Origin of the sequence: Pseudomonas sp. DVZ6, assembly GCF_024259445.1 — a bacterium.
Taxonomy (GTDB): domain Bacteria; phylum Pseudomonadota; class Gammaproteobacteria; order Pseudomonadales; family Pseudomonadaceae; genus Aquipseudomonas; species Aquipseudomonas peradeniyensis.
The window spans coordinates 1-57,671 of the sequence record NZ_JANCLM010000001.1 but is presented as its reverse complement, the minus strand read 5'-3'; the positions used below and the strand labels follow the sequence as shown (position 1 = coordinate 57,671).

Sequence of the window (57,671 nt, the reverse complement as noted above, 5' to 3'; positions counted from 1 at the left end):
CATGCACCGGCACCTGCGGATCCCTCAGCCAGCGCTCCACCAGCGGCCACACCTGGGTTTGCGCCGCCTTGCTGACCAGCATGTCGACATGCCCGAAGGCCTCGAAGCCCTCCTCGCGCCCCAACCGCAGGAACTGCCTGGCGTCACCGCCGAACTGCTCGAACAGCTTGCGACAGGCCCACACCGGGTCCTGGAAGTCACCGGCCCCGGCCACCGCCAGCAGCGGCACCTCGACCTCGGCCAGCCCCGCCCACCAGTCCTTGTCCTTGTCGCCGAAGCGGCCAAACAGGCCATTCCAGCGCAAGCTCTCCAGGGCCAGGCCGATGGGTTCGTCCTCCGGGCCACGCTTGAGGCGCGAACCCGAGATCTGCGCGAAGCGCTTGAGCAACACGCGCGCGCCCCACTCCACCGGCGGCACTTTCAGCGGCCAGTAGACCCGGCTGACCTGGGTGCCGAACAGCGCCGCGCTGGCCACCAGCGCGACGTCCAGGTAACTGCTACCCAGCGCCGCCGCCAGGGTGGTGCCGCCCAGCGAGTGGCCGACCCAGTGCGGCGCCTGCCCGGCCTGCTCGCGAACGAAAGCGCCGATCACCGGCAGGTCGTAGCGCGCATAGTCGGCCACACGGTTCTGTCGCCAATCGCGGTTGCGCGGCGACAGGCCGTGGCCGCGCATCTCCGGGATCCACACATCGAACCCGGCGCGGGCCAGATAGGCGCCCAGGCCGATGCCCTTGGGCGAATACCAGAAGCGCCGGTTGGAGAAACTGCCGTGCAGGAGAATGACCGGCACGCCCTGGGCGTGGTCCTGATCGGCCAGGCCCAGGCGGGTGACGGCCAGCTCAACGCTCGGATCGGGGCTGTTGCCGGCCTTGATCCGGTAGACGTCTTCGCTGAGGTCGCCGCGGCGCTCGGCACTGAGCAACGCGACGGGAAATTGGGTGGAGCTGCTTTGCATGGGTTCACGAACAAACTGAGGATATGAACGTGGGAGCGGGCTTGCCCCGCGATTGAACCAGACCTGCAGACACTGCTGTCCCATCTGGCGCTATCGCGGGCCAAGCCCGCTCCCACAGTGTGTTGCCTTCAGCGCATCACGCCGCGCCCTGGCCCTCGGCCAGGAAGAACCAGGTCTCGAGCACCGAGTCCGGGTTCAGCGACACGCTCTCGATGCCCTGCTCCATCAGCCACTTGGCCAGGTCCGGGTGGTCCGACGGGCCTTGACCGCAGATGCCGATGTACTTGCCGGCCTTGTTGCACGCGGCAATGGCGTTGGCCAGCAGCTTCTTCACGGCCGGGTTACGTTCATCGAACAGGTGGGCGATGATGCCGGAGTCGCGGTCCAGACCCAGGGTCAGCTGGGTCAGGTCGTTGGAGCCGATGGAGAAGCCGTCGAAGTACTCGAGGAACTCTTCGGCGAGGATGGCGTTGGACGGCAGCTCGCACATCATGATCACGCGCAGGCCGTTGTCACCGCGGGCCAGGCCATTCTCGGCGAGCAGGTCGACAACCTGGCTGGCTTCGCCCAGGGTGCGCACGAACGGCACCATGATCTCGACGTTGGTCAGGCCCATCTCGTTGCGCACGCGCTTCAGCGCACGGCACTCGAGCTCGAAGCAGTCACGGAACGACTCGCTGATGTAGCGCGAGGCGCCGCGGAAGCCCAGCATCGGGTTTTCTTCTTCCGGCTCGTAGAGTTTGCCGCCGATCAGGTTGGCGTACTCGTTGGACTTGAAGTCCGACAGGCGCACGATGACCTTTTTCGGGTAGAAGGCCGCAGCCAGGGTGCTGATGCCCTCGACCAGCTTCTCGACATAGAAGCCAACCGGGTCGTCGTAGCCGGCGATGCGCTTGTCGACGCTTTCCTTCAGCTCCGGCGGCAGGCCGGCGTAGTTGAGCAGCGCCTTGGGGTGCACGCCGATCATGCGGTTGATGATGAACTCCAGGCGCGCAAGGCCGACACCGGCGTTGGGCAGCTGGGCGAAGTCGAAGGCGCGGTCCGGGTTGCCGACGTTCATCATGATCTTGAACGGCAGTTCCGGCATGGCATCGACCGAGTTCTGCTTGACGTCGAAGCCCAGCTCGCCTTCGAAGATGAAGCCGGTGTCGCCTTCGGCGCAGGACACGGTGACGCCCTGGCCGTCTTTCAGGACCTGGGTGGCGTTGCCGCAGCCGACAACGGCCGGAATGCCCAGTTCACGGGCGATGATCGCCGCGTGGCAGGTACGCCCGCCGCGGTTGGTGACGATGGCGCTGGCGCGCTTCATCACCGGTTCCCAGTCCGGGTCGGTCATGTCCGAAACCAGCACGTCGCCCGGCTGGACCTTGTCCATTTCCGAGACATCGTTGATTACGCGGACCTTGCCGGCGCCGATGCGCTGGCCGATGGCGCGGCCCTCGACCAGCACGGTGCCCTTCTCTTTCAGCAGGTAGCGCTCCATGACATTGGCGCTGGAACGGCTCTTCACAGTCTCGGGGCGGGCCTGGACGATGTACAGCTTGCCGTCGTCACCGTCCTTGGCCCACTCGATGTCCATCGGGCGCTGGTAGTGCTGCTCGATGATCATCGCCTGCTTGGCCAGTTCGTTGACCTCGGCGTCGCTCAGGCAGAAGCGCGCGCGCTCGGCACGCTCGACCTCGACGGTCTTGACCGAGCGCCCGGCCTTGGCTTCGTCGCCATAGACCATCTTGATTGCCTTGCTGCCCAGGTTGCGGCGCAGGATCGCCGGACGGCCGGCCTGCAGGGTCTGCTTGTGCACGTAGAATTCGTCCGGGTTGACCGCACCCTGTACCACGGTTTCGCCCAGGCCGTAGGCGCCGGTGATGAACACCACGTCGCGGAAGCCCGACTCGGTGTCGAGGGTGAACATCACGCCGGCGGTGCCGGTCTCGGAGCGGACCATGCGCTGCACGCCCGCGGACAGGGCCACCAGCTTGTGGTCGAAGCCCTGGTGCACGCGGTAGGAAATGGCGCGGTCGTTGAACAGCGAGGCGAACACTTCCTTGGCCGCGCGGATCACGTTGTCGACGCCGCGGATGTTGAGGAAGGTCTCCTGCTGGCCGGCGAAGGAGGCATCCGGCAGGTCCTCGGCGGTGGCCGAGGAACGCACGGCCACGGCCATGTTGTCGTTGCCGCCGGCCATCTCGGCGAAGGCCGTACGGATTTCTGCGTCCAGACGCGCCGGGAAATCGGCTTCCATCACCCACTGGCGGATCTGCGCGCCGGTCTTGGCCAGGGCGTTGACGTCATCGACGTCCAGCGCATCGAGCGCCGCGTGGATGCGCTCGTTCAGGCCACTTTGCTCGAGAAAATCGCGGTACGCCTGAGCCGTAGTGGCAAAGCCGCCCGGCACCGAGACACCGGCACCTGCGAGGTTACTGATCATCTCGCCCAGGGATGCGTTCTTGCCCCCCACATGCTCCACATCATGGACGCCGAGCTTATCGAGGGAAACTACGTACTCTACCAAGGTGATCTCTCCACTAACTGTATTGGAAAAGCTCAAGGGCGCCCGCCTGCCTGACTGACTGGGCCGGACGCTTGTGGCCTGGACCTGGAAAATAAGTGAGAATGCCGAGCAACCGCGTTCGGCAAACCGAACCTATCATATCCAGAAATCTTCGGCAGCTTAAGGCCCCCAGGTGCAAATGAAACGAACCGCGTTCTTCATCTCCGACGGTACCGGCATCACTGCAGAAACGCTGGGCCAGAGCCTGCTCGCACAATTCGAGAGCATTCCGTTCAATAAATTCACGCGCCCCTACATCGATACGCTGGACAAGGCCCGGGCCATGGTCCAGCAGATCAACGCCGCGGCCGAGCGCGACGGAGTGCGTCCGATCATTTTCGACACCATCGTCAACCAGGACATCCGTGAGGTCATGGCCACGTCCAATGGCTTCATGATCGACATCTTCTCGACGTTTTTATCCCCGCTCGAGCAGGAATTGACCGCCCATTCGTCGTATTCCGTGGGCAAATCCCACTCGATCGGCGGCAATTCCAACTACATGGAGCGCATCGAGGCGGTCAACTTCGCCCTGGACAACGATGACGGCGCGCGCACCCACTACTACGACAAGGCCGACCTGATCCTGGTCGGCGTGTCGCGCTGCGGCAAGACCCCGACCTGCCTGTACATGGCCATGCAGTTCGGCATCCGCGCCGCCAACTACCCGCTGACCGAGGACGACATGGAGCGCCTGCAACTGCCGGCGGTGCTGAAGAAGCACCACAGCAAGCTGTTCGGCCTGACCATCGACCCCGACCGCCTGACCGCCATCCGCCACGAGCGCAAGCCCAACAGCCGCTACTCGAGCTTTGCCCAGTGCGAGTTCGAGGTGCGCGAGGTGGAGAACCTGTTCCGTCGGGAGAACATTCCCAACATCAACTCCACGCATTTCTCGGTGGAGGAGATCTCGGCGAAGATCCTGGTGGAAAAAGGCGTGGAGCGGCGGTTCAAGTAAGCCTGAACCGGCCTCTTCGCGGGTAAACCCGCTCCCACAGGGATATCACAGGGCTTGAGGCAGTGAGGTCCCTGTGGGAGCGGGTTTACCCGCGAAAGGGCCAGACCTGCTGACAGAAGGCCCAAAGAAAAGCCCCGGCATCACTGCCGGGGCTTTCTTTTACCTCAACGCCAGGCTCAGGACGGAATCACCGCCGCCTGCCCGCTCATCGCCAGGTCGACCAGCTCGCGGTTGGCCACCGCGTACATCGCATAGTCGGTGCCGGTGGCGTTGCGCAGGTCGTCGAGCATGGCGCGCCAGCGCTCGACCATGACGCGGTGCTGTTCACACCACAGCGCCACCCGTGCATCCATGTCTTGCGGCGCGTCGGCCATCTGCAGCACGGAGATGGTGATCGCCCGCTGCTGCAGGTCGATATCGTCGCGGAACGCCTCGCGGGCCAGGGCCTGCCAGTTGTTCTCCACCGGCAGGTTGCTGATCTCCTGCAGGTACCAGGTCAGGTCCAGCGAGCTGCCCACGGCGAAGAACGCCTTGGCCACCTGCGCCGGATCGTGACCGGTGACGTCCGAGGCCTCGATGATCGGCAACAGGGTGTACAGGTGGGTGGTGCCGGCCACCATGCGTGCCAGCAACTCCGGCACACCGGCCTCGACGAAGCCCTGGTAGCGGACCATCCAGCGCTCGCGGGTCGGGCCTTCCAGCAGTTCGTCGAGCTTGAGCCCCAATTGCGCGAGCACCGGCCCGAAGTGGGCGACGTCGCGGCCCGCATCCTGCTCGTTACGGCGGCTGCGCAGGAACCAGCGGGTGGCACGACGGCCCAGGCGCATCAGCTCGTCCATCAGGGTCAGCTGGATCTCGGCCGGGACCTGATAGTCCAGGGCCTCGATCTGGCGGAACCAGTGCGGCAGGTGGAAGATGTCACGCACGATCACATAGGCGCCGGCGACGTTGGCCGGGCTCATGCCGGTGGACTCCTTCAGACGCTGGACGAAGGTGATGCCCATGTTGTTGACCAGGTCGTTGGCGATCTGGGTGCTGACGATCTCGCGCTTGAGGCGGTGACGGCGCATCGAGTCAGCGAACTTGCTCACCAGCGACGGCGGGAAGGCCGTCTCCATGTCGCGGGTCAGGTAGTCGTCGTCCGGCACCAGCGACTTGAGCAGTTGCTCCTTGAGGTCGATCTTGCTGTACGAGATCAGGACCGACAGCTCGGCGCGGGTCAGGCCCTGGCCGGCGGCCAGGCGCTCGGCCAGCTGCTCCTCGGTGGGCAGGAACTCGATGGCGCGGTCCAGCTTGCCACGAGACTCGAGGTCGGCCATCAGGCGCTTGTACTCGGCGATCCGCTCGCGGGCGCGGCGGGCGGCCAGCGACAGCGCCTGGGTCTGCTTGTAGTTGTTGCCCAGCACCAGGCCTGCGACTTCGTCGGTCATGCTGCCCAGCAGCTGGTTGCGCTGCTTCTCGGTCATGTCGCCACCCTGCACCACTTCGTTGAGCAGGATCTTGATGTTGACCTCGTGGTCGGAGCAGTCCACGCCGCCGGCGTTGTCGATGAAGTCGGTGTTGGTGGCGCCGCCGTTGAGGCCGAACTCGACCCGGCCGAGCTGGGTCATGCCCAGGTTGCCGCCCTCGCCCACCACCTTGCAGCGCAGCTCGTTGCCGTTGACGCGCAGGGCGTCGTTGGCCTTGTCGCCGACATCGGCGTGGCTTTCGCTGCTGGCCTTGACGTAGGTGCCGATACCACCGTTCCACAACAGGTCCACCGGCGCCTGCAGCAACGCGTGCAGCAGTTCGGTCGGGGTCAGGCGATCCGCTTCGATGGCGAAGCGTTCCTTCATCTGCGGGCTGATGGCGATGCTCTTGGCGCTGCGCGGGAAGATCCCGCCGCCTTCGGACATGATGCCGGTGTCGTAGTCACTCCAGGCCGAGCGCGGCAGGTCGAACAGGCGCTTGCGCTCGACGAAGCTGGTGGCCGGGTCCGGATTCGGGTCGATGAAGATGTGCAGGTGGTTGAACGCTGCCACCAGTTGTAGCTTGTCGGACATCAGCAAGCCGTTGCCGAACACGTCGCCGGCCATGTCGCCGACCCCGACCACGGTGATCGGATCTTCCTGCACGTTGATGCCGCGCTCGCGGAAGTGACGCTGCACGCCGACCCAGGCGCCACGGGCGGTGATGCCCATCTTCTTGTGGTCGTAGCCGGCCGAGCCGCCGGAGGCAAAGGCGTCGCCCAGCCAGAAGCCGTAGTCGATGGCGATGCCGTTGGCGATGTCGGAGAAGGTCGCGGTGCCTTTGTCGGCCGCCACCACCAAGTACGGGTCGTCGTCATCGTGGCGCACCACGTTGGCCGGCGGCACCACGCCACCATCCTTGAGGTTGTCGGTGATGTCGAGCAGGCCGGAGATGAAGATGCGGTAGCACGCCACGCCTTCGGCGGCGATCTCGTCACGGCTGCCGCCCAGCGGCAGGCGGCGCGGCAGGAAGCCGCCCTTGGCGCCCACCGGCACGATCACCGAGTTCTTCACCTGTTGGGCCTTGACCAGGCCGAGCACTTCGGTGCGGAAGTCCTCTTCGCGGTCCGACCAGCGCAGGCCGCCGCGGGCGACGTTGCCGAAGCGCAGGTGCACGCCCTCGACCCGCGGCGAATAGACGAAGATCTCGAACTTCGGCACCGGTTTCGGCAGTTCCGGGATCAGCTTGGGGTTGAACTTGAAGCTGAAGTACGACTTGTTCTGGCCGTTGGCGTCCGGCTGGTAGAAGTTGGTGCGCAGGGTGGCCTTGATCAGGTCCAGGTAGCGGCGCAGGATGCGGTCCTCGTTGAGCACCTGGACCTCGTCCAGGGCGCTGAGGATCGCCTGCTCCAGGCGCAGCTGCTTGTCGTCCAGATCTTCCTGGGTCAGCTTGCGCGCCAGGTAGAAGCGGGTCTTGAACAACCGGGTCAGCTCGCGGGCGATGTCGGTGTGGTTGTTCAGGGTACTGGCGATGTAGCCCAGGTCGAAGCCCAGGCGGATCTGCTTGAGGTAGCGGGCGTAGGCGCGCAGCAGCGCCACGTCGCGCCACGGCAGGCCGGCGGTCAGCACCAGGCGGTTGAAGGCGTCGTTCTCGGCGTCGCCCTTGACGATATGGACGAAGGCATCCTGGAAGGTGTCGTTGAGCTGCTGGATATCAAGATTGAGGCCTTCGCTGTAGGTGAAGGCGAAGTCGTGGATCCAGAACTCGCGGCCGCTGGCGTGGCGCAGGCGGTACGGGAACTCGCCGAGCACGCGCAGGCCGAGGTTTTCCAGGATCGGCAGCACGTCCGACAGCGCCAGCGGCGTATCGGCGTGGTACAGCTTGCAGTGCAGCTGGCGCTCGCCCAACTGGGTCAGCGGCTGGTAGAAGCTCATGGCCAGCGGCTTGGCTTCCGACAGGTTCAGCACATGCTGCATGTCGACCACCGCCGAGTGCGCGGCGAAGCGCTCGCGGTAACCGGCCGGGAAGCCTTTCGGGAAGTCGGCCAGGATGTTGGTGCCATGGGCCTCGCCGAAGTTCTCCACCACCAGCGCCGAGAAGTCGTCCTGCCACGAACGGCAAGCCTGGATCACTTCGTTTTCCAGCTGCTGCGGGTCGATGTCGATGCGGTTCTTCGGGTCCACCCGCAGGATCAGCTGCACGCGGGCCAACACCGATTCGGAGAAGAAGGTCCAGAACTCGCAGTCGGTGGCCTTCAGACGCTCCATCAGCACCTGCTGGATCTTCTGCCGCACCTCGGTGGAGTAGATCTCGCGTGGCACATAGGCCAGGCAGTAGCAGAAGCGGCCGTACGGGTCCTTGCGCAGGAACACGCGGATCTTGTTGCGCTCCTGGATCTGCACGATCGACATGACGGTACTGAGCAGTTCGTCGACCGGGGTCTGGAACAGGTCGTCGCGCGGCAGTACCTCGAGGACCTGGGCCAGCTCCTTGCCCAGGTGGGCTTTGGGGTCGAAGTTGGAACGGCGTTCGACTTCGGCGACCTTGCCACGGATGTACGGGATGGTATGCACGCTCTCGCCGTACACCGACGAGGTGTACAGGCCCATGAAGCGGCATTCCTTGATGACCTTGCCATCCTGGTCGATCTGGCGGATCGACACGTAGTCCGGGTACGCCGGGCGGTGCACGCGGCTCGGCTGCGAGGCCTTGGCGAACGACAGCAGGCGCGGCTCGCGCAGGTAGGCGACGGCGTAGTCCTCGATGCGCAGGTCGTCGGCGCCCAGGCCTGCGCGCAGCAGGCGGGCCAGGCCCAGGAACGAGGCCTCGTCGTAGACCAGATGGCCGCCGTCGGCATCGGACTCGACAGTGAATTCCTCATAGCCGAGGAAGGTGAAATGGTTGTCCAGCAGCCACGACAGGAAGCTCTTCACCTCGGCCTTGTCGTTCTGCGCCGGGCCGAAGGCGTTCTGCTCCACCAGTTCCAGCAGCTCGCGGATCTTGGCTTTCATCGGCTCGAAGTCGGCGACCACGCCGCGCACTTCGGCCAGTACCTGCTCCAGCTCCATGCTCAGGGTGTTGAGCTCGGCGGCATTGGCGCAGCGGTCGATCTCCAGGTACATCAGCGACTCATGGCTGACGCCCTCGCCCTGGGTGCCCTTGGGCAGCAGTTCGACCAGCTCGCCCTTGGCGCCGCGGCGCACGCTGAGCACGGTGGTCTGCAGGGTGTGGATGCTGTAGCCGCGGCGGTTGAGCTCGGTGCGTACCGAGTCGACCAGGAACGGCAGGTCGTGGTGCAGCACCTCGACCACGGTGTGGGTCGATTGCCAGCCGTGGCGTTCGTAATCGGGGTTGTAGACCCGCACCTGCGGGTGTTCGGGGTCGAAGCGCTCGATGATGCGCCAGGCGGACAGCGTGCAGCCGGCCAGGTCCGACAGCCTGCGCTGTGTGAGTTCGTCCAGAGAGATGATGCCGAAGAACTGCTCGGCGAACAGCGCCACTTGTGGCAGGGACTGTTCGCTGATGTGCTGCGCCAGGGCCACCTGCAGTTGATGCTGGAAGTCGGCTTTGCTGGCTGCGGTGAAAAACGCCATCTGTGGTACTCCGCTTGGGCTTTGTTATAGGTGAAGCGTCGCGTACGTCCGCCGGGTACGGATCAACGATAGCCAACCCGCGGCAAGCCGGACGGTAAAACCAGGCGTTGGACACGAGCGTCATGTCCACCGACTGGGGAGCTTAACGACTGAACGGTCACTGCGGCTTGCAGCGCTGCGACAATTTCGGTCAATGCGCGGTAACTTTACGTTTATCACGGCCGCCAAGGCTGTCAGAATTCCTTTCCCTTGCCATTGACCCGAGCCGCCCATGCAACTGAAAACCGCCCTGCTCTTCGCCACTCCCTGCGACGACGAGGAAGACAACATGGCGACCCTGTGCTGCCACAGCGACAAGGGCCAGATGTTCCTGCTGACCCGTTATCCGGACGAGGACACCGTCGACCTGACCCTGGATGACGAGCCGTCGACCCTGGACGGGCTGAAGGTGACCCTGAGCGCGCAGCGGCTGTTGATCGAGGTGGCGGCTGGGGATCGTGATGCGTTGAAGGGGGATGAAACGCTGGAGATCATCCTGACCAGCGCCGGGACCGACCTGGAGGAAGTAGCGCTGACCTTGCGCAATATCCTCGACGGGACCGGAACGTTCGTGTCCGAAATCTAAGCAGTTACATCACCCGTGTAGGAGCGGCCTTGTGCCGCGAAAGGGGTGCGAAGCGCCCCCTTATTGGTGCATCACGCTGATATAGCCGGGGCCGCTATGCGGCCCTTTCGCGGCACAAGGCCGCTCCTACAGGTAGCGCGCAAGCTTCCAGGACATTGACAGGCCACTATCGACACAGGCATTGTCTGACAACCTGACCAATAAGAACTTCCATGTCCATGCTAGAGCTCCAGCGCCCCGACACCCTCGTCGAACGGGTCGTCAACGCCATCCGCGCCGAGATCGATTCCGGCCGCCTGGCCGCCGAATCGCGCCTGCCCACCGAACAGCAACTGGCTGAACAGCTCAATGTCAGCCGCTCGGTGGTGCGCGAGGCCGTGGCGCAGCTCAAGGCCGACGGGGTGCTGATCGCCCGCCGCGGGCTCGGCTCGTACATCTCGCAGACGCCCAGCGGCACGGTGTTCCGTTTCCCCGGCAGCCAGGGGCGCAAGCCGGACCTGGTGCAGATGTTCGAGATGCGCCTGTGGATCGAGACCCAGGCCGCCGCCATCGCCGCCCGCCGCCGCGACGCCGACGACCTCGCGCGCATGGCCGCCGCCCTGGGCACCATGGAAGACCCGCGCAGCGACTTCGCCACGGCCTCGGCCGCCGATGTGGCCTTTCACCGCGCCATCGCCGAAGCCAGCAAGAACGACTACTTCGTCGCTTTCCACGATTTCCTCGGCGGCCAGTTGGCCGCCGCCCGCCGCACCGCCTGGGAAAACTCCGCCACCCCGGCAGTGGGCGGTTCGGCCGATGCCCTGCGCGAGCACCGGGCGCTGTACCAGGCCATCGCCGACGGCGACCGCCAGGCGGCGGCCGGCTGCGCCGAAGCCCACCTGCGCGCCTCGGCCAAGCGCCTGAAACTCGACCTTCCCGACCTCGACTGACCCCGGAGAACCCCATCGCGGCCTGGCGAGGCTTTCACACGCACTACTTAGTCTGACAACCTGATAAGCAGATTCACCGACAAGAATACCAAGGTACCCTGCATGACCTACGACTACTGCATCATCGGCGGCGGCATCGTCGGCCTCGCCACCGCGATGGCCCTGCTTGAACGACGCCCCGGCGCTTCGCTGCTGATTCTGGAAAAGGAGGCCAGCCTCGGCCGCCACCAGACCGGCCACAACAGCGGCGTGATCCATGCCGGCATCTACTACGCGCCCGGCAGCCTCAAGGCCGACCTGTGCAAGCGCGGCGCCCAGGCCACCAAGGATTTCTGCAGCGCGCACGGCATTGCCTTCGAGGTCTGCGGCAAGCTGCTGGTGGCCTCCAACGACCTGGAGGTGCAGCGCATGCAGGCGCTGTACGAACGCTCCCAGCAGAACGGCCTGAAGGTCGAGCGCCTGGATGCCGGCGCCCTGCGCGAGCGGGAGCCGAACATCGTCGGCAAGGGCGCGCTGTTCCTCGATGCCACCGGCATCGTCGACTACCAGCAGGTGTGCGACTCCATGGCCAAGGTGATCCGCCAGGCCGGTGGCGAACTGCGCCTGTCCACCACCGTGCGCGCCATCCAGGAGCATGCCGACCACGTCGCGATCAGTGCCGACGGCAACGCCTGGCGCGCCCGCCAGCTGGTGGCCTGCGCCGGCCTGCAGTCCGACCGCCTGGCGCGTCTGGCAGGGGTGAAGATCGACCACCAGATCATCCCTTTCCGCGGCGAGTACTACCGCCTGCCGGCGAGCAAGAACCAGATCGTCAACCACCTGATCTACCCGATCCCCGACCCGGAGCTGCCGTTCCTCGGCGTGCACCTGACGCGGATGATCGACGGCAGCGTCACCGTCGGCCCCAACGCGGTGCTCGGCTTCGGCCGGGAAAACTACCGCAAGTTCTCGGTGAACTGGCGCGATGTCGCCGAGTACGCGCGCTTCCCGGGTTTCTGGAAAACCATCTGGAACAACCTCGGTTCCGGCACCGCCGAGATGAAGAACTCGCTGTTCAAGCGCGGCTACCTGGAACAGTGCCGCAAGTATTGCCCGTCTCTCGAAGTCGAGGACCTGCTGCCCTATGAGGCCGGCATCCGCGCCCAGGCGGTGATGCGCGACGGCACCCTGGTGCACGACTTCCTGTTCGCCGAGACCCCGCGCATGGTGCATGTGTGCAATGCGCCATCGCCCGCCGCCACCTCGGCCATCCCCATCGGCCAGATGATTGCCGAGAAGATTCTCCAGGCCCGCTGATCCACCCGCTGCATCCACAATTACAAAGACAACAAGGAAAACCCCAATGTCGGTACACGAGACGGCCCTGGCCGCGAGCGAAACCCCCGAACAGCAACGCAAGCGCCTGCGCAAGGTGGCGGCGGCGACCATCTTCGGCTCGATGCTGGAGTGGTACGACTTCTACCTCTACGCGACCATGGCGGCGATCGTCTTCTCGAAGATCTTCTTCGACCCGAGCAACCCGGCGGTGGCCTCGCTGCTGGCGTTCTCCACCTTCGCCATCGGCTTCATCGCCCGGCCCTTCGGCGGCGTGCTGTTCGGCTACCTGGGCGATCGCTTCGGGCGCAAGCACGTGCTGGTGATCACCTTCTGCATGATGGGTCTGTGCACCATGCTGATCGGCCTGATCCCCGGCTACGCCACCATCGGCATCTGGGCGCCGATCCTGCTGGTGATCATCCGCATCATCCAGGGCCTGGGCGCCGGCGCCGAATTGTCCGGCGCGGCAGTGACTTCCTACGAGCACGCCAGCGAAGGCAAGCGCGGCAGCCAGGGCGCCTGGCCGGCGCTGGGGCTGAACCTGGGCCTGCTGCTGTCGTCGCTGACCGTGTACCTGCTGACCATGAACGGCAACGAGTTCCTGCTGGCTGGCGGCTGGCGCATCCCGTTCATCGCCAGTATCGCCCTGGTGGCGGTAGGCCTGTGGGTGCGCAAGAGCATCCCCGAGACCCCGGACTTCAAGGAACTGGACAAGGCCGACGACAAGCCGCAGGTGTCGCCGCTCAAGCTGCTGTTCAGGAATGACCTCAAGGGCCTGGCGGTGGTGTTCTTCGTGGCCGTGGGTTACAACGCCCTGAGCTACATCTTCAAGACCTTCTCGCTGGCCTACCTGACCCAGTTCAAGGGCGTCGAGGCGCATGTCACCTCGCTGTCGGTGACCCTGGCCAGCCTGGTGGCGATCTTCGCCGTGCCGTTCTTCGGCTGGCTGTGCGACAAGTGGAGCAGCAAGACCGTGCTGATGCTCGGCGGGCTGTTGTCGGCGCTGTTCGCCTACCCGTTCCTGCAACTGCTGTCGACCGGCGAGCCGATGATGATCTACCTGGCCATCGCCGTGGGCACCGGGATCCTGGCGCCGATGATGTTCGCCCCGCAGGGCTCGTTCCTCAGCCGCCAGTTCCCGACCCAGACGCGCTCGTCGGGGTTCGGCACCGGGCGCGAGGTCGGTACCGCCGTGGCCGGCGGTTTGGCGCCGCTGGGCGGGCTGGCGCTGGTGGCCGGGTCGGCGACTCATTCCACCGATGGCGTGACCTTGATCCTGGCGGTGGCCGGGGTGCTGGTGGTGGTGTTTGCGTTCCTTGACCAGGGCTGGCGGCATTCGAAGTCGAAGAACTGACCTGGCGACAGACGGGTAAACCCGCTCCCACAGGTACTACGCCAACCTGTAGGAGCGGCCTTGTGCCGCGAAAGGGCCGCATAGCGGCCCCGGCAATTTCTGCGTCGGTGCTGACATCCTGGGGCTGCGTTGCAGCCCTTTCGCGGCACAAGGCCGCTCCTACACGTTGGCGTAGTACCCGCGAAGAGGACAATCCCGAGCATTGGCCAGGATTTCCCAGGTGGACCACCGCCAACTGCTGTCTCGGGAGGATATAATGGCCCCCTCCCCAGGCAGCAGCCTCCAGACATGATCCAGTCCAGCCTCGATCTCTTCGACCCCCACCCCCAGCGCCTGGCGCGCCATACCCTGCTGCTGCCCGGCTTCGCCCTGCCCGAACTCGAGGCCCTGCTCGACGCCCTGCGCCCGGTGCTGCGCGCGGCACCGTTTCGCCACATGCACACCCCCGGCGGCCTGCGCATGGCCGTGGCCCTGACCAACTGTGGCGCGCTGGGCTGGGTCAGCGACGAGAACGGCTACCGCTACACCTCCATCGACCCGGTCAGCGCAAAACCCTGGCCCGCCCTGCCCCCGCTGCTGGTCGACCTGGCCACCCGCGCCGCCGCGCAGGCGGGCTTCGATGGCTTCGTGGCCGATGCCTGCCTGGTCAACCACTACCTGCCCGGTACCCGCCTGAGCCTGCATCAGGACCGCGACGAACAGGACTACGGGCAGCCGATCGTCTCGATCTCGCTGGGCTTGCCTGCGGTATTCCTGTTCGGCGGGCTGCAACGCTCGGACCGCCCCCGGCACATCCCGCTGAGCCACGGCGATGTGCTCGTCTGGGGTGGCGAGGACCGCCTGCGCTTTCATGGCGTATTGCCGATCAAGCCGGGCGTGCACCCGCGCATGGGCGAGCGGCGGATCAATCTCACGCTGCGCAAGGCGGGATAAGCCGCCCGCCTACAGGCTGGCGAACCATTCGCGGCGTTCCTCGAACGCCGCCCGGATCGCCCCGACCATCACCTGTACCAGCGGATCACCTTCGGTCTGCCCGTTGACCGCCAGCCACACCCGCCGCCGCATCGGCTCGCGGAACAGGCCCGGCAGGGCCAGCAATCCACGGTCCAGGTGCGTCGCATAATGCGGCAGCAAGCCGACACTGGCGCTGCACTTGATCAGCTGGCAGTACATTTCGTAATCCTCGATCTGGGTCACCCCGGCCGAACGGGTCCGCAGCAATGCCTGCCAGGGCATCAGCGCCTGCACACCTACCTCGCCCTGCCATTGCACCAGCATGTAGTCCTGCAGGTCCGCCAGGCTGGTCGGTCGGTTGGCCTCGCGGGCGTAGCGCTTGGCAATATGCGGCAGGTACTCGAGGGTGGCCAGGGCCTCGGGGGCGGCACCGGCAAAGCTGCCGGCGCGGGCACCGTGGCTGGCGTCGCCCAACCACAGGGCGACATCGGCAACCTGTTCGGGTACCTGGCGACCGTCGAGGGTGGCCACCTCCAGGCGCATGCCGGCATGCTGGCGCACGAAGTTGATCAGGTTGCGGCCCAGCAGGTCCTGCAGCAGCGGTTCGGCCACGGCCAGGCGCACGCTGGCGCTTTGCTCTCGCGGCAGCGGCACGACCGGCTCGCGCGCCTGGAGTATCTGCAGCAAGCGTTCGCCCTGCTGGCTGAGCACCGGGTTGTTGTTGCGGTTGACGAACAGGCTGTAGCCCAGGCGCGCTTCCAGCGCCGCCAGGCGTTTGCGCAGGGCCACCGGCTTGAGGTTGAGTCGCCGCGCCGCCTGCATGAAGCAGCCGCAGCGCGCGGTGACCAGGAAACAGTTCAGGGTCTGTTCGTCCAGGGCCAGCGGCACCTGGCGACGAACGACAGGCACGGCGGTATCCGGGGCTCGCCCCCGGGGCAGATCGATCGGCATTCCTCGCCTCCCGCGGGCCCGCCTGGGCAGGCCCGGTTCTTCCATGGTTGTTGGCGACTAGCGGCTGCTGCTCTCCAGCACCTGATTCAGCGCCGCGCCATCGATACTCAGGGTGGCGGTGTCGAACATGCCCTCGACATAGGCCTTGGCCACCTGCTCCTGGCGCTGGGCCCGCAACAGCTCGCGCAGGCGTGGCGCCACCTCCTCGAAGGTCGCCGCCCGGGCGGGCTGTTGCTCGACCAGCTTGATGATGTGGTAGCCCGCCGCGCTCTGCACCGGTTCGCTGACCGTGCCCACCTTGAGCTTTGGCACCACCCCACGCACCTCGGGCAACAACTGCGCCAGGGCCTGCAGGCCGGTGTCGCCACCGCCGGCGGCCGTGCCGGCATCCTGGGAGTGCTCACGGGCCAGCGCGGCGAAGTCGGCATCCGCAGCCTGGGCCTGCTTGGCCAGCGCCTGGGCCTGCTTGCGCACGGCCTCGTCGTCCCTGGGGTTCTCCACCCGCAGGAAGATCTGGCTCAGGCGGTAGCGCACCGGCAGCTGCAAACCGGCCTTGCCTGCCTCATAGGCCTGCTTGAGCTCCGCCTCGCCGGGGTAGTCGTCGGGCACCTTGCTCACCGAGTTCAGGTAGTCGCGCAGGACGATCTGCTCGGTGGCCGCGCGGGTCTGCACCTGGATTTCCGGGCGCTGCAACCAGCCCTGGGCCTCGGCCTGCTGGTACAGGGCCTTTTCCGCCAGGCGAGCGCGGATCCAGGCCTCCAGTGCCGGGCGGTCGCCGCGCAGGCTGGCACGGGCTTCCTCGGGCAACTGGGCGAACAGCGCCTTGAGTTCGCCGCTGCCGACCTGTTGCTCGCCCAGACGCGCCAGTACCGGGCCGTTGTCGGTGGCCACCAGGGCGGCGGGCGACACCGGACGCGCCGCCGCCACCGGCTCGTCGCCCGGGCGCAAGGCCAGGGCGACCGCCACCGCGACAATGGCCAGCGCGCCAGCGCCGGCCCAGAGAGTGCGCGCCGTCACGAGGCGCGCTCTTGGTCGTGGGCGACCTGGACTTTCTGCTGGTCGGCCACATTACGGCTGTAGTCACGCAGATAGACGATCAGCTCCTGCAGCAGCCGGTCCCACAGCACCAGGCTGCCCAGCAGGTGCTGCTGACTGACACCATCGGCGACCACCACGTCCTGCTCCATCACCAGGAACTCGCCCTGCACCGACAGGCGGGCGAAGCGCCGGCTGGCATTCCAGTGCTCGGCCAGGCCCGCCGGCAGCTCGCCCTGGATACGCAGGGCACAGCTGAAGGTGAAGTCGAGGAATTCGCCCTCCTTGCCCGCGGCCCGGTTGCCGAAACGAACGGCATAACCCACGCCCTGGCTGGCGCTGAGCAACTGCACCACGGCGTTCTGCTCGGTGCGGTTGACCCGGCAGCCGGCATCCTGCAGCAACTGGGTCAGGGAGTCGGCGCTAACGGTTTCGATCAGGGTGACTTCGGTCATGTGCTTACTTCCTTGCGTTGAGAAAACATCACTGGGTCACGCCCTTGGGGGCGTCGAACTGGCTTTCGTAGAGCTTGTCGCCGTAGGCCTGGGCCAGTTCCTCGAACTTGACCCGGGCGCCACCGGCGAACGGCTGGCGCATCTTCATGACATCGGCGATATCGACCTTCTCGTAGGCGGCCAGCATCTCCTTGGCCACCCCGTACATCTGCTGGTTGCGGGCCTGGCATTGCTGCACCTGGCCATCACGTTCGCCCAGCTGCGCCTGCAGGGTGGCGCGCTCGCTTTCCTTGGTGCGCGCCATCGCCAGCAGCTCGTCGTAGGCCTGCTTGTACTTGTGCAGTTGTTCGTTGCTGCTGGCCACCAGCGCCTGGGCCTGGCTGTGCACGGCCTGTTGCTGGCCGGCCAGTTGCTCGCTGTGACCGCGGGCCTTGGCCAGTTGCGCGGTCAGTTCGCGCACCTGGCCCTGGGCCGCGTCGCGCTGCTGCTCGGCCGCCTGGCGGGCGGCGCTGGCCTGGGCCTGCTCGCTCTGCAGGGCCTGCAGCTGTTGCGTGGTGCTGCGCAGTTGGGCGCGCAGGCGTTCCTCGAGGGTCTCGGCCGACGCCGAGGCCGCCAGGCTTGCGCCCAGGGCCAGCATCAACCAGGCGCAGCGGTGGCGATAAGCTCCCTTGTTCATGCCCGTGCTCCTTCCCTAGAACCGCGTGTTGACTTCAAGTTGTAGCACATCGATGTCAAACGGCGCGCCGTAGACCGCCTCGCTGCTCAACCAACGGGCTGTAGCGTAGACGTTGTCGGCCAGGCCGTAGTTGCCACCGAGGAAATAACCCTTGGCGTTGGTGCCGCCGAGGTGGAAGCTCGAGTCGTTGAAACCGTCCGGCAGCGCGTCGGGCTCAATGCGCTTGTAGCCGGCGAACAGGTTCCAGTCGCCGGCCTTGCGCATGTCCAGGGCGTTGCCCAGGGTGAACTGGAGCATCCAGGCGTCGCCGCCGCTCTTGATATTGCCGTTTTCGTCGACGTTGTTGGCCAACTGCCCGGCCGAGCGCTTGCGCATGTCGCCCTCGTCGTAGGCCAGGTTGTGGATGTAGTTGGCCTGGCTGCGCAGCTTGAAGTCATGAGGCAGGTCGGCGTCCCATACCAGGTTCAGGTCGAGCAGCTCGAATTCCGAGGCGATGCCGACGAACTGCGGCTGCGGCGTGGCCGTCGGGTTGGCCGGGTTCGGCGTGATGTCGCGCAGCAGGAACACGGTGTTGCCCTTCTGCATGAAGGTCGGCCGGCTCTCGTCACTGTCGCAGGCCGGCTGGCCGTCCCACGGGGCGCAGGGGCTGGAGCGCTCGCCGGCGATGTCATCGAAGCGGTAGTAGGCCATCGCGCCCTTGAGCCGGTTGTTGTCGTTGAGCGCCCATTTCGCGCCCAGTTGCGCGCCGTACAGCCACTTGTTGTCGCTGTCTTCCTTGTCAAAGCCGTTGCTGGTGGCGTTGTCGTCGCTGTACTGCACGGGGAATGCGCCGACGGTGCCGAACAGGCTGAGGTCGCGGCCCAGCGGCTGGTCGAACAGCGCCGCCACGCCGTCGAAGTTGAGGTCGTGGGAATACAGGATGTCGGTGGACATGAACGGATTGGCGATCCGCCCGCCGGTCAGTGTCAGGCGCTCACTCGGCGTCCAGGTGACGTAGCCCTGGTCGAGCCAGATGTCCTTCTTGCCGAAGCCGCCACCGAGGTTCTGGGTGGTCGAGACCGGGTTGTTGTTGGAGCCGGTGGCGACGCGGATGCCGGCCACCCAGTTTTCCGCCAGCTGCGCCTTGAGGCCGAAGCGCGCCCGCAGGCGCAGGAGGCTGTCGCGGTCCTCGCGGGTGTTGAGCAAGGGCGGCAGGCTCGAGCTGCTGTTGGGGTTGACGTCGTAGGGGCCCTTTTCGTTGAGCTTGGCGAAATCGACGATCTCGTTGCTGTTGCCGTCGGCGTACGAGCGCGACTCGTAGCGCAGGCGCAGGTCACCGTCGAAGCTGATGCGCGAGGCCCAGTCGGGGAAGGTGTTGGGCGCGGCCCAGTTTTCCTGCTTGGCGGTGTTCATCACCTCGGCCTTGATCTCGTCGCGGATCTGCTGGCGGACGATCGCCGGCACATACTGCACGCGCACCTCGCCGTTGGTCGCCGGGGCCTGGGCGACAATCGGCGCGGCGCTGCCGGCGACGCGCGCCTGCTGGGCTTCACGTTCGGCCTGGGCGATCAGCGCATCGGCCTTGTCCTGCTTGAGCACGCCCTGCTCCACCAGCAGGCGGATCAGGTTGACGGTCGCGTTCTCCGACGGCGCGGCGTGGACGACGGTCGGACCGACCGCGGTGGCGGCGGCCAGCAGGCCGAGCGCCAGGGTCAATCGGTTGACTGGGCACTTCATGGGTTTGCAACTCCTGTGGGTCAGTCGTGCTTCGTTGTTCATGGCCGGCGCCCCTGCAGGGCGATCTTCACCGGCAAGGTCAGGTTGGCGGGCGGACGCTGGTCGAGGGCGCCGGCACCGCGCAGGGCGGCGAGCACCTGGGCGTCCACCTCCGGCTCGCCGCTGCCGCGCAGCAACTCGACACGGGTGATCTCGCCGGCGGCGCTGAGCCAGATCTCGGCTTGCAGGTTGAACACCAGGTTGCGCAGCTCGGGGTTGTCGCGCAGCAGGCGCTGGAAGGCGTAGGCCAGGTACTGGCTGTAGGTACCGCTGCCCAGGCCCCCACCGCCGCCACCGGCCATGCCGCCGCCCTTGCCGGCGCCGACGTTGAAGCTGTCGCCGCCTGCTTGCGCGTCGCCGTCCATCTGCATCGGCTCGGCCAGGTCCTGGGCCGGGTCGGGCGCCTCCTCGGCAGGCTTGACCTCCTCGGCCTCGGGCACCGGCTGCGGCTCGACGATCTTCTCCTCGACCGGCGGCTCAGGCTCCTTGGGCGGCTCGGGCGGGGGTGGTGGCGGAGGGGGCGGCAACGGGATGATCGCCGGCACCTTGGGCGCCTCGCGGCGCACCCCGGCCATGTCGTTGGCCCACTGCCACAGCAGCCAGGCCAGGCCCGCGCCGGCGACGGCGAGCACGGCCCAGGTCAGCAGGCGGCGGGGGTTGGTTGTACGTTCCATGCCTGTGCTCATCCCTGGTTCGGCTTGCCGGTGACCAGCCCGACCTGGGCCAGTTCGAGACGGCGCAGCAGGTCGAGCACCTCGACCACCTTCTGGTACTGCACGCCCGCGTCGCCGCGCACGATCAGCGGGAAGTCGGGGTTGCGCGCCTTCTCGCTGCGCAGGCGGTCCTCCAGCTCCTGCAGCGTCACCGGGTAGGCGTCGAGGAATACCTGGCCGGCGTCGTTGATCGAGATCGCCTTGGTCTTGGGCTGGGCCAGCGACACCGTGGCGCTGGCCTTGGGCAACTGCACCTGGATCCCGGAAACCTGCGCGGTGGCGGTGAGGATGAACATCACCAGCACCACCATCAGCACGTCCACCAGCGGGGTGATGTTGATGCTGTCGACCGCGGCGTCGGCGTCGTCGTCATGGGCGTTGTTCACGGATGCCATGGCTGCGCCCTCACGCCGGAACCGACGGGTTGATGCTGCGCCCGGCCGGGTGCTGCGCCGCTTCACCGGCCTGGCCCTCGCCGTGCAATTCGGCCAGGCGGGTGATGAACTCGTCGACGAACACCCGCATGTCGGCGCTGACCTCGCGGTTGCGCGTGGTCAGGCGGTTGTAGCCGAACAGCGCGGGGATGGCGACAAACAGCCCCATGGCGGTGGCCAGCAGCGCTGCGGCCATGCCCGGGGCGATGGCGTTGATGTTGACGTCGCCGGCCATGGCGGTGCCGAGGAACACCACCATGATCCCCAGCACCGTGCCCAGCAGGCCGATGTAGGGGCCGCCGGCGATGGCGTTGGACAGGGTCGACAGCTTCGACGACAACGCCTGGTTCTCGCGGGTGCGCACGCCGTCCATGGAGCAGCGGATGGCCTCGATGGTGGCTGCGGACACTTCACGGGTGTCGGCGCCCTGGGCGCGGCGGGTGCGCAGTTCCTGCACGGCCACCAGGTACAGGCGCCACAGCGAGGAGTCGGTCAGCCGCGCATGCAGGTCCTGATCGTCGGCGAACTGCTCCAGGCGTGTGCCGACCGTGGCGAAGCGCTCGCGAAAGCGAGTGTTGGCGGCGGTGACGCGGTTGAGGGTGCGCTGCTTGCGCAGCATGATCACCCACGACTGCACCATCATCAGCACCAGGATGGCGATGATCACCCAGGCGTCCACCGGCACCGCCTTGAGCAGGAAGCCCAGGCCGCCGAAGCCGAAGCCTGACTGCTCCTCGTCGACCCCGTACACCACCAGGCGCGACTCGGCGCCCTGGGCCAGTACGTCGGCCTGCAGGCTGGCCTGGCTGCGGGCCACGCGGGACAGGCGCAGTTCGTCCAGGGCGCCCACGAACGGCGCGAATTGACTGGCCGCCTCGCCTTCGGTCGCCGGCAGGTCGCCGCCGACGCCGATGGCACCGCTGAAGGCCGCCAGGCTGGCGGCCAGGCGCGCCACCGGCTGGCCTTCGAGCAGCAGGCTCAGGTTGCCGCCCTCGCCCACCAGGGCCAGGTGTTGCCACTGACCGGCGCTCACGGCCTGATTGGCGCTGGCGCGCTGGCCGTCGACCTCGATGAAAGGCACGCCCTGGGCCAGGCCCAGCAGCAGGCTGTGGCTGGCCTCGCGGCGGGCCAGCAGCAGTTGCTCGCCCACCGCCTGGTCCTGGCGCAGCCAGGCGCTGAAGGTGAACGCCGCACCTGCCGGCAACTGCAGCGAGGCGCTGGCCGGCAGTTGCAGGCCCTGGCCGCCGAGCTGGATGGCCCGCCCGATCACGCCGTCGACGCTCACCGTCGGCCCTTGCAACGGATTGCCATAGGGGCTGGCGTCGCGGGCGGTGGCACCGTCGAAGTGGTAGAGCGCGGTGTAGTCGGCGTCGAAGCTGGGCTGGCCAACAGGCGCCTGGGCTTTCGGGTTGCCGTAGTACATCCACAGGTCCTGGCGCTGGCCCGCTTCTATACGGGGCACGTCCACCCAGATCAGCGCCATGCCCATCAGCGGATCGAACTGCTCGACATGGTGATTGAGTACCGTCTTGTCATCGGCGCTGACAAAGCGGATGTCCGCGCCGGTCTCGCTGACGCCGTCGAAGCTGAAGTTGCCGGTATGCAGGCGCACCAGCAGCGCGGTGCGCCCCAGCGCCTGGGTCAGGCCGGCGCCCTGGGGCGTGGTGTCCACGGCGATCTGCTTGCGGTACATCCAGTCGTCCTGCCACCAGGCGCTGGCGCTGCCCGGCAGGGCGAAGCCCAGGCACAGCAGCAAGGTCAATATCAGGCGTTGCATGAGAGGTCTCCAGGTCGATGCCGGTCAGTGAGTTCAGAAGGTCGCCTGCACGCTGAAGTGCACACGGGAAGCGTTCTTGTCGGTGTTGGGGCCATCCTTGAGCGGCACGGCCCAGTCGACGCTGCCGGACAGCCAGTCGTTGAGCGTGGCGCGAGTGCCGACGCCAACACTGGCCAGGCTGTAACGGTCGTCCTGCTCGGGCAGCGCGTCCTGCAGGCGCAGCTGGGCGCCTTCGGCGAACAGGTAGAAGCGCCAGTCGCTGATGTAGCTGCCGACGTAGCGGCCGATGGACGGGGTGCGCAGCTCCTGGGAGAACAGCAGGCCGTCGTCCCCGGTGCGCTCGGCGGCCAGGTAACCGCGCACCGAGGTGGCACCGCCGGCGGCGAACTGCTCGTTCGACACCAGTGGCCCCGAGGCCAGCTGGAAGGCCAGCTTGGAGGCGCTCTGCCAGGAGCCTGCGAAGTCGAAGGTGTAGCTGCCGTCGCCCTTGAGCGCGGCGAAGCTGGAATCGGCGCGGTAGCGCTTGTAGTCGAACTCGGCGTCGTCGCTGCCGTAGCCCAGCAGGCTGCGGGTGCCGGCCACCAGGCTCAGGCCCAGGCTCAGCTGGTCCTGTTCGGTAAAGCGGTAGCCGGTGTAGCCCAGGGTGATCGGGGCGTACTTGAGCGGGACCTTGTCGCTGCTGCCGCCCAGGCCGACCTGCTCGTCGAAGTCCTTGAAGTCCACGCCGATCGACAGGGCGTTGGCCCAGGCACCGACGCCGGGCAGGTTGTAGATCGCCGAAACACCGTAGGAATGGCCCTTGCCCAGGACGTTGGTGCCGCCCACCGTGGCGACGTTGCTGTCGGAGTGGTAGCCGGAGAACTGCACGGTCCAGCGCTCATTGAGCGGCGCGGCGTAGGAACCGGACCAGACCTCGGCATTGTCACGGTCCTGGGGTGCGGTGAACCAGCTCAGCGAGACGCTGTGGCCGGCCTGCCAGAGATTGTTGTAGCCCAGGCTGACGACGCTGCGCAGCTTCTCGGTGTCGGCGCTGTGGTCGTTGTTCAGGCCCAGGCTCAGGTTCCAGGGCTGCTTGTCCTCGACCTGCAGGTCGACGTCCATGGTGCCCGGGCGCTGCCCTTCGCGCACCAGCGGCATGACCTGCCGGCCCGGGGTGCGATTGAGCGCGGCCAGTTCGTCCTGCACCTGGGCGAAATCGGGCACCTTGCCCTCCTCCAGCGCCGGGACCTGCTCACGGATCTCCAACGGCGAGTAATGCTTGGCACCTACCACGCGCACGCGGCCGACCTTGGTTTCGCTCACTTGCAGGTAGACCACGCCGCCCTCGACCTTCTGCTCGGGCAGCTCGACGAACACCGACTGGTAGCCACGGGCCTGGTAGCTTTTCTGCAGGGCCTCGCGGGCGCCTTCGAGGTCGGCCAGGGTCTTGTCCGGCCCCAGGTAGGGATAGACCGCCTCTTCGATGGCCTGGGCGTCGAGCACCGTATTGCCGCGCACCACGTACTCGTTGATCTCGACCCGGCGCTGCGCCTCGTCGGCGGCCACGTTGCCCGCCAACAGGCACGCCAGCAGCCCTGCGCCCATGCCGCATCGCTTGAAGAAAAAATGCTCCACACCGCCCCCTTGAGCGCCAGGAATTCGTTGGGTTTCTAGTGGTTTGCGTCAGGCGCGGCCTGACCTTGGTGACGTGCCAGCCAGCTGTGCAGCAGGGCCAGGTTGAGGCTGAACTCGGGCATGGCCTGCAAGCTTGCGCCGAGCACCTCGTCGACCATGCGCTGCAGCAGTGACACGGCCATGGCACTGCCCAGCAGCACACCGAGGTCATGACTGAACAGGCTGAAGTTCCACACCCGCGACTTCAGTTCCAGGCCGGCGAACCAGCGGAACAGCAGGTTGTAGTTGAGTTGCTCGTAGAGCTGCTTCTCACTGGGCACCGAATACAGCAGTTGCAGCAGCAACACATGCATCAGCGTGTGCGGGGCGATGATCATGCCCTGCTGTTCGGCCAGCTGGGACAGCGCGGTCCGGTGCTCGTCCAGCAAGGCTTCGATGCGCGGCTTGAGCAGCGCCAGCGAATGCCCGGGCGGCACGCAACTGGCCACCTCGCGCAGGGCGCCCTGCCAGTCTTCCTGGGAGACGATCCAGACCCAGGGCGCGCCGTAGCGGTAGACCGAGACCGGCTGCTTGCGCGCGGCCTCGACGATCTTCGCCAGGCGCTGGTCAAGCTCCTGCATTCCCACCTTCGTGTAGCGTTCCATAGTCCCCATCGCCCCGCTCCCAGGCCGTTCCCCAAGGCTCGACCGGCCTGATGGCCAGATGCCTTGTCGGTATCCATGGCTTTGACGGGGGTGGCGCTTTGCTACCGAAGTTTTGTCATGAAAGGTTCATCAGCGGGCCAGGCTTGCAGGCGAACGGCTCGCAACGTCTTCGGACCCCACTCGCTGCTTTACACTAATTTTGCAAACCGCCATTGGTCCCCGCACCCCCGGATGGATTAAAGTATCCACCCCCGCCCGGCCACCGCTCACAGCGCGCCAGGGCCCATCCCCAGGAACCGCCAACGATGGAACACCGTGAAGCGCTGATCGCGCTGCGCACCTTTCTCTCCTCCCAGATCCTCGGCCAGGAAAAACTGGTGGAGCGCCTGCTGATCGTGCTCCTGGCCGACGGCCACATGCTGGTCGAGGGCGCCCCGGGCCTGGCCAAGACCAAGGCCATCAAGGAGCTCGCCGAAGGCATCGAGGCGCAATTCCATCGCATCCAGTTCACCCCCGACCTGCTCCCGGCCGACATTACCGGCACCGAGATCTACCGCCCGGAAACCGGCAGCTTCGTGTTCCAGCAAGGGCCTATCTTCCACAACCTGGTGCTGGCCGACGAAATCAACCGCGCCCCGGCCAAGGTGCAGTCGGCGTTGCTCGAAGCCATGGCCGAACGCCAGGTCAGTGTCGGGCGCAGCACCTATGAACTGTCGCCGTTGTTCCTGGTGATGGCCACGCAGAACCCGATCGAGCAGGAAGGCACCTACCCGTTGCCCGAGGCCCAGCTCGACCGTTTCCTGATGCACGTGAAGATCGGCTTCCCGGATGCCGCGGTCGAGCGGCGCATTCTTCTGCAGGCCCGCGGCGAAGCGCTGGGCGGCGAGGTGAAGCCCGAACGGCGAGTCAGCCAACAGGCGATCTTTGCCGCGCGCAAGGAAATCCTCGGCCTGTACATGGCCGATGCGGTGGAGGAATACCTGGTGCAACTGGTCATGGCCACCCGCACTCCGGCCAAGTTCGACGGCGAACTGGCCGACTGGATCGCCTACGGCGCCAGCCCCCGTGGCTCGATCGCCCTGGACCGCTGCGCGCGTGCCCACGCCTGGCTGGCCGGGCGCGACTTCGTCAGCCCCGAGGATATCCAGGCGGTGCTGTTCGACGTGCTGCGCCACCGCATCATCCTCTCGTTCGAGGCCGAGGCGGCCGGGGTCGACCAGGACCGCGTGGTCCAGCGCATCCTCGACGTCGTTGCCGTCGCCTGACCCCATGCCCACCACCCCGCAGGCCGAACCCGGCATCCGCATCGGCCTGGCCGAACTGATCGACATGCGCCACCGCGTGCGCGAGATCCAGCTGTTTTCCCGGCCCGGCCAGCGCAGCCCGTTGGTGGGCCTGCACCACTCCAAGCTGCGTGGCCGCGGCGTGGACTTCGACCAGGTGCGTGTCTACCAGGCCGGCGATGATGTGCGCAATATCGACTGGCGCGTCACCGCGCGCACCCAGGAGCCGCACACCAAGCTCTTCCACGAAGAGCGCGAGCGGCCGATCTTCATCATGGTCGAACAGAGCCAGCGGCTGTTCTTCGGCTCCGGACTGGTGTTCAAATCGGTGCTGGCGGCCCAGGCCGCGGCCCTGTTCGGCTGGGCGGCGCTGGGCCACAACGACCGCATCGGCGGGCTGGTGTTCGGCGACAGCGAGCCCCACGAGATCAAGCCACGGCGCAGCAAGCAGAGCCTGCTGCAACTGCTCAACCGCCTGGCCAAGGTCAACCAGGCCCTGCACACCGAGGCCGTGCCGCAGCCCGACAGCCTGGGCCTGGCCCTGCGCCGGGCGCGCGAGGTGCTGCGCCCGGGCAGCCTGGCCATCGTCATCTGCGACGAGCGCGCCCTCAGTGCCAGTGTCGAGCAGCACCTGGCCATGCTGTCGCGCCACTGCGACGTGCTGCTGATGCCGATCAGCGACCCGCTCGACCATGCCCTGCCCGCCGCCGGCCTGCTGCGCTTCGCCCAGCGCGGCGCGCAACTGGAACTCGACACGCTGGATGCCAACCTGCGCCAGGCCTATCGCCAGCAAGCCGAGGCGCGCATCGAGCGCTGGGAACTGCTGGCGCAGAAACTGCGGGTGGTGCTGATGCCACTGAGCACCCAGAGTGAGATGATCGAGCAATTGCGCGAGTACCTGAACGCGCAGCGTCCCGGGAGTACCCGATGAATCCGCTGGACCAGCTGCAGCCGCTGATCGCGCCGTCGGCCATCGGCCTGTGGCCGCCCGCGCCCGGCTGGTGGCTGCTGCTGGCCCTGCTGCCGCTGCTCGGCTGGGGCGCCTGGCGCCTGCGTCGCTGGCGCCCGGGCAAGCGCAAGGTGGTGCGCGCCGAACTGCCGCTGGACCCGATCCGTGTCGAGGCTCTCGCCGAGCTGGCACGCCTGCCGCGCCCCTACGACGGCGCGCCGGCCGGCGCCTGGCTGCAACAGATCAATGCCTTGCTCAAGCGCCTGTGCCGCAACCAGTACCCCGGCGCCAACAGTCACACCCTCAGCGGCCGTAAATGGCTGGCATTTCTCGACAACCGCTGCCCGGCCGCCGGCCTGACCCGTTGGATGGTGCTGGTCGAAGGCACCTACAAACCCGAGTGCAAGCTCGACGACAAGGCCATCGCCGGGCTCGCCCAGGCGGTCGAAACCTGGATCCGCAAGCATGTTTGAACTGGCCTGGCCGTGGATCTTCCTGCTGTTGCCGCTGCCCTGGCTGGCGCGTCTGGCGCTGCCCGCCGCCGACAGCGGCGAGCCGGTGCTCAAGGTGGGCTTTCTCGACGAACTCGAAGGCCTGGCCGGGCGCCGCGCACGATTGAACCTGCCGACCTGGCGCCAGCAGGCGCCGTTCATCCTGATCTGGCTGCTGCTGTTGCTGGCCGCCGCCCGTCCGCAGTGGCTGGGCGATCCGCTGCCGGTGTCGGCCAGCGGGCGCGACCTGCTGGTGGCGGTGGACGTGTCGGGCTCCATGGACTTCCCCGACATGCAATGGAAGGACGACGAGATCAGCCGCCTGGACCTGGTCAAGGCGCTGATGGGCGACTTTCTCCAGGACCGCCAGGGCGACCGTGTCGGCCTGATCCTGTTTGGCAGCCAGGCCTACCTGCAAGCCCCGCTGACCTTCGACCGGCGCACAGTGCGAACCTTTCTCGACGAGGCGCAGATCGGCATCGCCGGCAAGAACACCGCCATCGGCGACGCCATCGGCCTGGCGGTCAAGCGCCTGCGCCAGCGCCCGGCGCAGAGCCGGGTGCTGATCCTGATCACCGACGGCGCCAACAACGGTGGGCAGATCCACCCGCTGACCGCCGCCCGCCTGGCCGCCCAGGAAGGCGTGCGCATCTACACCATCGGCATCGGCGCCAACCCCGAGGCCAGCGGCACCCCGGGCCTGCTCGGGCTGAACCCGAGCCTGGACCTGGACGAAGCCTCGCTCAAGGAGATCGCCGAGATCACCCACGGCAGCTATTTCCGCGCCCACGATGGCGCCGAACTGGGCGCCATCGGCGACACCCTCGACCAGCTGGAACCGGTGGCCCAGCAGCCGACCCAGGCGCGCACCGCCCACGAACTGTATGCCTGGCCACTGGCCCTGGCGCTGCTGCTCAGCGTGCTGCTGGTGGTGGCCGTGCAATGGCCGGACAACCTGCTGCAACGCCTGCTGCGCAAGCCACGCTTCCTGCAGCCCCACCCGGAATGGCGCCAGCGCCTCAAGCGCCTGCGCCTGAGGAGGCGGCGATGATCGAACTCTGGCCACAATGGCTGCGCCCGCTCTGGCTGCTGGTGCTGCCCCTGCTCGGCTGGCTGCTGTTCAAGCTCTGGCACCGGCGCAAACGCGCCGGGCGCTGGCAGCTGATCCTGCCGCAGCCGTTCCATGCGGTCTTGCTCGGCGGCGGCAGCGGCAGCACCAGCAAGCTGCCGTGGATCGCCCTGGGCCTGGCCTGGCTGCTGATCGTCCTGGCCCTGCTCGGACCCAGCTGGCAGCGCCTGGAAGAAACCCGCCAGCGCCCGGCCGACCCGCTGGTGATCCTGCTCGAGCTGACGCCGCAGATGCTCGCCGAGGACAGCGCGCCGAACCGCCTGGAACAGGCCCGGCGCAAGGTCCTCGACCTGCTCGAGCACCGTCGTGACAGCCAGACCGCGCTGATCGTCTACGCAGGCTCCGCCCACACCCTGGTGCCGCTGTCCGATGACCTGGGCACCACGCGCAACCTGCTCGAGGCCGTCGACCCGTCGATCATGCCGCAGCCCGGCCAGCGCGCCGATCTCGCCGTGCACAAGGGCCTGGCCCTGCTCGCCCAGAGCGGTCTAGGCCAGGGCCGCCTGCTGCTGATCGGCTCGTCACTGAGCGAACCCGAGCGCGAAGGCATTCGCCAGGCCCTCGGGCGCCAGGGCCCGAGCCTGCTGATGCTGGGCGTCGGCAGCGGCGAAGGCGCCCCGGTGCGTCAGGCCAATGGCGAGTACCTCAAGGACGATCAGGGCGGCATCCTCCTGCCACGCCTGGACAGCGCCTCGCTGAAGAGCTTCATCGGCTCGACCGGCGGGCGCTACCGCCACGCCCGCATCGACGACCTCGACCTGCGCGGCCTGGGCCTGTTCGACAACCCGCGGCTGCTGCACAACGATGGCCAGACCCTGCAACTGGACAGCTGGGCCGACCAGGGCTACTGGCTGCTGTTGCCCCTGCTGCTGCTCGCCGCCTGCGCCGGCCGGCGTGGCTGGCTGTTCTGCCTGCCCCTGTTGCTAGCCCTGCCCCAACCGAGCCAGGCCGTCGAGTTCAACGACCTGTGGCTGCGCCCCGACCAGCAGGGCCAGCGCCTGCTGGAGCGGCAACGCCCCGCCGAGGCAGCCCGGCACTTCGAGGACAGCCAATGGCGCGGCATGGCCTTGTACCAGGCCGGCGATTTCGAAGGCGCCGCTGCCGCGTTTGCCCAGGCCGGCACGGCGGCCGCCCACTACAATCGTGGCAACGCCCTGGCCCGCGCCGGCGAGCTGGAGGCGGCGCTGGACGCCTATGAGCAGGCGCTGGAGCGCCAGCCCGACCTGAAGGCGGCACTGGACAATCAGGCCCTGGTCCAGCAATTGTTGCAACAGCGCCAGGCCAGCGCCGAGACACAACCGAACAACGCCGATGCCCAAGGCCCCCCCGGCAACGAGACCGAAGGCAACAGCAGCTCGACCAGCAGCCAGGCCCAGGGCACGCCCGGCAGCGACGAACAGGCCCAGGGCCAGCAGAACGGCGACAGCCAGGGCAACGCCCAGGCCCCGCCCGGCGCTGCCGGCGGCGATGACGACAACCTCACCCAGCCGCCCCAGCGGCCGCTCTCCACCTGCCTCGACGCCGAACAGCGCCAGGCCCTGGAGCAATGGCTGCGGGAGATCCCCGACAACCCGGCGGAACTGCTGCGGCGCAAATTCTGGTACGAACAGCAATTGCATCAGGAAACCCCACGATGAGTCGCCTCGGCGTCTTTCTCCTAGGCCTGTTGTGGAGCCTCGCGGCCCAGGCCGAACCGATCCTGCAGGCCAGCGTCGACCGCACGCGCCTGGAAGCCGGTGAAACCCTGGAACTCACCCTCGAGAGCCAGGACGTCACCCAGTTCGGCAAGCCCGACCTGCGCACCCTCGAGCCCGACTTCGAGGTGCGCGGCACGCGCCAGCTCAACAGCCTGCACACCCTGGACGGCGAAACCCGCGCCAGCACCCGCTGGATCATCACCCTGCTGCCCCGACGCAGCGGCAGCCTGCGCATCCCCGAGCTGCAGCTGGGCCAGTCGCGCAGCCAGGCCATCGAGCTGCAGGTGCAGCAGGCCGACAGCCAGCGCCCCGACGCGGCGGCGCAGGTGTTCGTCGAGGCCACCCTGGACAGCAGCGAGGTCTATGTCCAGGCCCAGGCCGTGCTGACCCTGCGCATCTACCATTCGGTGGCGCTGTACGACGACAGCAGCCTCAGCCCACTGCAGCTGGAAAACGCCAAGGTCGATCCGCTGGGTGAGTCGCGCACCTATGAGAAAGAGATCAACGGCGTGCGCCACGGGGTGATCGAGACCCGCTATGCGATCTATCCGCAACAGAGCGGCAGCCTTGACGTGCCGCCGCTGCGCTTCACCGCCACCGCCGCCGACAATGGCGAACAGCCGGCCGGCACACCGCGGGTCGGCCGCCAGGTGCAGGTCAGCTCGCTGCCGCTGCGCCTGACGGTCAAACCGATCCCGGCCAGCTACCCGGCCGACCGCCCCTGGCTGCCGGCCCGCAGCCTGACCCTGGAAGAACACTGGAACCCCGACCCGGAGCGCCAGCCGACGCAGATCGGCGACTCGCTGACGCGCAACATCACCGTGCGCGCAGAGGGTCTGTCGAGCACCCAGTTGCCGCCACTGCCGGCTACCGAGGCCACCGGCCTGCGCCGCTACCCCGACCAGCCATTGCTGCGCAACGAGATCGGCGAACGCGGCATGGTCGCCAACCGCGAGGAACGCGAGGCGCTGGTGCCGACCCACGCCGGCGACCTGGCCCTGCCGGCGCTGGAGGTGACCTGGTGGAACACCCGCGAAGACCACCTGGAACACAGCAGTCTGCCGGCGCGCACCCTGAACGTGCAGGACAACCCGGCGCTGAGCGCCGACACCCCGGTCGGCGACGGCAACCTGAGCCCCGGCCCGCTCTGGCCCTGGCAACTGGCCACGCTGGTCCTGGCCCTGACCACCCTGCTCGGCTTCACCCTGTGGTGGCGGGCCCGCTCGCAACCGGCGGTGCTGCGCGCGGCGCAGGCCGGCCCGAGCCCGCGCACGCTGCTCGACGACCTCAAGCGCGCCTGCCAGGCCAACGACCCGCAGGCTACCCGCCAGGCGCTGGACGCCTGGGCCCGGCAGCAGCCGGAAACCCTGGCCGAGATGGCGGCGCGCTTCGTGCCGTTGTCCGATGCACTGGATGGGTTGAATGGCGCGCTGTACAGCGAGAGTGGCCAGTACTGGCACGGCGACGAGCTGTGGCGCGCGATCGGCGCGATTCCGCCGGCCGAGCAGGTACTGGCGCCGTCGGGTGAGTCGGGCAATTTGCCCCCCCTGTATCCGAAATGATAAATATACAGAAATAAAGCTTTTACTAATGAGATGCATGAGCACTGGATGGCAACACATCTGGAGCGATTGTGACGTACCGAAAACCGCTAGGATTTATACGAAATGTGTGAGTGCGGGATTGAACATCACAATCGCCATAGGCTTGCATGACAGCGTACACCGCTAACAATCTATAGGAAGACATCATGGACGTTATTACAACAGGCATTCTTGCCAACGCCGCATACGAGACTCTTAAGGCAGGGGTTAAAATAAGCGGTCAAGAATTGAAAAAACGACTGACTCGATGGCTGATAGAAGACCATCATGCAGAAGACCTTTCATCGGAATTGAATAAGCTTGAAATCAATGACGGCATGAGTGAAAAGGCAATTACTGCCAGTTTGAATCAATCACAACAAATTATCGACTTGCTAGGCCAGATTAAAAGTCCTCGAGCAACCGCTCACTCCACAATCAATACTGTCACTCAACACCATAGTGGCAATGGCGACAACATCGCGGGCAATAAAATTTCTTCTTAGACAAACCGTCATGGACAATCACAAAAATCCGCCTCACCCCCGAACACGATTAATCTACCTGTTATTGTCTGCAAAAGAAAACACATGACAATTAAAATCATCAACATTAATCAAACACATTCCGGGACCGGCCACAATATCTCCGGCGACTACATATGCTACAGCGCCAGCGAGGACTCTTTAAATAGAGATCTCTCACTAGCCATAATCATTGGAGCATGGAGCGAATCGGTAGCGCACGATATTGAAATCATAGAACTTATTACTGATGAGCCCTATGATTCCTGGATAAGAAAAATTCAAGCGATTCTAGAAAAGCCTACCCCCCCAATCAAACATCACATGGGAGACTGGGAGGTTATCGATTATAGAAGCAAGTGGAGCAGTGCTCTTTCACGCCTTTATAAAAAGGACTTAGAACGCTTTAAAGAGGCTGCAATTCGGGTATTCAGTCAAATTGACACTCGGCTTAACCTCCCTCCTGAGAAACGAAATATCGCCGAGCTGTATGGCGTCAAACCCTACAATAGTTCGCTACTCAGAACCGGGATCGCCAATAGCTTAGCACTACTAAACATCCAAAGCGAAGACGCAGAAAACGTACCTCATTTCACATGCTCCTCAATTTCAAGCGAGGTTGTTTCACAGTTACTATCCAGTTCGAAATGGGAACAATGGGCTAGTCTCAACGACATAGCCGGTCAACTAGCTGAAGCTGCACCAAACACCTATTTAACAAAGCTCGAAGCGCTATTAACCTCATCAAAGCACATCGCACTTGAACTATTTGCACAAACACAAAATCACGGCATACACTCTACAACCTACGCCTCTGGCTTGATAAGCGGACTTGAACGACTTGCATGGTTCCCAGAGTATTTGACTCGCTCGGTATTGGCACTTGGCGAGCTGCAGCAAGTGACTTGCGAGGACCCTCTATCCACTCGCCTGACAAAATCCATTATCAATATACTTTCCCCCGAACCCCACAATACGTCTGCACCTTTCCAACGTAGGCTTATCACCCTAACCACATTACACGAAGAACTACCTGAATTAGCCTGGACGATTACCCTCGAACTACTACCACAACCTTGGCGAACACATCAGGACAACAGCCACCCCGTATTTTTATCGTCTCCTGCCTCTTACGATGAAGGTTCGCCAATTTCGAGAGAAGATCAATATGCAGCACTCGGCGAACTGGCGATAAAGCTAGCTCAAAACAATCCGACTCGCTTACTACAATTAATTAGCAATATTTCTAGACTCCTTGAAATCCCCTCCGCACTCAAGCACACACTTGAAGCCATATTGAATAACACAGCAACACTTGACAAAGAACAAAGCTACAAAATCTGGTCAACGCTTACCAGCCTAACGAAGAACCAGAACCACCAATTACACAACTACGCGCTCCCAAAGGAACTTCTCCACCAAGCAATAGCAGCCACCGAATCGAAACTCCCAGAACTTTACCATCGCAAACTATTTTCCAACACCCTACCGTTTCAACTCGAAAATTTTGAGACTATTGAAGACCTAGAACGCACCATTGAACACTCAAGATCCTCTGCTATAAGAGAAATCTACAGGCACGGAGACTTTTATCTTGTCGCACAGTTTTCCAACAGCGTCGAAAACCCAAAACTTGCTGGGACGCACCTAGCCAAACTGGTTGAATCAGAACACGCCGAAACTATAAAAGAATTAATAGCCCACCCCAGCCGACACATACAGAACTTTATAGCCAGCTACATCAGAGAACGCAGCCACATCACCGACATGGCTTTTATAGAGGCAATGGACCTGCCCGTATGGAGCCCAGACGCGCTCATTACGTTATTTACTAATCTCCCCTTCACCCCCAAAACATGGCACGCCATCGAAGCCCTTTCCAAACCAGATCTCGCCTCTCAATATTGGAGCAAAGTTACAACTTCCTGGCCAGGCTACATTGAATATACAGGGCCAGAATCTCTCTATTTTGCTCATGATCAGTTCCTTGCACAGCGTCGCCCCTTGGCAGCACTGCACTGCTTGTGCCACTTAATGTTTCGTGAAAACACCTTAAAAACACAATCCGCCGTTATCACCCTAAACCAATTGATCACCACTCAAACCCCTATTCCGCCAGAAATCTATTACGACGTCAGAAAAATCATATCATTCTTACGCAACCACGGCGAAATCAGCAAGAATGACTTACTATACATTGAGTTTGCTTACTGCCAAATATTGAAATACGACAAATCCGAGCTTAAATTACATCACGAGCTATCAAACAACCCCAATTTATTTCACTCCTTCATATCTTCCGCACACCCAAGCGAAAAGTTCTCACAAGCGCCTAAAGCCACAGCCAATCAACAACGAATACAGCTACAAATGCGCTGCCTTTTCGGCACCTGGAAAACCATCCCGGGATCCGGAATGAATTTCGACACAGCCCAATTTGACAACTGGATCGAACAGGTACTTTTGCTATGTGAAGCGTCCGGCCATCGCGACGCTGCACTCAGAAAAATCGCCGCACTTCTGGTCAATTCACCTGAGGACTCCGATGGATTCTGGATCAATCGACATATTGCAAAATTCCTAAACAATAAAACCATGGACACCTTGAGAGAGTATTATGTGAGCGCAACACTTGAGGCTCGTGGCGCGCATGAGATTTCACCTAGCGCTTTACCCGAACGCCTGCTTGCAAAAAAATACGAGCAACGCGCAGACCAGTGCGAAGCGAGTGGTTTCTTTCGCATCGCCATCGCACTTCGACAGATCAGGCAATACTATGATGATTTCGCCAAAACCATAACACGAGGCGACACTAAGCTCTTTAATAATCACCGCTACAATGACGAAGACGACTTCCCTACCGAGTGAAATTTTCGCCAGCTTACCGACGCCGGCAGTTCAATTACTTTACTCAGAATTGGTCGGTACGATTTACGTCGTTCAGTTTGACTGCTTAAAGTCTTTTCACCCAGACGCATCGCACGACTTGGGTTAGAATCTGTGCATTTTTTCATGTGACTACGAACCACCCCTTGCTAGCACGATCAGACATCAAAAGGTCATCCATGCGTCTGTTTCACACCTCCGACTGGCACCTGGGCCAGAGCCTGCATGGCCAGGAACGCGATTTCGAACACGCCTGCTTCATCGACTGGCTGCTCGGCCAGCTGCGCCTGCGCCAGCCCGACGCGCTGCTGATCGCCGGCGATATCTTCGACACGGTCAACCCGCCGGTCAAAGCCCAGGAGCGCCTCTACGACTTCATCGTCCAGGCCCACGAGCAACAGCCCAAGCTGGATATCGTGATGATCGCCGGCAACCACGACTCCGGTTCGCGCATCGAGCTGCCGGCGCCGCTGATGCGCCGCCTGCGCACCCACGCCCTGGGCCGGGTGCACTGGCTCGACGAGGGCCAGCTGGACACCGAGCGGCTGCTGATCCCGTTGACCAACGCCCGCGGCAAGGTCGGCGCCTGGTGCCTGGCCCTGCCCTTCCTGCGTCCGGCCGAAGTCACCGGCCCCGCGCTGGGCGACGACTATCTGCAGGGCATCAACCAGGTCCATGAGCAACTGATCGCCGCGGCGCAGAAGAAGCGCAAGAAAGACCAGGCGCTGGTCGCCATCAGCCACGCGCACATGGCCGGCGGCAGCATCTCGGAGGACTCCGAGCGCAGCCTGATCATCGGCAATGCCGAGGCCCTGCCGGCCAAACTGTTCGACAAGGCCATCAGCTATGTCGCCCTCGGTCACCTGCACAAGCCGCAGAAGGTCAACCGCGAGAACCGCATCCGCTACAGCGGCGCGCCGATCCCGTTGTCGTTCGCCGAGATCAACTACCCGCACCAGGTGCTGGAAGTCGAGCTGGACGGCGCCGAGCTGGTCAGCGTCGAGCCGCGTCCGGTGCCCCGCGCGGTGGCCCTGCAACGGGTCGGCCCGGCGCCGCTGGGCGAATTGCTCGAACAGCTCGGGCAACTGCCGGTGATCGACCTGCTCGAAGACCCCAACCGCCAGCCCTGGCTGGAAGTACGGGTGCGCCTGGACGAGCCGCAGCCCGACCTGCGCCAGCAGATCGAAGGCGCCCTGCAGGGCAAGGCTGTGCGCCTGGTGCGCATCAGCGCCGAATACGCCGGCAGCGGCCGCGCCGAAGACGACGAGCAAGCCTTCGTCGAGCTGGCCCAGATGACCCCGCAGGACCTGTTCGGCCGCGCCTGGGAGCAGGCCTACGGCAACCCCGCCGACGACCAGGCCCTGGCCGATTTCGCCGAATTGCTGCAGGACGTCCTGCAAGAGGAGGAGCAGGCATGAAAATCCTCGCCATCCGCCTGAAAAACCTGGCCTCGTTGGCCGGCCCGGTCGATATCGACTTCACCGCCGAGCCCCTGGCCAGCGCTGGCCTGTTCGCCATCACCGGGCCCACCGGCGCCGGCAAGAGCACCCTGCTCGACGCCCTGTGCCTGGCGCTGTTCGGCAGCGTGCCGCGCCTGAACGACATCGCCCGGGAAGCCAAGGTGCCGGACGCCGACGGCGAGATCCCCACCTCGGATCCGCGCAATTTGCTGCGCCGCGGCACCGGCAGCGGCTTCGCCGAAGTCGATTTCGTCGGCATCGACGGCGGCCGCTACCGCGCCCGCTGGGAAGCCAACCGCGCCCGCGAAAAAGCCACCGGCAAGCTGCAGAACAGCCGCCAGAGTCTCTACGACCTGGACAGCGAGCAGCTGCTGGGCAGCGGCAAGAACGAATACAAGCAACTGGTCGAGGCCCGCCTGGGCCTGAACTTCGAGCAGTTCACCCGCGCGGTGATGCTGGCCCAGAGCGAATTCGGCGCCTTCCTCAAGGCCGACGACCGCGAGCGCAGCGAACTGCTGGAAAAACTCACCAACACCGCGATCTACACCCGCCTGGGCCAACGCGCCTTCAGCAAGGCGCGGGAAACCGGCGAGGTTCACAACGACCTGAAGAAGCAGGCTGAACACCTGCTGCCGATGCAAGCCGAAGCCCGCGCCGCCCTCGACCAGGCACTGGAACAGGCCCAGCAGCAGTTCAAGGCCGAACAGGCGCGCCAGCGCCAACTGGAACAGCAGCGCATCTGGTTTGCCGAACAGCAGCGCCTGCAGGCCCAGCACAGCGAAGCCGGCACGGCCCTGCAAAATGCGCAACACGAGTGGCAGCAACTGGCCGAGCAGCGCGTCGACCTGCAACGCCTGGAGCGCCTGGCGCCCCAGCGCCACCAGTTCCACCGCCAGCAGCACCTGGCCGGGCAACTGGCCCCGGTGCTGGCAGATATCGACCAGCAACTGCGCCAGCAAACCGAACTGCAGCAACACACCGACGCGCTGCAGCAGGCTCTGGAAACGGCCCGCCAGCACCTGGTCCAGCACCAGGCCCTGCACGGCGAAAACGCCCCGCGCCTGCGCCAGGCCTTCGCCGCCCAGGGCGACCTGACGCGCCTGGACAAGGAGCTTGCCGAACAACGGGAAGCCTGCACCCAGGCCGAACAGGAAGTCGATGCAGCCCAGCAGCAACTGCAGCAGCTGGAAGACAACCAGCAGCGCAGCCTGGAGCAACTGGCCCAAATCGACAGCGCTCTGGCCGAAAGCGAACCGCTCGGCAGCCTGGCCGACGCCTGGCAGGCCTACCTGCCGCAACTCAAGCAGGTGATGCTGATCGGCGGCCGCCTGGCCAAGGGCCGCGAAGAGCTGCCCGGCCTGCAGGCCCAGGCCAGCCAGGCCAACGCCCAGCTGCAAGCCCAGCGCGAACATTTCGAGTTGCTGTTCCGCGAGGCGGGGGCCGAACCCCAGGCGCTGGCCGAGCAGATCGACCTGCTCGGCGCCATGCTCCAGGACAACCGCAAGCAGCAACGCGCGGTCGAGGAACTGTCGCGCCTGCATGGCCGCGAAATGGAACTGCGCAACGGCCTCAATACACTGCGCGAGCGCCAGCAACAGGCCATGCAGCAGCGCCAGCAACTGATCGGCGAAGGCACGGCGGCCAAGGCAGAACTGGAGGGCGCCGAGCAGGCGCTGACCCTGACCCGCCAGCTGCTCGAGCGCCAGCGCCTGGCGCGTAACACCAGCGTCGAGGAACTGCGCGCCCAACTGCGCGATGGCGAGCCCTGCCCGGTGTGTGGCAGCGCCGAGCACCCGTTCCATCAGCCCGAAGCGTTGCTGCACAGCCTCGGTCGCCACGACCAGGCTGAGGAAGCGGCGGCGCAGCGGCAGGTCGAACAGCTCAATACCAGGTTGGTGGAGCTGCGCACCGAGTTGGGCGTGGTCAACGCCCAGCTCAAGGACTACCAGCAGCAACAGCAGCAGTTGGGCGAGCAGTTGCAGCCCGTGCTCGAGCAGGTTCAGGCCCATGCCCTGTGGCCAGCGCTGGCGCCGCAGGACGACAGCGCCCGTGGCAAGTGGCTCGACGGTCAGCTGCGCCGCCTCGGCGACGAGATCGACCGCGACGAGAAACGCCAGGGCGCCCTGCTCGCCCTGCAAAGGGATGCCGCCCGTCTCACCCAGCAATTGCAGGCCGCCGGCGAAGCCCAGCAACAGGCCCAGCGCCACCTCGACCAGCAGCACCAGGCCCTGGCCGCCGACGAGCAACAACTCGCGCAGGCCCTCGAAAGCCTCGAAAGCGTGCTGCCCCCGGACATTCTCCAGGCCCTGCGCGACGACCCGGCCAATGCGTTCCTCGGCCTCGACCAGCAGATTGCCCAGCGCCGCCAGCAACTCGACCTGCGCAAGGACGAGCTGGAAGAACAACAGGCTCGCCAGGTCCAGCTGGACAAACAGCGCGATCAGCAACAGGCACGCCTGCACAGCCAGCAGCAGCTGCAACAGAAACTCGCCGTGCTGGAGGAGCAACGCCACAAGGCCCAGGCCACCCTGGGCGAGCTGCTCGGCGACCAGCCCAGCGCCGAAGCCTGGCAGCAGCACATGGACACCCAGTTGGAACAGGCCCGCGCCGCCGAGGCAGACAGCGCCCGGCAACTGCAGGCGCTGCACACCCAGGGCGTGCAACTGGCCGGCGAGCTCAAGGCCAACCAGCAGCGCCAGCAGGCACTGGAGCAGGAGCACCAGCAGCTACAGGGCGAAATCGCCCAGTGGCGCAGCGAACACCCGGAGTTGGACGACGCCGGCCTCGACCGCCTGCTGGCCATCGACGACAGCCAGGTGGGCGAGCTGCGTCAACGCCTGCAGGCCGCAGAAAAAGCCGTCGAGCAAGGCCGCGTGTTGCTAGGAGAGCGTGAGCAGCGACTGCAGCAACACACTGCCCAGGCCCACGGCGAGTTGCCCGTCGAAGCGTTGGAAACCGCCCTCGCCGAACTGGCCGCACAGCTGGCAGCCCAGGAGCAGCAATGCGCCGAGCTGCGCGCCCAACAGGCCGAGGACCAGCGCCGGCAACAGGCCAGCCAGACCCTGGCCGAACAGATCGAACAGGCCTACCAGCAATGGCAACGCTGGGCACGTCTGAATGCGTTGATCGGCTCGGCCTCGGGTGATGTGTTCCGCAAGATCGCCCAGGGCTACAACCTCGACCTGCTGCTGCATCACGCCAACAGCCAGTTGCGCCAGCTGGCCCGGCGTTATCGCCTCAAGCGCGGCGGTAGTGCCCTGGGCCTGCTGGTGCTGGACACCGAGATGGGCGACGAACTGCGCTCGGTGCATTCGCTGTCGGGCGGCGAGACCTTCCTGGTGTCGCTGGCCCTGGCCCTGGGCCTGGCATCCATGGCGTCGAGCACTCTGCGTATCGAATCGCTGTTCATCGACGAAGGCTTCGGCAGCCTCGACCCCGAGTCGCTGCAACTGGCCATGGACGCCCTCGACGGCCTGCAGGCCCAGGGGCGCAAGGTGGCAGTGATCTCCCACGTGCAGGAGATGCACGAGCGCATTCCGGTGCAGATCCAGGTGCGCCGCCAGGGCAATGGCCTGAGCGACGTGGAGGTGTGCGGGTGATCCTCTACTCGTTCCGTCGCTGCCCCTGGGCCATGCGCGCGCGCCTGGCCCTGCGCTACGCCAGCTGCGACGTGCAGGTCCACGAGGTGAAGATGAAGGAAAAGCCGGCCGTGCTGCTGGCACTGTCGCCCAAAGGCACGGTGCCGGTGCTCGATACCGGGGATGTGGTGCTGGAGGAAAGCCTGGACATCATGCGCTGGGCGCTCGCCCGACATGACCCCGAGGACTGGCGCCTGCAGGCCGATCCCACTGCCGCGCAGCAGGCCGAAACGCTGATCACGCGCAACGACAGCACCTTCAAGGCGCAGGTGAACCTGTACAAGTACGCCGAGCGCTACCCCGAGCATTCCCGGGCGCACTACCGCGCCCAGGCCGAGCCCTGGCTGGCCGAGCTGGAACGCCTGCTCGAAGGCAGGCCCTACCTGCTGGCCGCTCACCCGAGCCTGGCCGACGCCGCCTTGCTGCCCCTGATGCGCCAGTTTGCCGGGGTCGAACCCGAATGGTTCGCCGAGGCGGCTTATCCGCGGTTGCGGAGCTGGTTGCAGGGCTGGCTGGCATCGCCGCTGTTCAAGGCCGTGATGGCCAAGTGAGACAGCGTATCGCTCAAAGCGCCAGGATCGGCGCGGACATCAACAACAGCACTACCGCCGTGATACGCCACATCATGCTCTGCCCCTTTGGAGAGTCAAAAAATTAGCGTCAAATTAAATCACGTGGCGTTGTGCTATTACCAATGGCTTTACACACTCAATTGGCATGCTTGCTCAGGGCGGCATGGAAATGCGCGCTCTGCTGCAGGTACTTCTGGGTGTAGCTGTGGGTGTTCGATGCCTTGGCGCTTTGCTCCAGTTGGGCGTGGGCCGGCAGCACGACGGAGGCGGAGATGGCGGAAGCGGCGATGACCGGGAAGAGATTGAAGTTCATGTGGGCTGACCTCGACTTCGGTGGTTGACGTTAGCCCGTTGGGGCCTTGGGTCAAAACTTACGCCGATGCGTCTGCCTGGAAAAATTCATTGCAGCAGTAGCGGATATCACCCCCATCGATAATTGGACACGCGCCCCCTGTAGGAGCGGCCTTGTGCCGCGAAAGGGCTGCACAGCAGCCCCGGCGATTGATGCATTAACGCTGAAATCCTGGGGCCGCTCTGCGGCCCTTTCGCGGCACAAGGCCGCTCCTACAGGGCAAACGCAGGTTCATTCCAAAAACTTGAGATCCGAAGGCGCCTGCTGGGGCAGTTTCTGCACCGTGTCCCCCAACTTGCCGCTGCGCGGATCGCGGCGCATGACCACGATCTGGTTGCTCTTCTGGTTCGCCACCAGCAGGTAGTTGCCATCCGGATCGAGGGCAAACTCCCGGGGATGGTCGCCCTCCACCGAACGGCGCTGCAGCAGGGTAAGTTGGCCATCGTCCTTGCCCACGGCGTACACCACGATCTCGTTGGCAGTGCCACGGTTGCTGACATAGAGGAAACGCCCATCGGCCGACAGGTGCAGGCCGCCTGCGGCCTTCGCCGCAGCGTCCGTGCTCTCGGTCAGCGGCAGGCGCTGGCGCTGGGTCAACGCACCGTCCTGCACATCGAACACCACCACCTCGGCGCTCATCTCCAGGGTCAGGTAAGCATGCCGGCCCTTGGCGTCGAACAGCAGATGGCGCGGGCCGCTGCCCGGCGGTAGTACCACCGAGGGCGGAATCGCCGGGCTCAGCGGATGCTCGGGGCTGGCGCCGTCGTAGCGGTAGATGAACACCTTGTCGGCGCCCAGGTCGCTGGCGTACAGGTGGCGGCCATCGGGCGACAACACCAGCGAATGCACATGGGCACCGGCCTGGCGTTCGGGATTGACCTTGCTCGGCGCATGCCGGGCCTGCTGCACCACAGGCTTGAGCTTGCCGTCCCGGGCCACCGGGATCACCACCAGGCTGCCACCGGGGTCGGGGGCAACGGCGTAGTTGGCAACGAACAGGTAGCGCTGGTCGTGGCTGAGGCTGGCGTGGGTCGGCTCGTCGCCCTGGCTGGGCACCTGGTTCAGCAGCTTGATCTCACCCTGCTTGCCCAGCGAGAAACTGCTGACCTGGCCCTTGGGCGTTTCATTGACCGCGAACAACTGGCGCTGGTCGGCGGACAGCACCAGCCACGAGGGGCTGACGCTCTTGACCACCTGCCGGGGCGTAGCGTCGATCTGCCCCGTGCGGACATTGAAGTCGAAGCGGTAGATCCCTTCGCTGCCGTTGTCGGTGTAGCTGCCCACCAGCAACGTGGCGGCCTGGGCGTTGACTGACAAAGCCATGAGGCTAGTGGTCAGCAGGCGTGTCCATTTCCTGTTCATCGTCTTCTTCATCCGGGGCACGAAAGGCACTCATACAGACTAGACGATGCTCGCCTTCGTCACTGGCCAGGCTCCAATCGTCGCCCGCGCCGATGGCGGCGCTGATCTGGTCGGGGGTGAAGGTCCAGCGACGCAGCTGGCGGCCATCCATGCACTCGATGGTGAGGCCGGATGCGTCGAAGGTGAAGTCGAAGGCGTGCAGGCCATCGATCAGGAGCATGTCGCAGGATGCGAGGGCGGTGGCGAGGGTGGACATGGGACGAGAGATTACCGATGGAAAAAAGAGCCGACAGTATACGCTGTGGGAGCGGGTTTACCCGCGAATGCGTCGGTGAGTGCACCATCGTATTCGCGGGTAAACCCGCTCCCACAGACTCTACTGCCGCCTTGGTCAGTGAGCGAAGATCGACCCGCCTTCCTTGCCCGCCAGCTTCTCCGGCTTGATCAGGAACCGCGCCAGCGCCGGCAGCAGCCACAGGGCGCCGAACATGTTCCACAACAGCATGAAGGTCAGCATCAGGCCCATGTCGGCCTGGAACTTGATGGCCGAGAAGATCCAGGTGCACACGCCGATGGCCAGGCACAGGCCGGTGAACAGCACTGCCTTGCCGGTGGAGCGCAGGGTTTCGTAGTAGGCCTCCTGCAACGGCAGGCCGGCGCGCAGGAAGCTCTCCAGGCGGCTGTAGATGTAGATGCCGTAGTCCACGCCAATGCCCACGCCCAGCGCCACCACCGGCAGCGTGGCGACCTTCACGCCGATGCCCATGAACGCCATCAGCGCGTTGCCCAGCACCGAGGTCAGCACCAGCGGCAGGACGATGCACAGCGTCGCGGCGAAGGAGCGGAAGGTGATCATGCACATCACCGCCACGCAGATGTAGACCAGGATGAGGATGGTCAGCTCGGCCGACTTGATCACTTCGTTGGTGGCCGCCTCGATGCCGGCGTTACCCGCCGCCAGGAGGAACTGCAGGCCGTCCTTGTTGTGGCTGTCGGCAAAGGCCTTGGCCGCGGCGGTGACCCGCTCCAGGGTCTCGGCCTTGTGGTCGTTGAGGAACACCAGCACCGGCGCCAGCGAGCAGTCGGCGTTGTACAGGCCATCGGCGCGGGCGATGGAGTTGTTGAGGATGTCCGGGTTGCGCGACAGGGTTTCCCATTTCAGGCTGCCCTCGTTCATGCCCTTGATGACCTGTTTCGACACGGTCACCAGGGAAATGGTCGACTGCACCCCCGGGGTGTTGTCCATGGTCCACATCAACTCGTCGATCGGCGCCATGGTCGAGTGGATCGAGCAGCTCTCGGCCGGGGTCTTGACCATGATCACCAGCACATCGGAACTGGTCGAGTAGTTGCTGATGATGAAGCTGTTGTCCTGGTTGTAGCGCGAGTCCGGGCGCAGCTCCGGCGCGCCCTGGTCAAGGTCGCCGATCTTCAGGTTCTGGCTGTACCAGAGGCCGCCGGCGAAGGCCAGCAGTGCCAGCACCACCGACACCGGCGCCACCTTGGCGCTGGCGAAGTTGGACAGCAGGCGCCAGAACGGGTGCTCGCGGGTGGCGTCCTTCTTGCTGCGGGCAATGGCCTTCTGGCTGATGCCGACGTAGCTGATCGCCACCGGCAGCAGGATCAGGTTGGTGAAGACGATCACCGCCACGCCGATCGAGGCGCCGATGGCCAGCTCGCGGATCACCCCGATGTCGATGATCAGCAGGGTGATGAAGCCCACGGCGTCGGCGAGAATGGCGATCATCCCCGGCAGGAACAGCTGGCGGAAGGTGCGCCGCGCCGCGGTCAGGGCGTTGTCGGCGTCGCTGGACTGCAGGGCGATGCCGTTGATCTTCTGCACCCCGTGGGAGATGCCGATGGCGAAGATCAGGAACGGCACCAGCATCGAGTACGGGTCCAGGCCGAAGCCCACCGCATGCATCAGCCCCAGCTGCCAGACCACCGCCACCAGGGTGGTGATGAGCACGGCGATGGTGCTGCGGATGCACCAGGTGAACCAGTACAGCAGCGCCCAGGTGATCACCAGCGCCACGCCGAAGAACATCGCCACCATCACCAGGCCGTCGATCAGGTCGCCGACCTTCTTGGCAAAGCCGACGATGTGGATCTTCACATTGGGGTTCTGTGCCTGGAACTTGTCGCGGATCTTCTCTTCCAGCTGATGCGAGAACTGCTGGTAGTCGAGCTTGACCTGCTTGCCCGGATCCTGCGGATCGGGGTGGCTCTCCAACAGCGGAATGTCGATGATGCTGGACTTGAAGTTGTTGGCCACCAGGCGCCCGACCTGGCCGGACTTGAGCACGTTGTCGCGCAGGGTGTCGAGGCTGTCCTGGGAGCCGTTGTAGGTGTTGGGGATCACCTCGCCGCCGGAGAAGCCTTCCTCGGTGACCTCGCTCCAGCGCACGCTGGGGCTCCACAGCGACTTGAGGCCGGCGCGGTCGACGCCGGGGATGTAGAAGACTTCGTCATGGATCTGGCGCAGGGTCTCCATGTAGTCCTTGTCGAAGATGTCACCCTTGGTCGACTCCACCGACACACGCACGGTGTTGCCGAGGTTGGCCAGGTCGTTGCGGTGCTCGAGCATCTGCTCGATGAACGGATGCTGCAGCGGGATCATCTTCTCGAAGCTGGTGGAGGGGCGGATCTGCGTGGCCTGCCAGAACAGGAAGATGCTCACCAGCACGCAGATGGCGATGACGATGGGGCGGTTGTTGAAGATCAGGCGTTCCAGCAGGGTGGCCTTGTCCTTGTGCTGCATGTCGAAGCTCTCCCGGCTGGTCATGGACGCGCCTCCTGGGTGCCGTCGGCCGAGGCCAGGTGCACGCCCCCTTGCCCTACCAGCAGCAGGCCGCCGCCGCCCAGGCCGCTGACGCCCGACAGGGCGATGCGGTCGGCGCGGTTGCGCACGCTGAAGGTCTGCCCGTCATCATGGCTGCGCAGTACGCTGCCGCCGTTGCCGACCAGCACCAGGCTGCCGTCTTCGAGAAGCGTAGCGCTTGCCAGGCCGAATTCGAGCGGGCCGCGTTCGGCCTTGAGCTCGATCGGCTGCCAGCTGTCGCCGAAATCAGTGGAGCGGAACAGGTTGCCGCGCAGGCCGTAGGCCAGCAGGGTGTTGGGCTGGGCGGTGCCGATCACGCCGAACAGCGAGCCCTCGTAGGGCCCCTGGACCTTGGTCCAGCTCTGGCCGGCGTCGCTGGAGCGGAACATGCCGCCCTGCTCGCCGACGATGAACAGGCCGGCGTCCTTCACCAGGGTGATGGCGTTGAGGTGCAACTGCTCGGGGTTGTCCAGGCGCTCGGCGACGTCCTGCCAGTGCTGGCCGCCATCGAGGGTTTCCAGCAGGGCACCGTAGGCGCCCACGGCGAAGCCGTGCTGCGGGTCGAGGAAGCGCACATCGAGCAAGGGGGCTTCGCGGGACAGGTCTTCGAACTGCTTGCTCCAGGTCGCGCCGCCGTCGCTGCTGGCGAGGATCTGCGCGTCGTGGCCGACGGCCCAGCCGCGCTTGTCGTCAAGGAAGAACACCGCAGTGAGCAGTTGCCGGGTGGGGACCCGGGCCTGGGTCCAGGTCTGGCCCTGGTCGTCGGAGAACAGAATGTGGCCGCGGTCGCCGACCACCACCAGGCGCTGCCCGGCGTGGGTGGCGCCGATCAACAGGCTCTGGCTGGCCTTGGCCGACTCTACCGAGTATTCCTCGGCGGCCACCGCCGCCAGGACTTGCCCGGCCCCGATACTCAGCGTCAGCGCCAGCATCGCGCTGGCCGCCAGGCTGTAGCGTGCCCTTGCCCGCTCTCTCATGACTGCCCCCTGTTGTGTTCTTGTGGTGGGTCAATCTATTGCCAGGTACTGCGAAAACCCTGTTCCAGAGCCCTGGAATAGCTTCGGGTCATCGTATCGGGGTTGTTCGGCGGAACACAACGAGCGGGACGTTATGTTTTGTTAACCACAAGAACAATTGGGGCCGCTGCGCGGCCCTTTCGCGGCACAAGGCCGCTCCTACAGAGGATCGCGGTCCCCTGTAGGAGCGGCCTTGTGCCGCGAAAGGGCCGCGCAGCAGCCCCAGGTGTCTCAAGCGAGACTCTTGCTCACCACCTCATACACATCGCTGGACAGCGCCCCGGACGCGAGAATCCGCTCCAGCTCGCCCTTCATGAGCGCCTGGCGCTTGTCGTCGTACTTGCGCCAGCGGGTCAGCGGTGCGAGCTGGCGCGAGGCGATCTGCGGGTTCAGCGCGTTGAGCTCGATCACCAGGTCCGCCAGGAAGCGGTACCCCGAACCATCGGCGGCGTGGAAGTTGACCAGGTTCTGCCCGGCGAAGGCGCCGACCAGCGCCCGCACCTTGTTCGGGTTCTTCAGGGTAAAGGCCGGGTGCTGCATCAACGACTGGACCCGCGCCAGGCCGCCCGGCAGTGCACTGGCCGCCTGTACGCTGAACCACTGATCCATGACCAGCGGGTTGTCCTTGAAGTGCTCGGCGAAGGCCTCCAGCGCCTTGGCCCGCTCGGGCTCGAACGGCGAGTTGACCAGCACCGCCAGGGCGGTGAGGCGCTCGGTCATGTTGTCGCACTGGTCGAACTGCTCCAGGGTCGCCTCCAGTACCTGCGGCTTACCACTGAGCATCAGGTAGGACAGGGCGATGTTCTGCAGGCTGCGACGGGCGAAGTGCTCGGCAGAGGCCACGTAGGCCGTCTTGCGCGACACCTCGCGGTTGGCCTGGTAGCGCGCCCACAGGGCGTCGAACAGCTGCTCGGCGATCTGCTGGCGGGCGAACTCGCGGGCGGCGTGGATCGCATCGACATCGGCCACCTGGCTGATCTCGGTGAGGTAGGCCTCGCCCGGCAGCGAGAGCATCTCGGCGACCATGGCAGGGTCCAGCGACGCATTGCCAAGCACGGTGCCCAGGGCGGTGATCAGGCGCTGGTCAAGCGTGAGCGCTTCGCCGCGCTGATGCTGGCCGATCAGCTCCTGCAGTACCTGTACCGACAGCTGCTGGCCGGCTTCCCAGCGGTTGAAGCCGTCGCTGTCGTGCTGCATGAGGAACATCAGCTGGTCGCGGTCGTACGGGAAGCCCAGCTTGACCGGTGCGCTGAAGCCACGCAGCAGCGACGGCAGCGGCTTGGCCTTGATCCCCTCGAAGGTGAAGGTCTGCTCGGCCTCGGTCACCGACAGCACGCGGCTGCTGCCGACGGCCTGCGCCTCGCCCACCAGGCGCAGCGGCAGGTCGTTGCCCTCGGCGTCCAGCAGGCCCAGGGCCACCGGGATCACGAACGGTAGTTTCTCGACCTTGTCCGGGGTCTGCGGGCAGCTCTGGCGGAAGGTCAGGCTGTAGGTCTGCGCGGCGCCGTCATAGGCCTCGCTGACCTCCAGGCGCGGCGTGCCGGCCTGGCTGTACCAGCGCTTGAACTGGGTCAGGTCGACGCCGTTGGCGTCTTCCATGGCCTTGATGAAGTCGTCGGTGGTCACCGCCTGGCCGTCGTGACGCTCGAAGTACAGGTCGCTGCCCTTGCGGAAGCCCTCGGCGCCCAGCAGGGTATGGACCATGCCCACGACCTCGGCGCCCTTCTCGTACACGGTCAGGGTGTAGAAGTTGGAGATCTCGATGAAGCTCGCCGGACGCACCGGGTGGGCCATGGGGCCGGCATCCTCGGCGAACTGGTGGGTGCGCAGGTAGGCGACATCCTCGATGCGCTTGACCGTGCGCGAGTTCATGTCGGCGCTGAACTCGGCATCGCGGTACACCGTGAAGCCTTCCTTGAGCGACAGCTGGAACCAGTCGCGGCAGGTCACGCGGTTGCCCGACCAGTTGTGGAAGTACTCGTGGGCGACCACGCCCTCGACCCGCTGGTGGGCGGCGTCGGTGGCGGTCTCGGCGCGGGCCAGCACGCAGCTGGAGTTGAAGATGTTCAGGCCCTTGTTTTCCATGGCGCCCATGTTGAAGTCGTTGACCGCGACGATCATGAAGATGTCCAGGTCGTACTCGCGACCATAGACCTCCTCGTCCCAGCGCATCGACTTCTTCAGGCTGACCATGGCGTGGTCGCACTTGTCGAGGTTTTCCGGCTCGACATAGATGCGCAGGGTCACCTCGCGGCCTGACTGGCGAACGAACGTGTCTTCCTTGCACCAGAGGTCACCGGCCACCAGCGCGAACAGGTAGGCCGGCTTCTTGAACGGGTCTTCCCAGGTCGCCCAGTGGCGGCCGTCTTCCTGAGGGCCGCTGCCGACCGGGTTGCCGTTGGACAACAGCACCGGATAGCGATGCTGCTCGGCGATCACCGTGGTGGTGAAGGTGCTCATCACGTCCGGGCGGTCGAGGTAGTAAGTGATCTTGCGGAAGCCCTCGGCCTCGCACTGGGTGCAGAACATCTTGCCGGACTTGTACAGGCCTTCCAGCGCGGTGTTGCTCTCCGGGTGGATCTTCACGCTGGTGTCGAGGGTGAAGTGCTCGGCGTTGGGCTGCACGGTCAGGCTGTCGTCGCTGAGCTGGTAGTCGCCCGCGTGCAGCTCGACATCGTCCAGCACCACCCGCAGCAGCTCCAACTGCTGGCCATCGAGCACCAGCGGCGGCAGGCCGGCGCCGCGCTCGGGGTTGCGGCGCATGACCAGCTGCGCATGGACCAGGCTGTGGTCCTCGAACAGTTCGAAGGTCAGGTGGGTCTCGTCGATCAGGTACTCGGGGGCCTGATAGTCCTTGAGGTAGATCACTTGCGGTTGTTCGGTACGCATGGTGACGATCCTTTTACTGGAGCACGGCCAGCTGGTAGGCCGTGTACTTGCGAATGTTGATCACGCCGGTGTCGAAGATCAGGTACTGACCCTTGATGCCCAACAGGGTGCCTTCCACGACCGGGTCCTTGTCGAGGTTGAAGCTGACGATCTTTTTCGGGTAGGCCTCGACCGGGTAGCGCATCTGCACCACCTCGGCGTCGGGTAACGGCTGGATGGCCTGCAACCCGAAGCGTTCCTGCAGGCCGCGGATGCCGTCGGCGCAGGCGTCGAAGATCTGTTCGCGGATGGCCGGCAGGTCGAGCACCTCGGCGTCGCCCTTGAGCAACGCGCGCCAGTTGGTGCGGTCCGGCACCTGGCTGCGCAGCACGTCCTCGACCAGCCCGGATTGCTGACGGGTGGCCACGCGCATGATCGGCAGCGCCTGGCTGGCGCCCTGGTCGAGCCAGCGGGTGGGCAGCTGGGTGGCGCGGGTGATGCCGACCTTGATGCCCGACGAGTTGGCCAGGTAGACCACGTGGTCGGTCATGCAGAACTGCTCGCCCCACGAAGGCTCGCGGCAGGTGCCGGCGTCGTAGTGGCATTTCTCCGGGGCCATGATGCACACGTCGCACTGGGCCAGCTTGGTCATGCACGGGTAGCAGTAACCCTGGCTGAAGCTGGTCTTGGTGCGTTTGCCGCAATGGGTGCAGTGGATCGCGCCGAGGTATTCCAGGCGGATCGCCTGGCCGATCAGCGGGTTGACCGGCACCTCGGTGTCATCCAGGCGGAAACTGTATTGAACGACCGGTGCGTCCAGGCGCACCGCCATCTTGCTCAAAGAGCCACGAGCGAGTTCGATCAATGTACCGAGTCCGACTTGAACAGGATGTTGGCGATCGGCGCCGACTTCGAGGCGCACTCCTGCGGGCCCATGTAGCCGGTGCGCTGCTCCTCGGGGAGGTTTTTCATCTCCCAGGCGATCACCGCCTGCAGCGACAGCTCCTTCTGTTCGGCGGTCAGCTTGCGGCCGTCGGACCATTTGCCGATCTCCACGGCCGTCTTCAGGCTCTCGTAGATCTCGGGGGTGATGTTTTCGATCATTTGCGCGAAAGTGGACATGGTGTCTCCTCAGTCAGGCCGACAGTCTACGCCTGGCGAGTGCTCCGCCCAAGAGGCCGGTCAGGCATCCGATGAGCAACCCGCCGACATGGGCGGCGTTGGCGATCTGGCCGAAGCCCAGTTGGCCGACCACGCCGCTCAGGCAGATCACCAGCCAGATCAGCATCATCACCAGCACGCCTTTGGGCAGGTTGAATTGCGGATTGGGCGCCAGCCACTGGTACAGCCAGACATGCCCTAGCAAGCCATAGAGCACGCCGGACAAGCCACCGAACAGGCTCGGGCCGCTGGTGAAATGCTGGGCCAGGTTGGACACCAGGCTGAACAGCAAGGTCAGACCCAGCAGCATCCACGGGCCCTGGCGCAACTCGATGCGCTTGCCCAGTTCCCAGTACCACAGGCCGTTCATTGCCAGGTGCAGCACGCCGAAGTGCAGCAGCATCGGCGACACCAGGCGCCACCATTGGCCTTCGGCCAGGCCCTGGAGCAACGGGGTGAAGTACAGGTAGTCGCCCTGCACCTTGAACGACAGGAAGGTGAACCAGCCGATGGTCGACAGGTTGTCGCCCAGGCCGGTTACCCCGGCGACCACCAGGCTCAGGATCAGCACCGCAGCGGTGACCTTGCAGGCCATGGCCTGCTCCTTCAGCGAAGGCGCCGCCGGAGCGACCTCCACGGGTTCCGGCAAGGCTTGCAGATCGGCATTGCCATCAGGGAAACGCCGGTAGAGTTCGAGCACATCCCCGGCCATGGCCGGCGGCGCCCACAGCACCTGCTCCTCGCCCTCCTCCACCACCCGGTGCGGTACCTGCAGGCGCCGCAGCAAGGCGACGAAACCGCTGAGGTCGACCGCCAGCGGCAGGCGCAGTACTTCGATCACGTTCATTGGCTGGCCTGCGGACGGTCGACGTCGACCCAGACGAACTTGTGCGGGTCAATGCGGGTTTCGTCATCCAGGCGGTAGGCCGCCAGCTTGCCGTAGAGCACGGCGCTGTAGTCCAGGCACGCCAGGTTGCCCCGGATCGGCGCCGGGCGTCCGCTGCGCCAGTAGTGGCCGACAAACAGCAGCGGCTCGTCCTCGTCGTAGCGCAGCAGGGCGTTCTTCTGGCTGTGGCTTAGGGGCGTGCGGGCCACTTCGTCGGGCAGCGCGTCGGGCTGGAAAACGATGTCGCCGTAGGTCTGCGGGTCTTCCTCCCAGAACTTGGTGCGGAAGAAGGCGCGGGTCAGGCCGTCGCCGCCGGTCAGCGTCAGGCCGTCCGGCAGGCGCATGTCGGTGCCGCGCAGCAGGCGGTTGCACACCGTGGCGGCGAAACTGCCGGACACCGCCGACGCCTGCACGAAGTGCTCGTCGATGCGGCCCGTGGGGTACTGCTGGCGCAGCGGCTCGATCAGCCGCGGGTCCCAGCAGGCGTGCACCAGGCGGAAGCGCCCGGCGTCGACGAACAACGGCAGCTCATAGAACCACTGGATGAAATCGTGCCAGTCGCCAGGATGCTGGGCGAACTGGGTGAGGGTCTCGTCGATCAGCCGGGCATGGCGCGGGGTGTGCTCGCGCACGAAAGCCTTGCCGCTGCCGGGCAGTGCCGGGGTAACCCAACCCAGGGCGTTGTACTCATGGTTGCCCATGATGCAGAAGGCCTGGCCCGCCTCGACCATATCGTGGACGATGTGCAGCGCCTCGCGGATGCGCGGGCCGCGGTCGACGATATCGCCGAGGAACAGCGCCTGGCGCCGCGGGTGGCGCCAGACCCCGCCGACCCGCTTGTAGCCGAGCGCGTCGAGCAGGCGTTCGAGGGTGAGCGCACAACCATGCACGTCACCGATGATGTCGAAACTGCGCGCCGGATCGAGCATCAGTCGTCCCTGCCGCCCAGGCGGCTGCCCCAGCCGAGCTTGGTGCGGCAGACCTCGTAGTAGTTGTGGTCCAGCGGATGGATCAAGCGCAGCTTCTGCGGTTTCTTGCTCACCGTGATGGTGTCGCCGGGGGCGCAGGTGAAGTGGTTCTGGCCGTCACAGGAGACCTGCGGGTAGATCTGCAGGTCCTTGGACACGACGATCTTCAGCTCGCTGTTGCCGTCCACCACGATCGGCCGGCCCGACAGCGTGTGCGGGTACATCGGCACGATGACGATGGCGTCGAGCTTGGGGTGCATGATCGGGCCGCCGGCTGACAACGCATAGGCGGTGGAGCCGGTCGGGGTGGCAACGATCAGGCCATCGGCCTTCTGGCTGCAGACGAACTGGCCGTCGATGTAGATCTCGAACTCGATCATCCGCGTCGACTTGCCCGGGTGCAGCACCACATCATTGAGGGCATCGCCCTGGCCGATGGCCTCGTGGTGGCGGCGTACCTCGGCTTGCAGCAGGAAGCGGTTCTCCACCAGGTAGTGGCCGTCGAGCACCTCGGCGACTTTCTCTTCCAGCTCGTCGGGACGGATGTCGGTGAGAAAGCCCAGGTTGCCGCGGTTGATGCCCAGTACCGGGATGTTGTGCCGGGCCAGGGCGCGGGCGGCGCCAAGCAGGCTGCCGTCGCCGCCGACCACGATGACCAGGTCGCAGACCTCGCCCAGCAGCTTGCGCGTGGAAGTCTGCAGGCCGTGGCCAGGCAGGACTTCGGCGATGGTGTCCTCGAGGATCACGTGCAGGTGGCGCTCGAGGAGGAATTTTTTCAGTCGGCGAATGGTGTCGAGCACCTGGGAGCTGCCAAGGCGTCCGATGATACCGATATTGCGAAATTGCTCCATGGTGCTCCTGCAAGGCTCTGCGGCGGGGTGACAATGCCGGGATTATGGGCGAAAGGACCGGCCAGCGGCAAACCGGCTATGCTCGCAGGATGATGCCCTTCGCCGACCTCGAGTCCCTGCCCCGCCAGCTGCGCCACCCTGCCGTGCGCGACCTGGCCTGGGCGCTGCTGTCGCCCCCGCTGCTGGCGCAGGCCGGCTGCCCCCAGCGCCACCCGCTGCAGGGCAGCGCCTGGGCCGATGATCCGCAGCGCCTGAGCCAATGGCTCGCGTCGCTCGACCAGGAGCCTGCGCCGCTGCTGGCCTGGCTGACACGCCTGAACAGCCGGCGCCTGGGCCTGTACTACGAAAGCCTGTGGCAGTTCGCCCTGCAGCAGGCGCCGGGCATCGAGCTGCTGGCGGCCAACCTGGCGATCCGCGACGGCGGGCACACCCTGGGCGAACTGGACATCCTGCTGCGCGACCGCGAAGGCGATCATCACCTGGAGCTGGCCATCAAGCTCTATCTGGGACCACCGAGCGGTGACGGCGGCAACCCGGACCTCTGGCTCGGCCCCGGTTGCCATGACCGGCTGGGGCGCAAGCTGGCGCACCTGGTACAGCACCAGTTGCCCATGTCGAGCGGATCGCGGAGTCACTCGGTGCTGGCCGGACTGGGCCTGGATCGGGTGCAGGCCCACCTGTGGCTTGGCGGCTACCTGTTCTACCCACGGTCGGGACAGACCCACTCGCCTGACGGCGCCAACCCCCGGCACCTGCGCGGTGGCTGGCTACGTCAATCGCAATGGAGCGAAGCCGATAATGGATGCTGGCAGCCCCTGCCCCGCCACGCATGGCTGGCACCGGCGCGGTTCGAAGCACAAGCCTGCTGGAATGCAGCGCGCTTCACCGCCTGGCGGGAAGGGCTGGAGCCCGATGCCCACGCACACCTGCTGAGCAGGGTGGAGGAACAGCCGGACGGGACATGGGCAGAGGTCGAACGGATGTTCCTGGTGGCCGACAACTGGCCAGACCTCCCCCCACGCTGAAGCAGCCCCCACCGCCGATTCGCCGGCGACGGGAGCTCAAGCGTCAGGACGCCTCGGCCACTGGCTCAGGCGCCGGGCAATGCGCCTGGGCATCCTTCGGCCACAGCACCTGGCCCTTGCCGTCGACCACCTGTTCCGCGCCGCAGGGCAGGCGGTTGGTGTCGAACACCACGCTGCCATCCAGACGATACAGGGCGCGCAGCGTGCGCACGGCGTCGTCGCCATTGCCCTCGACCCGATAGGCGAAGATCGCGCCACGCGCCTCGTCGACTTCCAGGTCTTGCCATTTGGCGGGCACCAGCAGTTTGCCATCGAGGTCATACAGTGCGCGCAAGTTGTCCGACCTGCTACCCTCGGCAGCGAGCAGGTGATGGCCATCGGCCAACAGCTTGAACGACACGAACTGTTCCGGCTTGACCAACACCTTGCCCTGCTCGTCCATCAGGCCCACGGTATCCGTCTCACTCGGGCTACCGAGGAGCATGACCGTCTTCTTCGGCGATTTCAGCTCGGTGAAGGCATAGCGCTTGGGCGCGACCACACCGATCTGCTTGTAGGTGGGCTGGAACACAACCTTCCCCTGGTCCAGGTCGATGGTTCCGTAGGTTGCCAGGAACATGTTCTGCAGCTTGCCGATATGGTTGAAACCAGGGCGGTGGCCACTCATGCCGAGCAGGCCAATACCCGCGTCGCCGATCGAGTCGTACTCGGGCTCGATCAGCCATTTGCCGTCATGCCCGATCATCCCGGCTTTGCCCCGGTCTTCGTCGGTACGCGGCAACTGCACCATGCCGCCAACCTTGCCGAACGTCTCGCAGTTCTGGTACTGCGCCTCGATCACGACCTTGCCTTGATAATCCAGGTAGCCACAAGGTTTGTCGTAACCATCCCGATACGCCACCAGGCCACCGCCTGGCGTGCCCAGCCAGCCCTTGTCGAGCGCAATCACCAGGTTGCCGGTGGCATCAGCCAGGCCCTTGCCTGCGCCGCCTTCGCGGGAGACCACCAGATACCCGTCGGCCGCGCTGACAATGGTGTCGAAGTCCAGCTTGCGCAACACCTTGGTCTTGAGGTTGTATCCCCAGCTTTCGCCTTGGCGCTCGGCGAGCACCCAGTTGCCGCGCTTGGCGAAATCCTCGCGCACGTACATTGAGTCGAATACCGCCTCGCTGACCTTCTCGCCCTGAGGCGTGAGGATGCCGCGCAGTTCGTCGATCTCGTAGACGATAAAGTCGTTGTCGCCACCGACATAGACATTGTCGAAGATGGCCGGCTGGACTTCCTTGCCCTGCTCGTCCATCACCCCGACCTTGCCATTGCGGACGTAGCCGAACAGGCCAGGGGTCAGGGTGTAGAGCTCGTCGGTGAGGTCGGCGCGAATCACCTGCTTGCCGTCACCACTTGCCAGGTGCCAGTAGTCGCCACGCCCGAAGATGAAGGCGTTGGTGAAGGGTTGGGTATAGATCTGGGTGAACTCGCTGCCTGGGGCGACTCGGAATGCGCCGTTCTGGTCCAGTACGGCGCATTCGTCGTTCACGCACAGCGGAATGGTCAGGGCGGCAATCGGTGGCGTCTTGACCGCCGGGTTTTGCTCGCAGCCGGCGAGCAGCAGGGACAGGGCGCCGAACAGCGCTACCCGAGGGGTGGAGATGAGGCGTTTCATTGACACAGGATCCTTGTGCGATGGAGATCGGGTGCAGGCCCAAAGCCATCACCCAAGCCCGCTGTGTCGGCCGCGTTTGATAGATCTGAAGCAAACACATTTCCACGCCAGCGATTAGAGTTAGGGGCAGGCGCCAGCAAGAGCGCCCTTTTTGACCTGATGACGAGGATCCACCATGGTTTCATCCACTCCCGCGACCCATTACGCGCGGCTGTCGATCGTCCTGCACTGGCTGATGCTGGTGCTGCTGGCCGCCGTCTACGCCTGCATCGAGCTGCGCGGCCTGTTCCCCAAGGGCAGCGCCGAACGCGACCTGATGAAAGACCTGCACTTCATGCTCGGGCTGACGGTATTCGTGCTGGTCTGGCTGCGCCTGGCCCTGCGCCTGTCGCGCCCCACCCCGCCGATCGTGCCCAGGCCGCCAGCCTGGCAGACGGGCCTGTCGCACCTGGTGCACCTGCTGCTGTACCTGATGATGATCGGCCTGCCGCTGGCCGGCTGGGCAATCCTCAGCGCCGCCGACAAGCCGATCCCGTTCTATGGCCTGGAGCTGCCGGCCATCGTCGCCCCGGATCCGGACCTGAGCAAGTTCATCAAGGGCTGGCACGAGCGCATCGGTAGCTGGGGCTACTGGCTGATCGGCCTGCACGCGCTGGCCGGGCTCTACCACCACTACGTGCGGCGCGACAACACGCTGCTGCGCATGCTGCCCTACAAGTAGCCGCGTCGTCCCTGCAGGCCTCCGGTGTGCAGGAACACCAGGCGGGTGCCGGGGGCGAAACGCCCGGCCTCGACCTGGTCGCGCAGGGACAGCAGGGCCTTGCCGGTGTAGAGCGCCTCCAGCGGCATGCCGGTTTGCCGTTCGGTGTCGGCGATAAACGCCAGCAGCGCGTCGTCGATACGGGCAAAACCGCCACGGCTGGCGTCGTGCAGCTGGTAGCCCTGCACGCCCGCCAATGTTGCGACGGTTTCCGGCACGCCGTGGTCCAGGGGCACGGCCAGGGCGCCATGGACCACATGCCTGCCCGCCTCCTCCAGCACCAGGCCCGCCAGGGTCGTGCCGGTTCCCGCCGCCAGCCACCAGGCGTCGTAGTCGGTCCAGCCGAGCGTTGCCAGTTGCGCCCGGCATTGCTCGACGATCAACCCGCAGCCCTGGGCACCGGCCAGGCCGCCACCGCCTTCGGGGATACAGTGCCAACCTGGGTACCGGGCCTGCCAGGGCTGCCAGAAACCGGGCTCATGGCGGGCGCGGTAGCCGCCGAAACCGAGCCAGTGCAGTTCCATGCCCAGGGCTCGCAGGTCTAGCACCGTCGGTGTTTCCTGCGGGTGGCCACGCAGCAGGCCGGCGGTGGCGAAGCCGAAGCGCTTGCCGGCGGCCGCCAGGGCGTGGAGATGGTTGGAATGGTTGCCGCCCAGGCTGATCAGGCCCGGGGCATCGGCCGTGCGGGCCTGGATCAGGTGATGACGCAGCTTGAACCATTTGTTGCCGCTGATCAGCGGGTCGATCAGGTCCAGACGCAGGACCGCGGCTTCGATTCCCGCGTGGCGCAACCAAGGCAGGTCCAGGCGTTGCAGAGGGGCTTGGGGAAGAGAAAAATCAGACATGAAGGCAGTTTATCTGATCACGCAGATGCAGACGTGCTGCTCGTTGCCGTTGCCGTTGCCGTTGCCGTTGCCGTTGCCGATCAGGAGTCTATCCTCATACCTCGCTAGCGACAGCTGCGTCAGTCCAGGCGCCGCCCGTACT

General features: G+C 65.4%; 45 protein-coding genes (1 of these 45 running past the window's edge). 19 read left to right on the top strand and 26 right to left on the bottom strand.

Going from position 1 to position 57,671, the window contains the following annotated elements; translation table 11 throughout:
- Together NMG10_RS00225 and ppsA are read right to left on the bottom strand one after the other, a co-directional pair.
- Positions 1-955 carry the 5' portion of an alpha/beta hydrolase gene (locus NMG10_RS00225; RefSeq protein WP_254463428.1) on the bottom strand. 38 nt of this gene lie to the left of the window's left edge, so the window shows 955 of its 993 coding nt (coding positions 1-955); it begins with the start codon at positions 953-955; its stop codon lies off the left edge, out of view.
- 136 nt (positions 956-1,091) lie between these two features.
- Complete coding sequence (gene ppsA / locus NMG10_RS00220; RefSeq protein ID WP_203647488.1) at positions 1,092-3,467, bottom strand: phosphoenolpyruvate synthase; 2,376 nt, start codon at positions 3,465-3,467, stop codon at positions 1,092-1,094.
- A gap of 178 nt (positions 3,468-3,645) precedes the next feature.
- Here ppsA and NMG10_RS00215 point away from each other — a divergent pair, with 178 nt between their 5' ends.
- On the top strand, positions 3,646-4,464 hold the full coding sequence (locus NMG10_RS00215; RefSeq protein ID WP_028692934.1) for a pyruvate, water dikinase regulatory protein: 819 nt from the start codon (positions 3,646-3,648) through the stop codon (positions 4,462-4,464).
- 176 nt (positions 4,465-4,640) lie between these two features.
- Here the strand turns inward: NMG10_RS00215 and NMG10_RS00210 are convergent, their stop codons facing one another.
- A complete protein-coding gene (locus NMG10_RS00210; protein ID WP_254463426.1) occupies positions 4,641-9,506 on the bottom strand; it encodes an NAD-glutamate dehydrogenase in 4,866 nt (1,621 codons plus the stop codon).
- Between the two features lie 271 nt (positions 9,507-9,777).
- Here NMG10_RS00210 and NMG10_RS00205 point away from each other — a divergent pair, with 271 nt between their 5' ends.
- The 5 genes from NMG10_RS00205 to alkB all read left to right on the top strand — a co-directional run bounded on the left by NMG10_RS00205 (position 9,778) and on the right by alkB (position 14,664).
- Positions 9,778-10,131, top strand: coding sequence for a hypothetical protein (locus tag NMG10_RS00205; RefSeq protein ID WP_203647490.1), 354 nt, complete (start codon positions 9,778-9,780; stop codon positions 10,129-10,131).
- Positions 10,132-10,349: 218 nt separating this feature from the next.
- Positions 10,350-11,060 (top strand): FadR/GntR family transcriptional regulator, encoded by a 711-nt coding sequence (locus tag NMG10_RS00200; RefSeq protein ID WP_232856067.1) that lies wholly within the window; start codon positions 10,350-10,352, stop codon positions 11,058-11,060.
- A gap of 102 nt (positions 11,061-11,162) precedes the next feature.
- Positions 11,163-12,356, top strand: coding sequence for an L-2-hydroxyglutarate oxidase (gene lhgO / locus NMG10_RS00195; RefSeq protein WP_254463424.1), 1,194 nt, complete (start codon positions 11,163-11,165; stop codon positions 12,354-12,356).
- 46 nt (positions 12,357-12,402) lie between these two features.
- On the top strand, positions 12,403-13,731 hold the full coding sequence (locus NMG10_RS00190) for an MFS transporter (protein WP_254463422.1): 1,329 nt from the start codon (positions 12,403-12,405) through the stop codon (positions 13,729-13,731).
- 288 nt (positions 13,732-14,019) lie between these two features.
- Entirely contained in the window at positions 14,020-14,664 is a 645-nt protein-coding gene (gene alkB, locus NMG10_RS00185) for a DNA oxidative demethylase AlkB (protein WP_254463420.1), read from the top strand.
- 9 nt (positions 14,665-14,673) lie between these two features.
- Here the strand turns inward: alkB and NMG10_RS00180 are convergent, their stop codons facing one another.
- The 10 genes from NMG10_RS00180 to NMG10_RS00135 all read right to left on the bottom strand — a co-directional run bounded on the left by NMG10_RS00180 (position 14,674) and on the right by NMG10_RS00135 (position 24,739).
- Entirely contained in the window at positions 14,674-15,636 is a 963-nt protein-coding gene (locus NMG10_RS00180; protein WP_232856020.1) for a LysR family transcriptional regulator, read from the bottom strand.
- 57 nt (positions 15,637-15,693) lie between these two features.
- Entirely contained in the window at positions 15,694-16,653 is a 960-nt protein-coding gene (locus NMG10_RS00175; protein ID WP_254463418.1) for a peptidylprolyl isomerase, read from the bottom strand.
- Positions 16,650-17,126 (bottom strand): YbjN domain-containing protein, encoded by a 477-nt coding sequence (locus NMG10_RS00170; RefSeq protein WP_232856018.1) that lies wholly within the window; start codon positions 17,124-17,126, stop codon positions 16,650-16,652. Before NMG10_RS00170 ends, NMG10_RS00175 begins: the two co-directional genes overlap by 4 nt.
- Before the next feature lie 28 nt (positions 17,127-17,154).
- Positions 17,155-17,802, bottom strand: coding sequence for a DNA repair protein (locus tag NMG10_RS00165; protein ID WP_203647496.1), 648 nt, complete (start codon positions 17,800-17,802; stop codon positions 17,155-17,157).
- A gap of 15 nt (positions 17,803-17,817) precedes the next feature.
- Complete coding sequence (locus tag NMG10_RS00160) at positions 17,818-19,518, bottom strand: putative porin (protein ID WP_254463417.1); 1,701 nt, start codon at positions 19,516-19,518, stop codon at positions 17,818-17,820.
- Between the two features lie 38 nt (positions 19,519-19,556).
- Positions 19,557-20,231 (bottom strand): energy transducer TonB, encoded by a 675-nt coding sequence (locus tag NMG10_RS00155; RefSeq protein WP_232856016.1) that lies wholly within the window; start codon positions 20,229-20,231, stop codon positions 19,557-19,559.
- Between the two features lie 8 nt (positions 20,232-20,239).
- On the bottom strand, positions 20,240-20,665 hold the full coding sequence (locus tag NMG10_RS00150) for a biopolymer transporter ExbD (protein WP_050707632.1): 426 nt from the start codon (positions 20,663-20,665) through the stop codon (positions 20,240-20,242).
- A 10-nt stretch (positions 20,666-20,675) separates the two neighbouring features.
- A complete protein-coding gene (locus NMG10_RS00145) occupies positions 20,676-22,481 on the bottom strand; it encodes a DUF2341 domain-containing protein (RefSeq protein WP_254463415.1) in 1,806 nt (601 codons plus the stop codon).
- Between the two features lie 33 nt (positions 22,482-22,514).
- Positions 22,515-24,065 (bottom strand): ShlB/FhaC/HecB family hemolysin secretion/activation protein, encoded by a 1,551-nt coding sequence (locus NMG10_RS00140; RefSeq protein WP_244670917.1) that lies wholly within the window; start codon positions 24,063-24,065, stop codon positions 22,515-22,517.
- A gap of 65 nt (positions 24,066-24,130) precedes the next feature.
- Positions 24,131-24,739, bottom strand: coding sequence for a transposase (locus NMG10_RS00135; protein ID WP_254463413.1), 609 nt, complete (start codon positions 24,737-24,739; stop codon positions 24,131-24,133).
- 305 nt (positions 24,740-25,044) lie between these two features.
- Here NMG10_RS00135 and NMG10_RS00130 point away from each other — a divergent pair, with 305 nt between their 5' ends.
- The 11 genes from NMG10_RS00130 to NMG10_RS00080 all read left to right on the top strand — a co-directional run bounded on the left by NMG10_RS00130 (position 25,045) and on the right by NMG10_RS00080 (position 40,930).
- Positions 25,045-26,004 carry a MoxR family ATPase gene (locus tag NMG10_RS00130; RefSeq protein ID WP_203647500.1) on the top strand — a complete coding sequence of 320 codons (960 nt, stop codon included), beginning with the start codon at positions 25,045-25,047 and terminating at the stop codon, positions 26,002-26,004.
- Positions 26,005-26,008: 4 nt separating this feature from the next.
- Positions 26,009-26,953: a DUF58 domain-containing protein gene (locus tag NMG10_RS00125; RefSeq protein WP_203647501.1), complete on the top strand. Its 945-nt coding sequence runs from the start codon at positions 26,009-26,011 to the stop codon at positions 26,951-26,953.
- The gene (locus NMG10_RS00120; RefSeq protein ID WP_232856012.1) at positions 26,950-27,444 is read left to right on the top strand and encodes a DUF4381 domain-containing protein; all 495 of its coding nucleotides are present in this window, start codon (positions 26,950-26,952) and stop codon (positions 27,442-27,444) included. Before NMG10_RS00125 ends, NMG10_RS00120 begins: the two co-directional genes overlap by 4 nt.
- A complete protein-coding gene (locus tag NMG10_RS00115) occupies positions 27,437-28,513 on the top strand; it encodes a VWA domain-containing protein (protein WP_254463412.1) in 1,077 nt (358 codons plus the stop codon). The genes NMG10_RS00120 and NMG10_RS00115 overlap by 8 nt, the downstream gene beginning before the upstream one ends.
- Positions 28,510-30,228 (top strand): tetratricopeptide repeat protein, encoded by a 1,719-nt coding sequence (locus NMG10_RS00110; RefSeq protein WP_254463410.1) that lies wholly within the window; start codon positions 28,510-28,512, stop codon positions 30,226-30,228. Before NMG10_RS00115 ends, NMG10_RS00110 begins: the two co-directional genes overlap by 4 nt.
- Positions 30,225-31,850: a BatD family protein gene (locus tag NMG10_RS00105; protein WP_254463409.1), complete on the top strand. Its 1,626-nt coding sequence runs from the start codon at positions 30,225-30,227 to the stop codon at positions 31,848-31,850. The genes NMG10_RS00110 and NMG10_RS00105 overlap by 4 nt, the downstream gene beginning before the upstream one ends.
- A gap of 188 nt (positions 31,851-32,038) precedes the next feature.
- Positions 32,039-32,377, top strand: coding sequence for a hypothetical protein (locus NMG10_RS00100; RefSeq protein ID WP_254463407.1), 339 nt, complete (start codon positions 32,039-32,041; stop codon positions 32,375-32,377).
- An 84-nt stretch (positions 32,378-32,461) separates the two neighbouring features.
- Positions 32,462-35,263 (top strand): hypothetical protein, encoded by a 2,802-nt coding sequence (locus NMG10_RS00095; RefSeq protein ID WP_254463405.1) that lies wholly within the window; start codon positions 32,462-32,464, stop codon positions 35,261-35,263.
- 197 nt (positions 35,264-35,460) lie between these two features.
- Positions 35,461-36,699: an exonuclease SbcCD subunit D C-terminal domain-containing protein gene (locus NMG10_RS00090; protein WP_096049703.1), complete on the top strand. Its 1,239-nt coding sequence runs from the start codon at positions 35,461-35,463 to the stop codon at positions 36,697-36,699.
- Positions 36,696-40,340: an AAA family ATPase gene (locus tag NMG10_RS00085; protein ID WP_254463403.1), complete on the top strand. Its 3,645-nt coding sequence runs from the start codon at positions 36,696-36,698 to the stop codon at positions 40,338-40,340. Before NMG10_RS00090 ends, NMG10_RS00085 begins: the two co-directional genes overlap by 4 nt.
- Positions 40,337-40,930: a glutathione S-transferase gene (locus tag NMG10_RS00080; protein ID WP_254463401.1), complete on the top strand. Its 594-nt coding sequence runs from the start codon at positions 40,337-40,339 to the stop codon at positions 40,928-40,930. The genes NMG10_RS00085 and NMG10_RS00080 overlap by 4 nt, the downstream gene beginning before the upstream one ends.
- Positions 40,931-41,087: 157 nt before the next feature.
- Here NMG10_RS00080 and NMG10_RS00075 read toward each other — a convergent pair whose 3' ends face one another.
- The 11 genes from NMG10_RS00075 to NMG10_RS00025 all read right to left on the bottom strand — a co-directional run bounded on the left by NMG10_RS00075 (position 41,088) and on the right by NMG10_RS00025 (position 53,236).
- Positions 41,088-41,264: a hypothetical protein gene (locus NMG10_RS00075; protein WP_167388412.1), complete on the bottom strand. Its 177-nt coding sequence runs from the start codon at positions 41,262-41,264 to the stop codon at positions 41,088-41,090.
- A 270-nt stretch (positions 41,265-41,534) separates the two neighbouring features.
- Positions 41,535-42,665 (bottom strand): lactonase family protein, encoded by a 1,131-nt coding sequence (locus NMG10_RS00070; RefSeq protein WP_254463399.1) that lies wholly within the window; start codon positions 42,663-42,665, stop codon positions 41,535-41,537.
- A complete protein-coding gene (locus NMG10_RS00065) occupies positions 42,631-42,921 on the bottom strand; it encodes a DUF5629 family protein (protein ID WP_232856004.1) in 291 nt (96 codons plus the stop codon). The genes NMG10_RS00070 and NMG10_RS00065 overlap by 35 nt, the downstream gene beginning before the upstream one ends.
- 135 nt (positions 42,922-43,056) lie before the next feature.
- Positions 43,057-45,450, bottom strand: a complete 2,394-nt coding sequence (locus NMG10_RS00060; protein WP_203647508.1) for an RND family transporter — start codon at positions 45,448-45,450, stop codon at positions 43,057-43,059.
- The gene (locus NMG10_RS00055) at positions 45,447-46,463 is read right to left on the bottom strand and encodes a YCF48-related protein (protein WP_232856003.1); all 1,017 of its coding nucleotides are present in this window, start codon (positions 46,461-46,463) and stop codon (positions 45,447-45,449) included. Before NMG10_RS00055 ends, NMG10_RS00060 begins: the two co-directional genes overlap by 4 nt.
- 270 nt (positions 46,464-46,733) lie before the next feature.
- Positions 46,734-49,391 carry an aminopeptidase N gene (pepN, locus tag NMG10_RS00050; protein WP_254463397.1) on the bottom strand — a complete coding sequence of 886 codons (2,658 nt, stop codon included), beginning with the start codon at positions 49,389-49,391 and terminating at the stop codon, positions 46,734-46,736.
- 13 nt (positions 49,392-49,404) lie between these two features.
- The gene (locus NMG10_RS00045; RefSeq protein ID WP_254463396.1) at positions 49,405-50,235 is read right to left on the bottom strand and encodes a DUF2797 domain-containing protein; all 831 of its coding nucleotides are present in this window, start codon (positions 50,233-50,235) and stop codon (positions 49,405-49,407) included.
- Positions 50,232-50,492 (bottom strand): YeaC family protein, encoded by a 261-nt coding sequence (locus NMG10_RS00040; RefSeq protein WP_011532970.1) that lies wholly within the window; start codon positions 50,490-50,492, stop codon positions 50,232-50,234. Before NMG10_RS00040 ends, NMG10_RS00045 begins: the two co-directional genes overlap by 4 nt.
- Positions 50,493-50,505: 13 nt before the next feature.
- Positions 50,506-51,378 carry a rhomboid family intramembrane serine protease gene (locus NMG10_RS00035; RefSeq protein WP_232856001.1) on the bottom strand — a complete coding sequence of 291 codons (873 nt, stop codon included), beginning with the start codon at positions 51,376-51,378 and terminating at the stop codon, positions 50,506-50,508.
- Positions 51,375-52,346 carry a metallophosphoesterase gene (locus NMG10_RS00030; RefSeq protein ID WP_203647512.1) on the bottom strand — a complete coding sequence of 324 codons (972 nt, stop codon included), beginning with the start codon at positions 52,344-52,346 and terminating at the stop codon, positions 51,375-51,377. Before NMG10_RS00030 ends, NMG10_RS00035 begins: the two co-directional genes overlap by 4 nt.
- The gene (locus tag NMG10_RS00025; protein ID WP_023632574.1) at positions 52,346-53,236 is read right to left on the bottom strand and encodes an NAD(+) kinase; all 891 of its coding nucleotides are present in this window, start codon (positions 53,234-53,236) and stop codon (positions 52,346-52,348) included. Before NMG10_RS00025 ends, NMG10_RS00030 begins: the two co-directional genes overlap by 1 nt.
- A 44-nt stretch (positions 53,237-53,280) precedes the next feature.
- Between NMG10_RS00025 and NMG10_RS00020 the strand changes: the two genes are divergently transcribed.
- Positions 53,281-54,261 carry a DUF1853 family protein gene (locus NMG10_RS00020; RefSeq protein ID WP_232856000.1) on the top strand — a complete coding sequence of 327 codons (981 nt, stop codon included), beginning with the start codon at positions 53,281-53,283 and terminating at the stop codon, positions 54,259-54,261.
- A gap of 43 nt (positions 54,262-54,304) precedes the next feature.
- Here the strand turns inward: NMG10_RS00020 and NMG10_RS00015 are convergent, their stop codons facing one another.
- On the bottom strand, positions 54,305-55,924 hold the full coding sequence (locus NMG10_RS00015; protein ID WP_232855999.1) for a WG repeat-containing protein: 1,620 nt from the start codon (positions 55,922-55,924) through the stop codon (positions 54,305-54,307).
- A 175-nt stretch (positions 55,925-56,099) separates the two neighbouring features.
- Between NMG10_RS00015 and NMG10_RS00010 the strand changes: the two genes are divergently transcribed.
- The gene (locus NMG10_RS00010; protein ID WP_203647515.1) at positions 56,100-56,645 is read left to right on the top strand and encodes a cytochrome b; all 546 of its coding nucleotides are present in this window, start codon (positions 56,100-56,102) and stop codon (positions 56,643-56,645) included.
- On the opposite strand, the gene NMG10_RS00005 is transcribed toward NMG10_RS00010, so the two are convergent.
- Positions 56,636-57,529: a 1-aminocyclopropane-1-carboxylate deaminase/D-cysteine desulfhydrase gene (locus tag NMG10_RS00005; RefSeq protein ID WP_254463394.1), complete on the bottom strand. Its 894-nt coding sequence runs from the start codon at positions 57,527-57,529 to the stop codon at positions 56,636-56,638. The genes NMG10_RS00010 and NMG10_RS00005 overlap by 10 nt on opposite strands.
- Positions 57,530-57,671: the final 142 nt, after the last annotated feature.

What these genes read in the sequence shown, in the direction of transcription:
- NMG10_RS00215 (WP_028692934.1), top strand. Translation starts at nt 3,646, where the DNA reads ATGAAACGAACCGCGTTCTTCATCTCCGACGGTACCGGCATCACTGCA.
- NMG10_RS00210 (WP_254463426.1), bottom strand. Translation starts at nt 9,506, where the DNA reads ATGGCGTTTTTCACCGCAGCCAGCAAAGCCGACTTCCAGCATCAACTG.
- NMG10_RS00205 (WP_203647490.1), top strand. Translation starts at nt 9,778, where the DNA reads ATGCAACTGAAAACCGCCCTGCTCTTCGCCACTCCCTGCGACGACGAG.
- NMG10_RS00200 (WP_232856067.1), top strand. Translation starts at nt 10,350, where the DNA reads ATGCTAGAGCTCCAGCGCCCCGACACCCTCGTCGAACGGGTCGTCAAC.
- lhgO (WP_254463424.1), top strand. Translation starts at nt 11,163, where the DNA reads ATGACCTACGACTACTGCATCATCGGCGGCGGCATCGTCGGCCTCGCC.
- NMG10_RS00190 (WP_254463422.1), top strand. Translation starts at nt 12,403, where the DNA reads ATGTCGGTACACGAGACGGCCCTGGCCGCGAGCGAAACCCCCGAACAG.
- alkB (WP_254463420.1), top strand. Translation starts at nt 14,020, where the DNA reads ATGATCCAGTCCAGCCTCGATCTCTTCGACCCCCACCCCCAGCGCCTG.
- NMG10_RS00180 (WP_232856020.1), bottom strand. Translation starts at nt 15,636, where the DNA reads ATGCCGATCGATCTGCCCCGGGGGCGAGCCCCGGATACCGCCGTGCCT.
- NMG10_RS00170 (WP_232856018.1), bottom strand. Translation starts at nt 17,126, where the DNA reads ATGACCGAAGTCACCCTGATCGAAACCGTTAGCGCCGACTCCCTGACC.
- NMG10_RS00165 (WP_203647496.1), bottom strand. Translation starts at nt 17,802, where the DNA reads ATGAACAAGGGAGCTTATCGCCACCGCTGCGCCTGGTTGATGCTGGCC.
- NMG10_RS00160 (WP_254463417.1), bottom strand. Translation starts at nt 19,518, where the DNA reads ATGAAGTGCCCAGTCAACCGATTGACCCTGGCGCTCGGCCTGCTGGCC.
- NMG10_RS00155 (WP_232856016.1), bottom strand. Translation starts at nt 20,231, where the DNA reads ATGGAACGTACAACCAACCCCCGCCGCCTGCTGACCTGGGCCGTGCTC.
- NMG10_RS00150 (WP_050707632.1), bottom strand. Translation starts at nt 20,665, where the DNA reads ATGGCATCCGTGAACAACGCCCATGACGACGACGCCGACGCCGCGGTC.
- NMG10_RS00145 (WP_254463415.1), bottom strand. Translation starts at nt 22,481, where the DNA reads ATGCAACGCCTGATATTGACCTTGCTGCTGTGCCTGGGCTTCGCCCTG.
- NMG10_RS00140 (WP_244670917.1), bottom strand. Translation starts at nt 24,065, where the DNA reads ATGGGCGCAGGGCTGCTGGCGTGCCTGTTGGCGGGCAACGTGGCCGCC.
- NMG10_RS00135 (WP_254463413.1), bottom strand. Translation starts at nt 24,739, where the DNA reads ATGGAACGCTACACGAAGGTGGGAATGCAGGAGCTTGACCAGCGCCTG.
- NMG10_RS00130 (WP_203647500.1), top strand. Translation starts at nt 25,045, where the DNA reads ATGGAACACCGTGAAGCGCTGATCGCGCTGCGCACCTTTCTCTCCTCC.
- NMG10_RS00125 (WP_203647501.1), top strand. Translation starts at nt 26,009, where the DNA reads ATGCCCACCACCCCGCAGGCCGAACCCGGCATCCGCATCGGCCTGGCC.
- NMG10_RS00120 (WP_232856012.1), top strand. Translation starts at nt 26,950, where the DNA reads ATGAATCCGCTGGACCAGCTGCAGCCGCTGATCGCGCCGTCGGCCATC.
- NMG10_RS00115 (WP_254463412.1), top strand. Translation starts at nt 27,437, where the DNA reads ATGTTTGAACTGGCCTGGCCGTGGATCTTCCTGCTGTTGCCGCTGCCC.
- NMG10_RS00110 (WP_254463410.1), top strand. Translation starts at nt 28,510, where the DNA reads ATGATCGAACTCTGGCCACAATGGCTGCGCCCGCTCTGGCTGCTGGTG.
- NMG10_RS00105 (WP_254463409.1), top strand. Translation starts at nt 30,225, where the DNA reads ATGAGTCGCCTCGGCGTCTTTCTCCTAGGCCTGTTGTGGAGCCTCGCG.
- NMG10_RS00100 (WP_254463407.1), top strand. Translation starts at nt 32,039, where the DNA reads ATGGACGTTATTACAACAGGCATTCTTGCCAACGCCGCATACGAGACT.
- NMG10_RS00095 (WP_254463405.1), top strand. Translation starts at nt 32,462, where the DNA reads ATGACAATTAAAATCATCAACATTAATCAAACACATTCCGGGACCGGC.
- NMG10_RS00090 (WP_096049703.1), top strand. Translation starts at nt 35,461, where the DNA reads ATGCGTCTGTTTCACACCTCCGACTGGCACCTGGGCCAGAGCCTGCAT.
- NMG10_RS00085 (WP_254463403.1), top strand. Translation starts at nt 36,696, where the DNA reads ATGAAAATCCTCGCCATCCGCCTGAAAAACCTGGCCTCGTTGGCCGGC.
- NMG10_RS00075 (WP_167388412.1), bottom strand. Translation starts at nt 41,264, where the DNA reads ATGAACTTCAATCTCTTCCCGGTCATCGCCGCTTCCGCCATCTCCGCC.
- NMG10_RS00070 (WP_254463399.1), bottom strand. Translation starts at nt 42,665, where the DNA reads ATGAACAGGAAATGGACACGCCTGCTGACCACTAGCCTCATGGCTTTG.
- NMG10_RS00065 (WP_232856004.1), bottom strand. Translation starts at nt 42,921, where the DNA reads ATGTCCACCCTCGCCACCGCCCTCGCATCCTGCGACATGCTCCTGATC.
- NMG10_RS00060 (WP_203647508.1), bottom strand. Translation starts at nt 45,450, where the DNA reads ATGACCAGCCGGGAGAGCTTCGACATGCAGCACAAGGACAAGGCCACC.
- NMG10_RS00055 (WP_232856003.1), bottom strand. Translation starts at nt 46,463, where the DNA reads ATGAGAGAGCGGGCAAGGGCACGCTACAGCCTGGCGGCCAGCGCGATG.
- pepN (WP_254463397.1), bottom strand. Translation starts at nt 49,391, where the DNA reads ATGCGTACCGAACAACCGCAAGTGATCTACCTCAAGGACTATCAGGCC.
- NMG10_RS00040 (WP_011532970.1), bottom strand. Translation starts at nt 50,492, where the DNA reads ATGTCCACTTTCGCGCAAATGATCGAAAACATCACCCCCGAGATCTAC.
- NMG10_RS00035 (WP_232856001.1), bottom strand. Translation starts at nt 51,378, where the DNA reads ATGAACGTGATCGAAGTACTGCGCCTGCCGCTGGCGGTCGACCTCAGC.
- NMG10_RS00030 (WP_203647512.1), bottom strand. Translation starts at nt 52,346, where the DNA reads ATGCTCGATCCGGCGCGCAGTTTCGACATCATCGGTGACGTGCATGGT.
- NMG10_RS00025 (WP_023632574.1), bottom strand. Translation starts at nt 53,236, where the DNA reads ATGGAGCAATTTCGCAATATCGGTATCATCGGACGCCTTGGCAGCTCC.
- NMG10_RS00020 (WP_232856000.1), top strand. Translation starts at nt 53,281, where the DNA reads ATGGGCGAAAGGACCGGCCAGCGGCAAACCGGCTATGCTCGCAGGATG.
- NMG10_RS00015 (WP_232855999.1), bottom strand. Translation starts at nt 55,924, where the DNA reads ATGAAACGCCTCATCTCCACCCCTCGGGTAGCGCTGTTCGGCGCCCTG.
- NMG10_RS00010 (WP_203647515.1), top strand. Translation starts at nt 56,100, where the DNA reads ATGGTTTCATCCACTCCCGCGACCCATTACGCGCGGCTGTCGATCGTC.
- NMG10_RS00005 (WP_254463394.1), bottom strand. Translation starts at nt 57,529, where the DNA reads ATGTCTGATTTTTCTCTTCCCCAAGCCCCTCTGCAACGCCTGGACCTG.